General features: G+C 57.2%; 48 protein-coding genes, 1 rRNA gene, 1 pseudogene and 1 riboswitch (1 of these 51 running past the window's edge). Of the genes and pseudogenes, 18 read left to right on the top strand and 32 right to left on the bottom strand.

What is annotated here, in order from left to right; translation table 11 throughout:
- The 5 genes in view from AB3U87_RS10320 to AB3U87_RS10300 are tightly spaced (at most 28 nt apart) and all read right to left on the bottom strand, a layout consistent with a single transcriptional unit that may run on beyond the window.
- Positions 1–530: the start of a phospholipase D-like domain-containing protein gene (locus tag AB3U87_RS10320; RefSeq protein ID WP_394148924.1), read on the bottom strand. It extends 733 nt beyond the left edge of the window; only the first 530 of its 1,263 coding nucleotides appear in the window; its start codon is at positions 528–530; the stop codon falls past the left edge of the window.
- Positions 523–1,155 (bottom strand): MotA/TolQ/ExbB proton channel family protein, encoded by a 633-nt coding sequence (locus AB3U87_RS10315; RefSeq protein ID WP_253456141.1) that lies wholly within the window; start codon positions 1,153–1,155, stop codon positions 523–525. Before AB3U87_RS10315 ends, AB3U87_RS10320 begins: the two co-directional genes overlap by 8 nt.
- Before the next feature lie 17 nt (positions 1,156–1,172).
- Entirely contained in the window at positions 1,173–3,416 is a 2,244-nt protein-coding gene (locus AB3U87_RS10310) for a TonB-dependent receptor family protein (protein WP_394148923.1), read from the bottom strand.
- A 28-nt stretch (positions 3,417–3,444) separates the two neighbouring features.
- On the bottom strand, positions 3,445–4,212 hold the full coding sequence (locus AB3U87_RS10305; RefSeq protein WP_394148922.1) for an energy transducer TonB family protein: 768 nt from the start codon (positions 4,210–4,212) through the stop codon (positions 3,445–3,447).
- Position 4,213: 1 nt separating this feature from the next.
- The gene (locus tag AB3U87_RS10300; protein WP_253456150.1) at positions 4,214–4,621 is read right to left on the bottom strand and encodes an ExbD/TolR family protein; all 408 of its coding nucleotides are present in this window, start codon (positions 4,619–4,621) and stop codon (positions 4,214–4,216) included.
- Between the two features lie 359 nt (positions 4,622–4,980).
- Between AB3U87_RS10300 and gstA the strand changes: the two genes are divergently transcribed.
- From gstA to AB3U87_RS10265, 7 genes and pseudogenes are all read left to right on the top strand, one after another.
- Positions 4,981–5,583 (top strand): glutathione transferase GstA, encoded by a 603-nt coding sequence (gene gstA, locus AB3U87_RS10295; protein ID WP_253456153.1) that lies wholly within the window; start codon positions 4,981–4,983, stop codon positions 5,581–5,583.
- 203 nt (positions 5,584–5,786) lie between these two features.
- On the top strand, positions 5,787–6,704 hold the full coding sequence (locus tag AB3U87_RS10290; protein ID WP_301730350.1) for a pyridoxal-phosphate dependent enzyme: 918 nt from the start codon (positions 5,787–5,789) through the stop codon (positions 6,702–6,704).
- 79 nt (positions 6,705–6,783) lie between these two features.
- Positions 6,784–7,251 (top strand): OsmC family protein, encoded by a 468-nt coding sequence (locus AB3U87_RS10285; protein WP_253456158.1) that lies wholly within the window; start codon positions 6,784–6,786, stop codon positions 7,249–7,251.
- A 33-nt stretch (positions 7,252–7,284) separates the two neighbouring features.
- Positions 7,285–7,665, top strand: coding sequence for a DUF4440 domain-containing protein (locus AB3U87_RS10280; protein WP_394148921.1), 381 nt, complete (start codon positions 7,285–7,287; stop codon positions 7,663–7,665).
- A gap of 53 nt (positions 7,666–7,718) precedes the next feature.
- Positions 7,719–8,126, top strand: a pseudogene (locus AB3U87_RS10275) (class I SAM-dependent methyltransferase); the annotation flags it as partial.
- A 238-nt stretch (positions 8,127–8,364) separates the two neighbouring features.
- Positions 8,365–8,898, top strand: a complete 534-nt coding sequence (locus AB3U87_RS10270; protein ID WP_301252103.1) for a hypothetical protein — start codon at positions 8,365–8,367, stop codon at positions 8,896–8,898.
- Between the two features lie 68 nt (positions 8,899–8,966).
- Positions 8,967–9,356: a hypothetical protein gene (locus tag AB3U87_RS10265; protein ID WP_253456165.1), complete on the top strand. Its 390-nt coding sequence runs from the start codon at positions 8,967–8,969 to the stop codon at positions 9,354–9,356.
- Between the two features lie 120 nt (positions 9,357–9,476).
- Here AB3U87_RS10265 and cspE read toward each other — a convergent pair whose 3' ends face one another.
- Positions 9,477–9,689: a transcription antiterminator/RNA stability regulator CspE gene (cspE, locus tag AB3U87_RS10260; RefSeq protein WP_125290184.1), complete on the bottom strand. Its 213-nt coding sequence runs from the start codon at positions 9,687–9,689 to the stop codon at positions 9,477–9,479.
- Positions 9,690–10,071: 382 nt separating this feature from the next.
- Here cspE and AB3U87_RS10255 point away from each other — a divergent pair, with 382 nt between their 5' ends.
- Positions 10,072–10,830 carry an SDR family NAD(P)-dependent oxidoreductase gene (locus AB3U87_RS10255; RefSeq protein WP_370734823.1) on the top strand — a complete coding sequence of 253 codons (759 nt, stop codon included), beginning with the start codon at positions 10,072–10,074 and terminating at the stop codon, positions 10,828–10,830.
- Positions 10,831–11,018: 188 nt separating this feature from the next.
- Here the strand turns inward: AB3U87_RS10255 and AB3U87_RS10250 are convergent, their stop codons facing one another.
- Positions 11,019–11,948 (bottom strand): alpha/beta fold hydrolase, encoded by a 930-nt coding sequence (locus AB3U87_RS10250; protein ID WP_394148920.1) that lies wholly within the window; start codon positions 11,946–11,948, stop codon positions 11,019–11,021.
- Between the two features lie 414 nt (positions 11,949–12,362).
- Between AB3U87_RS10250 and AB3U87_RS10245 the strand changes: the two genes are divergently transcribed.
- Entirely contained in the window at positions 12,363–16,166 is a 3,804-nt protein-coding gene (locus AB3U87_RS10245; RefSeq protein WP_370734824.1) for an NAD(P)-binding protein, read from the top strand.
- Positions 16,167–16,261: 95 nt separating this feature from the next.
- Here the strand turns inward: AB3U87_RS10245 and AB3U87_RS10240 are convergent, their stop codons facing one another.
- Positions 16,262–16,804 (bottom strand): single-stranded DNA-binding protein, encoded by a 543-nt coding sequence (locus AB3U87_RS10240; RefSeq protein WP_253456176.1) that lies wholly within the window; start codon positions 16,802–16,804, stop codon positions 16,262–16,264.
- 310 nt (positions 16,805–17,114) lie between these two features.
- On the opposite strand from AB3U87_RS10240, the gene uvrA reads away from it, so the two are divergent.
- On the top strand, positions 17,115–19,946 hold the full coding sequence (gene uvrA, locus AB3U87_RS10235) for an excinuclease ABC subunit UvrA (protein ID WP_253456179.1): 2,832 nt from the start codon (positions 17,115–17,117) through the stop codon (positions 19,944–19,946).
- 248 nt (positions 19,947–20,194) lie between these two features.
- Positions 20,195–21,247: an NAD(P)-dependent alcohol dehydrogenase gene (locus tag AB3U87_RS10230; RefSeq protein WP_125290177.1), complete on the top strand. Its 1,053-nt coding sequence runs from the start codon at positions 20,195–20,197 to the stop codon at positions 21,245–21,247.
- A 62-nt stretch (positions 21,248–21,309) separates the two neighbouring features.
- Here the strand turns inward: AB3U87_RS10230 and AB3U87_RS10225 are convergent, their stop codons facing one another.
- The 6 genes from AB3U87_RS10225 to dnaB form a co-directional block, all read right to left on the bottom strand.
- Positions 21,310–21,639 (bottom strand): MmcQ/YjbR family DNA-binding protein, encoded by a 330-nt coding sequence (locus tag AB3U87_RS10225; RefSeq protein WP_125290176.1) that lies wholly within the window; start codon positions 21,637–21,639, stop codon positions 21,310–21,312.
- Position 21,640: 1 nt separating this feature from the next.
- A complete protein-coding gene (locus tag AB3U87_RS10220) occupies positions 21,641–22,057 on the bottom strand; it encodes a secondary thiamine-phosphate synthase enzyme YjbQ (protein WP_301252096.1) in 417 nt (138 codons plus the stop codon).
- A 115-nt stretch (positions 22,058–22,172) separates the two neighbouring features.
- Entirely contained in the window at positions 22,173–23,366 is a 1,194-nt protein-coding gene (locus AB3U87_RS10215) for an amino acid aminotransferase (RefSeq protein WP_370734825.1), read from the bottom strand.
- Between the two features lie 78 nt (positions 23,367–23,444).
- Entirely contained in the window at positions 23,445–24,059 is a 615-nt protein-coding gene (locus AB3U87_RS10210; protein ID WP_125290174.1) for a YitT family protein, read from the bottom strand.
- A gap of 232 nt (positions 24,060–24,291) precedes the next feature.
- Positions 24,292–24,756, bottom strand: a complete 465-nt coding sequence (locus tag AB3U87_RS10205; protein WP_370734826.1) for an Lrp/AsnC family transcriptional regulator — start codon at positions 24,754–24,756, stop codon at positions 24,292–24,294.
- A 268-nt stretch (positions 24,757–25,024) separates the two neighbouring features.
- Entirely contained in the window at positions 25,025–26,440 is a 1,416-nt protein-coding gene (gene dnaB, locus AB3U87_RS10200; RefSeq protein WP_125290172.1) for a replicative DNA helicase, read from the bottom strand.
- A gap of 92 nt (positions 26,441–26,532) precedes the next feature.
- On the opposite strand from dnaB, the gene AB3U87_RS10195 reads away from it, so the two are divergent.
- Positions 26,533–27,513 carry a quinone oxidoreductase gene (locus tag AB3U87_RS10195; protein WP_369895063.1) on the top strand — a complete coding sequence of 327 codons (981 nt, stop codon included), beginning with the start codon at positions 26,533–26,535 and terminating at the stop codon, positions 27,511–27,513.
- Positions 27,514–27,752: 239 nt separating this feature from the next.
- Here the strand turns inward: AB3U87_RS10195 and pspG are convergent, their stop codons facing one another.
- The 3 genes from pspG to AB3U87_RS10180 all read right to left on the bottom strand — a co-directional run bounded on the left by pspG (position 27,753) and on the right by AB3U87_RS10180 (position 30,579).
- Entirely contained in the window at positions 27,753–27,983 is a 231-nt protein-coding gene (gene pspG, locus AB3U87_RS10190) for an envelope stress response protein PspG (protein ID WP_370734827.1), read from the bottom strand.
- Between the two features lie 248 nt (positions 27,984–28,231).
- Positions 28,232–29,227, bottom strand: a complete 996-nt coding sequence (dusA, locus tag AB3U87_RS10185; protein ID WP_253456197.1) for a tRNA dihydrouridine(20/20a) synthase DusA — start codon at positions 29,225–29,227, stop codon at positions 28,232–28,234.
- 113 nt (positions 29,228–29,340) lie between these two features.
- Positions 29,341–30,579, bottom strand: coding sequence for a conjugal transfer protein TraF (locus AB3U87_RS10180; RefSeq protein WP_253456200.1), 1,239 nt, complete (start codon positions 30,577–30,579; stop codon positions 29,341–29,343).
- Between the two features lie 438 nt (positions 30,580–31,017).
- Between AB3U87_RS10180 and zur the strand changes: the two genes are divergently transcribed.
- Positions 31,018–31,533 carry a zinc uptake transcriptional repressor Zur gene (zur, locus tag AB3U87_RS10175; RefSeq protein ID WP_253456203.1) on the top strand — a complete coding sequence of 172 codons (516 nt, stop codon included), beginning with the start codon at positions 31,018–31,020 and terminating at the stop codon, positions 31,531–31,533.
- A 147-nt stretch (positions 31,534–31,680) separates the two neighbouring features.
- On the opposite strand, the gene AB3U87_RS10170 is transcribed toward zur, so the two are convergent.
- The 3 genes from AB3U87_RS10170 to AB3U87_RS10160 form a co-directional block, all read right to left on the bottom strand.
- Entirely contained in the window at positions 31,681–31,890 is a 210-nt protein-coding gene (locus AB3U87_RS10170) for a CsbD family protein (protein WP_125290167.1), read from the bottom strand.
- Positions 31,891–32,537: 647 nt separating this feature from the next.
- Positions 32,538–33,146, bottom strand: a complete 609-nt coding sequence (lexA, locus tag AB3U87_RS10165; protein WP_253456205.1) for a transcriptional repressor LexA — start codon at positions 33,144–33,146, stop codon at positions 32,538–32,540.
- A gap of 97 nt (positions 33,147–33,243) precedes the next feature.
- On the bottom strand, positions 33,244–33,618 hold the full coding sequence (locus tag AB3U87_RS10160; RefSeq protein WP_301252092.1) for a diacylglycerol kinase: 375 nt from the start codon (positions 33,616–33,618) through the stop codon (positions 33,244–33,246).
- 128 nt (positions 33,619–33,746) lie between these two features.
- Between AB3U87_RS10160 and plsB the strand changes: the two genes are divergently transcribed.
- Positions 33,747–36,176, top strand: a complete 2,430-nt coding sequence (plsB, locus tag AB3U87_RS10155) for a glycerol-3-phosphate 1-O-acyltransferase PlsB (protein ID WP_253461154.1) — start codon at positions 33,747–33,749, stop codon at positions 36,174–36,176.
- A gap of 60 nt (positions 36,177–36,236) precedes the next feature.
- Here the strand turns inward: plsB and ubiA are convergent, their stop codons facing one another.
- From ubiA to pgi, 8 genes are all read right to left on the bottom strand, one after another.
- Positions 36,237–37,115, bottom strand: coding sequence for a 4-hydroxybenzoate octaprenyltransferase (gene ubiA / locus AB3U87_RS10150; RefSeq protein WP_253456211.1), 879 nt, complete (start codon positions 37,113–37,115; stop codon positions 36,237–36,239).
- A complete protein-coding gene (gene ubiC / locus AB3U87_RS10145; protein ID WP_253456214.1) occupies positions 37,116–37,643 on the bottom strand; it encodes a chorismate lyase in 528 nt (175 codons plus the stop codon). It abuts the gene before it with no gap.
- A 602-nt stretch (positions 37,644–38,245) separates the two neighbouring features.
- Entirely contained in the window at positions 38,246–38,644 is a 399-nt protein-coding gene (psiE, locus tag AB3U87_RS10140; protein ID WP_253456218.1) for a phosphate-starvation-inducible protein PsiE, read from the bottom strand.
- A 148-nt stretch (positions 38,645–38,792) separates the two neighbouring features.
- Positions 38,793–40,880: a YjbH domain-containing protein gene (locus AB3U87_RS10135; protein ID WP_253456221.1), complete on the bottom strand. Its 2,088-nt coding sequence runs from the start codon at positions 40,878–40,880 to the stop codon at positions 38,793–38,795.
- The gene (locus tag AB3U87_RS10130; protein WP_253456224.1) at positions 40,880–41,629 is read right to left on the bottom strand and encodes a capsule biosynthesis GfcC D2 domain-containing protein; all 750 of its coding nucleotides are present in this window, start codon (positions 41,627–41,629) and stop codon (positions 40,880–40,882) included. Before AB3U87_RS10130 ends, AB3U87_RS10135 begins: the two co-directional genes overlap by 1 nt.
- Complete coding sequence (locus AB3U87_RS10125) at positions 41,626–42,267, bottom strand: YjbF family lipoprotein (protein WP_253456227.1); 642 nt, start codon at positions 42,265–42,267, stop codon at positions 41,626–41,628. The genes AB3U87_RS10130 and AB3U87_RS10125 overlap by 4 nt, the downstream gene beginning before the upstream one ends.
- Positions 42,268–42,346: 79 nt before the next feature.
- Positions 42,347–42,595, bottom strand: coding sequence for an exopolysaccharide production protein YjbE (gene yjbE / locus AB3U87_RS10120; RefSeq protein ID WP_125290158.1), 249 nt, complete (start codon positions 42,593–42,595; stop codon positions 42,347–42,349).
- Between the two features lie 643 nt (positions 42,596–43,238).
- Positions 43,239–44,888 (bottom strand): glucose-6-phosphate isomerase, encoded by a 1,650-nt coding sequence (gene pgi / locus AB3U87_RS10115; protein ID WP_301252087.1) that lies wholly within the window; start codon positions 44,886–44,888, stop codon positions 43,239–43,241.
- Positions 44,889–45,101: 213 nt separating this feature from the next.
- On the opposite strand from pgi, the gene AB3U87_RS10110 reads away from it, so the two are divergent.
- From AB3U87_RS10110 to panS, 4 genes are all read left to right on the top strand, one after another.
- A complete protein-coding gene (locus AB3U87_RS10110) occupies positions 45,102–46,904 on the top strand; it encodes a cation:proton antiporter (protein ID WP_253456233.1) in 1,803 nt (600 codons plus the stop codon).
- Positions 46,905–46,956: 52 nt separating this feature from the next.
- Positions 46,957–47,150: riboswitch (Lysine riboswitch) on the top strand.
- A gap of 94 nt (positions 47,151–47,244) precedes the next feature.
- Positions 47,245–48,597 (top strand): lysine-sensitive aspartokinase 3, encoded by a 1,353-nt coding sequence (gene lysC / locus AB3U87_RS10105; protein ID WP_253456236.1) that lies wholly within the window; start codon positions 47,245–47,247, stop codon positions 48,595–48,597.
- A gap of 327 nt (positions 48,598–48,924) precedes the next feature.
- On the top strand, positions 48,925–49,617 hold the full coding sequence (gene aqpZ / locus AB3U87_RS10100) for an aquaporin Z (protein WP_253456239.1): 693 nt from the start codon (positions 48,925–48,927) through the stop codon (positions 49,615–49,617).
- Between the two features lie 167 nt (positions 49,618–49,784).
- Positions 49,785–50,702 carry a ketopantoate/pantoate/pantothenate transporter PanS gene (gene panS, locus AB3U87_RS10095; RefSeq protein WP_394148919.1) on the top strand — a complete coding sequence of 306 codons (918 nt, stop codon included), beginning with the start codon at positions 49,785–49,787 and terminating at the stop codon, positions 50,700–50,702.
- Between the two features lie 33 nt (positions 50,703–50,735).
- On the opposite strand, the gene AB3U87_RS10090 is transcribed toward panS, so the two are convergent.
- The 4 genes from AB3U87_RS10090 to rrf all read right to left on the bottom strand — a co-directional run.
- Complete coding sequence (locus tag AB3U87_RS10090; RefSeq protein WP_253461156.1) at positions 50,736–52,361, bottom strand: Na/Pi cotransporter family protein; 1,626 nt, start codon at positions 52,359–52,361, stop codon at positions 50,736–50,738.
- 196 nt (positions 52,362–52,557) lie between these two features.
- Positions 52,558–56,238 carry a methionine synthase gene (gene metH / locus AB3U87_RS10085; protein WP_394148918.1) on the bottom strand — a complete coding sequence of 1,227 codons (3,681 nt, stop codon included), beginning with the start codon at positions 56,236–56,238 and terminating at the stop codon, positions 52,558–52,560.
- A gap of 106 nt (positions 56,239–56,344) precedes the next feature.
- Positions 56,345–57,274 (bottom strand): homoserine O-acetyltransferase MetA, encoded by a 930-nt coding sequence (metA, locus tag AB3U87_RS10080; RefSeq protein ID WP_253456254.1) that lies wholly within the window; start codon positions 57,272–57,274, stop codon positions 56,345–56,347.
- A 288-nt stretch (positions 57,275–57,562) separates the two neighbouring features.
- Positions 57,563–57,671: ribosomal RNA gene (gene rrf, locus AB3U87_RS10075) — 5S ribosomal RNA — on the bottom strand; the annotation flags it as partial.

The following is a 57,671-nucleotide window of genomic DNA, read 5'->3' as shown; positions in this document are numbered from 1 at the left end:
GCGTCGTTAATCAGCAGACCGGTTTCCTGGATATGCTCCAGCGCCCGCCAGTCGAAATTCTGGCTGCCGACAAAGCTCTGCTTACCATCCACCAGCAGGTATTTTGCATGAATAATACCGCCAGCCAGGCGGGCGAAAGGCATAATGCGCAAGGTCAGTCCCGGAATGGCTTTCAGCTGCGCCAGCGTTTCCGGCGTGCTGAGCTTCAGCCCCTTTTGATCCATTAAAAAACGAATTTTTACGCCGCGTTCGCCAGCCTGCCGCAGCGTCTGGATCACCTTATCCAATCGCGAACCCGGCTCGTTGGCCACATAGAATTGTGCAATATCGATCTGCGTACGGGCGCTGGCGAACATCTCTTGCCACACCACGGCACTGCTGCGCAAATCTGATGCCGTCAGGGTGGTTTCGACGGGCGCATCATAAACCAGTTCATAACCCGCGATAGCGAACTTTGCCTCACCGAGCGGGCTGAACAGCAGCAGCCCGCCGCACAGCAGCCGTTTGCACCGCTGCGCAAGATCACGCATAGCGGCGCACGCCATTGTCCTGCGGCCCGGCAACAGGCCCGGCCCGCTGTACGGGCGTAGCCGCCCGCAACAGCAGCACCTTAAGTAATTCATTAATGCGCTCCATACGGTTCTGCAAAAAGTTATTGCTAACCAGGCAAACCAGCGCGATAGCGATGCCTAATCCGGTGGCGTACAGCGCGGTGCCCATCCCGGCGGAAACCTGGCTGGCGTCCGACACGCCTGCCGCCGCCAGCGCTTTAAACGTGTCGATAATTCCCATTACCGTGCCCAGCAGCCCCAGCAGCGGCGCGGCGGTCACCACCGTTTCCAGCAGCCACAGGCCGCGCGTCATGGCCGCTTTGCTCAGCAGATACTGCGCGTCGACCTCGTCGCTGAGCGCCTCGGCGGAAGCCTGCGCTTTACGTGCCAGTACGGGCTGCACTGCGCGCAGCGGCACGCTGCTGCGTCGGGTTACGCTTTCCGGCAGCGCGTGCGTTTCCGTCGTCAGTACCGCCGCCAGCTGGCTGGCCTGCCGCCGCGTCCACGCAAACCAGATAGATCGTTCAATAATAATCACCAGCGCTGCCGCCAGCGAGAAGTACATGACATAAAAGATTGCATCGTGCATCAGGGTTGCATTCATCTTCTTCTCTCTTTCGGTTAAAAAGTGGCTTCCAGCGAAACGCTGTAGGTACGCTCTACGCCAACATTGTAATAAGGCGTGGCGGCGCTAAGACCGTTACGCGCATCGGCGTTAAATACCGTAGTGCGCGCCGACGTCAGGTATTCCTTATCGAGCAGGTTGAGGATGCCGAACCGCAGCGCGGCGCTTTTGACGATCTTTTTATCCACTGGCAAATAAACGCCTGCCGCCAGATCGAACACCGTTCTGCCGCCCACTTTTTCATCGTTGGTCATATCGCCGTAAAACGCGCCGACGTATTTTCCGCTGACGCTGCTGTAGTAGCGGCCATCATCGTAGCCCAGCGTCAGGTTCAACAGATTTTTGGGCGAGTTGGGCAGCTGCTTGCCGCTGGTCGGCAGAGAGATATCTTCCCGCGTGACGTTATCTTTCTGCTCGGAGTCGGTATAGGTGTAAGACGTGTAGTAGTTGAAGTTATAGGGCAGCTTGCCGCTCCACTCGACCTCCAGCCCCCGGTTTTCCACCTTGCCGACGTTCATCATCTCGTAGTCGCCATCCGGGTTGGTGGTGGAAATCTGACGGTCGGTATAGCGCAAATAGAACAGCGTGGCGCTGAGCAGCATATCGTCTTGCTGAAAGCGCCAGCCCAGCTCATGGTTCCAGCTCAGCTCCGGTTTAGTATTAATCGAATCGCCGACGTTATAGAGCACGTAGTTTTGCGGCGTACGCATATTGCGCGTCAGGTTGTAAAACACCTGATTCTGCTGATCGAGCCGATAGCTGGCGCTGAAGTTCGGCAGGAACTTATGATAGGTGGCGTGGCGATGCTCCGCCGCGTTTTCCAGGCTGCCTTTGTTTTCGCCGCGACGATCGACGTGCTGCCAGGCCAGACCGCCGACCAGCGTCCAGTCGGGCGTGACGAACCAGCTATCCTGTAGCCAGATTTTTTGCGCGGGCGTGATGGTATACTGGTTGCGGCCCTGCACGGTGTTGCCGTTGGCATCCTTTACCTGTCCGGCACCGTTCGGATCGCCCCACAGATCAGCTGGATTACCGTCGCTCTTGATCGCCACATAAGGCTGCGTTTGTAGCTGGCGAGCGCGTTCATACCAGTAGCCCAGATCCAGACTGTGCTGCTCGTTGATATCCCACTTCAGTTTAGTCGTGATGCCGGGCCGCCAGGTTTGTGTCCACGACGGGCGGTAATAAGTATTGCTGGTCAGATTGCTGAGATCGTACTGGCCCGCCTGATCGGACGTTGGCCCCAGCGTGCTGGCGCTCTGGCCGGTAAAGCTGCCGCCGTTGCCCCAGTAATAGTAAGGCTGCAACGTCAGCGACAGGTTATCCTGCAGCTGGAGTTTCTGCGTAAAGCTGAGGGTGAAATTCTCGAACGGGTTACGGTTCAGCTTGTAGTATCTCGACAGCTGACCACGGCTATTGTACTGCGGCGTAGCGGGATAATCGTTGGCGTAGCGTCCGTCCTGTTCAAACTGCGCCTTGCTTAACGTGTTGTAATTGGCGTTTTCCTGACGGTTATACTTCATAATCAGGTTGCTGCTGTTGCCATTTTCCGCCTCGAAGAGCGAGTTCATCTCAAATTTATTGGAATATAAGCGTCCTTCGCCGCGCCATTTTTTCGCTTCGGTATGCGAATAAGAGAGCCAGTTACTGAAGCCGTTATATTCGCCGGTTTCCAGACGGGCGAATGTTTTACTCAGATTGTTACTGCCCAGCGTCTGCTTCACAAAGCCGCCGAAATCTTTTGCGGGTCTTTTGGTCACCAGACCGATATTGCCGCCGCTCGATCCAATATGGGGGCCGTCTGCCTCGGACGAGCCCTGCGTCACAAACACCTCTTCGATATTTTCCGCGTCGCCCACCAGATTAGGGTAAACCGCGTAGTTGCCGGAGTCGTTAATTGGAATGCCGTCGATCGACAGGCCAATCTGATCGGAGTTCATGCCGCGCATGGTGTAATCAACGCCGCTCAAACCGCTGGCGTCGTTGCTGTTAACGTTCAGGCCGGGCGTATATTTCAGTCGATCCAGCGCGTTTCCCGCCATATCCGCCTGCTTCTGCATCGCCTCTTTAGTAATGGTAGAACGTGCTTTCGCCGACTCTTCCTGCACCATCATGCCGCCGCCCAGCGTCTCGCCCTGAACATTAATGGCACCGACATCGGTACTCTCTGCTGCCTGTGCCGCCATTGATAAGGCCGACATCACCGCAAGGCACACCCCGGAACGTATAAAAATGCTCATTATTATTTCCTGTTTTGATGTTGGGCGTTCACGGCGCCCGATAATTCAGCGTGGCGGTAAAGCGCCTGCTGTTTTGTCCGGCGAAGGCGTCGGCCGGGAACGGCTTGACCTGCCTGATATTTTGTAAGCTGCCCAGCGCGGCGCGATTAAGCAGCATATTGCGAGCTTTACTGCTGATGCCGGAAGCCAGTACGCGACCGCTGCGATCGACTTCCAGCCAGATTTCCACGCTGCCTTCCGGGCGTTCCAGCGAGGCCTGACGGCCGGTGGGATAGCGTTTTTGTGCCTCCAGATCGTGACGTAGCTCTGCGATCCAACCGTTTTCGATGGCGCCGCTGTTGACGCGCGGCGCGACGGGTTTGGGCGTGGCGACCGGCGACGCGGCGGGTATCGGCCTTGCAACGGCGGTAGGTTTAACCGAAGTACTGGCTGGCTCGATCGCCTTTTTCGGTTTTGGCTTTGGCTTCGGTTTGGGCTTCGGCGGCGGCGCAACGGGTTCAGGCGAGGAGAGCGTAGGTTCCGGCGGCGTTTCCACTACGGGCTGAGGCTCGGGTTCCGCTGGTGGTTCGGAAGGCGTTTCAACCGGCGGTGTCTCAACCGGCGGTGTCTCAACCGGCGGTGTCTCAACCGGCGGCGTTTCAGCCGATGGGGGTTCCACCAGCGCCAGTTCCATGGTTGATTCGTCGTAGCGCGGTTCAATTTTCAGCGTGGCGTGCTGGTTCATCAGCACCCAGCCAGCCGCCATCAGCACGGGCAGCCAGCTAAAAGCATGGCGAAAACGATAGACGGCGTACATGTCATAGTTTCCGTGTTGCGATAGAAATAGCGGTAAAGCCGCCCTGCCGCAGGCTGTCCATTACGGCAATCAGCCGCTCGACGGGCACGCTTTTATCGCTGTTAAGCACGATCGCCGTTTTCTGGCCGTCTTCCTGCTGCGCTTTCAGCCGGTTAACGAGCGTTTCTGGCGTCACCGGCTGTCCGTCCAGCTCCAGACGGTTATCCGTGCCCAGCGTAACGATGGCATGCTGCTGCGGTTTTAACTGCTGCGCGCTGGCCGCGCCCGGCAGCTGGGTTTTCATTCCCTGGGAAGGAATAACGTTCAGGCTGATCAGAACAAAAAACACCAGCAGGAACATCATCACGTCAATCATCGGGATCAGTTCAATATGGGCTTTATTTTTGACAGGTTCATTCCAGCTACGCATCAGGCTCCCCCTCTTTTTGGAAGGCCAATATAGAAGCGGAATGTTTATTTTTAGTTACACTTTTAAGATAAAACGGTGGATCATTACGATTAACTTACATATTAGTGACGGAAGGAAATTAAAAACGGGTGAACGGGGGGTTTTGCGAGGGGCATCTGAAATCGAAAATAATTATCACTCAGAATACAGGCTTAAATACGTGAACGCAGTGCAAGCGTAATAATTAACCTATTGATAATGAAGTTATTAATGAAAAAGGCGCGCGTAAAACTTAGCGCTTTGCCAAAGCCGAAAGGCTTGTTATCACTCTCTGGCGGGAGTAACGTCATCAGGCCATTCATTACCATTTAAGGAAGAATATGAAACTCTATTACTCTCCCGGCGCCTGCTCGCTGGCCCCGCATATCGTCCTGCACGAAACTGGCCTGGCGCACGAGCTGGAGGCGGTAGATTTAAAAACCAAAACCACCCGCAGCGGCAAAGATTTTCGGGCCATCAACAGTAAAGGCTATGTGCCCGCGCTGGCCCTGGACAACGGTAGGGTGATGACTGAAGGCGCGGTGATTTCACAATACCTGGCGGATTTAAACCCTGAAAGCGGCCTGCTGCCTGCGCAGGGCGAAGCGCGCTACGCCGTGCTGGAGTGGATGAGCTTTATTTCTGCCGAGCTGCATAAGACGCTGGCGGCGCTGTTTAACCCGGCGGTAAAAGGCGAGTGGAAAGATGCGGTGGTCGCGCAGCTGACGCGCCGACTGAACTGGCTGGAAAATGAAATCGACGGTAAAACCACGCTGACCGGCGACCGCTTCACTATTGCCGACGCCTATTTGTTTACCGTGCTCGGCTGGAGCAAAGTGGTTGGATTTAGCCTGGACGACTGGCCTGCGGTGCAGCGTTACCTTGCCAACGTCGCGGAACGGCCCGCCGTGCAGGCCGCGCTGAAGGCGGAAGGCCTGATCTGAATAGCTGCGCGGAGCGAGGTTAACCTGCGCAACCCGCGTTCATCCGGCCTTTTGCGTACGGCAAAAGGCCGGGCGGACAGCGCTACGCAGGTTTCCCGGCCCGTTCGGTCGCAGGCAGCAAGCTGGCCTTCAATCTGGATGTAGAAACAGAAGTCCGGGCCGTATCTGCCGCTGCCCATCTTCGTTAGCCTTCAGGAATAAATATGCACCTACACCAAGCAACGCCGCTTATCCCGTCACGTGCGCTCAGCCTGCTGGCCGGACGTGACGTCTGGCTAAAAATGGAGGCGTTTCAGCCGCCCGGCTCTTTTAAAATCCGCGGTATCGGGCTGGCCTGCCAGCACTATTTACACCAGGGTGCCGAACGCTTTGTCTCTTCTTCCGGCGGCAATGCGGGCATGGCGGTCGCCTGGGCCGGTCGCCAGCTGGGCGTACCCGTTATCGTCGTCGTGCCTGAAACCACTTCCGCACGCGCCGTCGAGCTGCTGCGTCAGGAGAACGCAGAGGTTATCGTACACGGCGCGTCCTGGCAGGAAGCCAACCACTACGCTCAGTCGCTCTCAGGCAGCAAGGATGCTTTTCTGCACCCGTTTGACGATCCGCTGCTGTGGCAGGGCCATGCCACAATGATCGATGAAGTGGCCGCTGACGGCTGTAAACCTGACGTGGTGATCCTGTCTGTTGGCGGCGGCGGCCTGCTGAACGGCGTGGTGGAAGGGTTGCAGCGCAACGGCTGGCACGATGTCCCCGTGATAGCGGTGGAAACCGAAGGCGCAGCCTCCTTTCATGCGGCTCTGCAGGCCGGTCATACCGTGGAGCTGGCCGCTATTAACAGCGTGGCCGGTTCGCTGGGTGCAAAGCGCGTCAGCGAGCAGTCTCTACGCTGCGCCGCTACGCATCCGATCCACAGCGCGCTGGTTACCGACAGCCAGGCTATCGCCGCGTGCAGCCGCTTCCTGAACGATCATCGCGTGCTGACCGAGCCAGCCTGCGGCGCAAGCCTGGCGGTTATTTACGATAGCCATCCGCTGCTGGCGGCGTTCCGGAAACCGCTGGTGATTGTCTGCGGCGGCGCTACCGTTACGGCGGAACAGCTGTGGCATCTGTCCGAAAAGCGCTAAAGGCTGTAAATGCGTCTGGTAATGCGGGCAGAAAACGCTAATCTTCTGATTTTGTTAATAACAGGACAGAAGAAGCACTATGGCAGATCGCGAGCATGACTATCAGGTGACCGTGGAGTGGACCGGCAACAAAGGCCAGGGCACCGAAAATTACAAGGCCTACGACCGCCAGTTTAAGGTGGTAGCCGACGCTAAAGCAGAGATAGCCGGCTCCGCCGATCCCGCTTTTTTGGGCGACGCCAGCCGCTGGAATCCCGAAGAGATGCTGCTGGCTTCCGCTTCCGCCTGCCATAAACTTTGGTATCTGCACCTGTGCGCCGAGGCGGGCATCAGCGTGCAGAGCTACTGCGACAGGGCGGAAGGCACCATGCTGGAAGCCAGGCGCGGCCGTTTTACCCGAATTGTCCTGAAGCCGCAAATCACGCTACGCGCGGGTGACGATATTACCCTGGCGGCAGCGCTGCACGAAAAAGCGCATGAGCAGTGTTTTATCGCCAACTCGCTGAACTTTCCGGTACTTTGCGAGCCGACTATCAAACACGCCTGAGTGAAAAACGACGTTAACCCAACCGGAGAAGTCATGAACCCTTATTTTACGGAAGTTATCGCTGCCCACGTGGCGATTGAAAACTGGCTTGGTCAGGGTAGCGGCGACATACAGGCGCTTTTAAATCGCTTCAGCGCGGACTTTGTGATGATCCCTCCTACCGGTCGCTGCATGGATATGGCCAGCGTGAGCGACTTTTTTCTGGCGCAGCGCGGCGGCAGGCCGGGGCTGGCTATCGTGCTTGAGGAACTGACGCTGGTGGAAAGCTGGCCCGGCGGCGCGGTAGTACGCTATCTTGAACGGCAGACCCGGCCAGACGCAGCCGCCACCGCGCGCTGGTCAACGGCGGTGTTCCGGCTGATCGACGGCCATCCACAGTGGGTTTCCCTGCACGAAACCTGGCAGGGCGCGTAACCAGCGCGCCTTAGCTCGCGCTTTGGCAGTCCGCGTCCGGGAGCAGCATAAATTCCGCGCATCACTGGCACGACGTCGGCCAGGCGCTGCGCGAGGTAAACCGCGTCCTGAAGCCGGGCGGTAAATTTATCATGATGGATACCGCCTCGCCCGGTCAGCCGGTACTGGATGTCTGGCTGCAAACGGTGGAGATGCTGCGCGATCCTTCTCACGTACGCAATTACTCGCAGGGTGACTGGCTGAAGATGGCGAACAAAAGCGGGATGATCGTTAACCGGCTGATGATGGATCGTCTGGATCTGGCGTTCGCTTCGTGGATCGAAAGAATGCAAACGCCGCAGACGCTGACGCAGGCGATCCTTTTGCTGCAGGAAAAAGCATCCGCCAGCGTGAAGCGCCATTATGCCCTCCAGCCGGACGGATCCTTTAGCACCGATACCCTGATGTTTCAGGCACAATAGCCCTGTTCTGCTTTGTTTATCCTCAGCTTGCTGATGCGTTTGAGCGGCATTTTTTCATCTGCCCGCCAAAACGCATTACGCTGCGGCCTTACAAACGCCGCGTGCCGGTCAGCTTTTGCGCTTTTTATAACCGTGGCAGGCTCATTCAGCCACGGTTTTCATCTTTCGCCGCATCGCTCTGGCGGGCCTGGGGTAATCAGGCCATAGTTATCGGACGCTGTCTTCGAGGAAAAATAGAATGAGAATTGCCTGTTTGGGTTGGGGATCGCTTATCTGGAAATCCGGCGTGCTGCCGGTCGAGGGCGAATGGCATAAAGATGGGCCGCCTGTGCCGATAGAATTTTCCCGCATCAGCGACGGCGGCGAGCTGGCGACGGCTATCTGTATCAACGCCGATCCCGTTCCTGCGCTGTGGGCATGGCTGACGGTTGATGACCTCGCGACGGCGTGTGAACTGTTGAAAGCCCGCGAGGCCATTCCGGCACAGCGTAGCGACGGCATCGGCTCGCTGATAGTGACCGACAGGCCAGCAGGCGCGCTGGCTGAATGGGCGCACGACCGGCATATTGATGCGGTGATCTGGACGGCTCTGCCGCCGTGCTGCGATAAGATTGAAAGCCGTACGCCTTCTTTAGAGGCGGCGCTGGCCTATCTGGACAGCCTGACGGGCGAGACGCGGGAACATGCTAAAGATTATATCTGCCGGGTGCCGACGCAGATCGACACCGCTTACCGTCGGGCCATTGTAGAAAGCTTAGGCTGGACTGACTAAACGCCCGTCTTGTTGCACGTTATGCTTTTCCGGTAGCGTGTCGTGAGGTGACTTTACAGGGAGGTACGATGCGCAGGTTCTGGAAGCCCCTTTCTTACTTTATTACGCTTTTATTGGGCGGCGTGCTGACGCTGGCCTGCCTGGCGGCGCTGATGATTTACTCACGCGTTGCGCCTGCCGATGAGGCTTTTCAGCAGGCCTGTCCGCGCTTTACGCCGGAAGAGGTCCGCGAGGAATATATTCGGTCGTGGCTGCGTTCGGCTGGAGAAAATGAGCGGAAAGCGGCTATCGGCCTGGACAGCCTGAGTTTTAATACCGCCCCGACTTTCGGGAACAAGATGTGGTTCGGCAAGCTCCAGGTCAGCGGCAGCAAAGGCAGTGATGAAGCTTACGTCATTCTGGACTGCCGTACGGGAATGTTCGATTATTCGGGAACTGAACTCTCCTCCGGACGGTGACTTTCTTTTCCACAGACGTAAAAAAACCCGCACGAGGCGGGTTTTTTGTCACTGTTATTATTTTCCACTTAACTGCTCAGGCTGCTGCCTTCATCGCTATCGTAAGTGTGGTAATAATATTTACAGTGCGACGACGTTTGCAGCTGAAGGGCCTTTAGCACCATTTTCGATGGTGAATTCTACCTTCTGGCCTTCGTCCAGCGTTTTGTAGTCATTACCCTGGATTGCAGAGAAATGTACAAATACGTCTTTGCTGCCGTCCTGCGGAGAAATGAAGCCGAAACCTTTATCCGCGTTAAACCATTTTACTAAACCAGTCATTTTACCAGACATCGATACTTCCTTAATTTTGAGCCACTTAAATTGGCGTGAAGGCCTGTTTCCAGAGCATAACTTATTGGGCACTTAGAAGAAGATCAGGAGGAAGGATATCGTTGGATAACGCTTGCGCTGAGGACTGCTTTACTAAAACTGCTTTCATAAGGTCTGTATTCCAAACCGATGACGCTATTAAGTCATGCCTGACTCAGTTAAGCAACGTTTATTTTTTATATTTTATTCGCGCCGGGTTTTTTGGCCACCGGTTTAGAAACCAGCCAGCGCCAATACGCTATGATTTTACGCTATTGCGCTGGCCCGCTGCGGCAAAAAAGACGCGGGCGCTTTCGTCTGTTTTCATGCACTTAACTCAAATCCGCCTCCGGAGACGCGTTTAATGTTAAACGAAACTTACACTCGCTATAGCAGCCTACAAAATAAGACCATCATTATCACCGGCGGCGCAAGCGGGATCGGCGCGGATCTGGTTGCGGCTTTCGCTCAGCAGCAGGGCAAGGTGCATTTTCTGGATATCGATCGCAGCGGCGAAGCGCTGGCAAAGCGGCTCGGCACAACTTTTCACTACTGCGATTTGCGTGACGGCGCGGCGTGTCGGGCGATTATTAACGATATCGCCAGCCAGGAAGGTGCGCTGGACGTGCTGATCAATAATGCCGCCAATGACGATCGCCACGATTTCTTTAGCGTGGAGCCGGCATACTGGCGCGATCGGCTGGCGGTGAATCTGGATCACCAGTTTTTCGCCAGCCAGGCGGCGGCGGAGATTATGCGCCGACAGGGATCGGGGAATATTCTACTGACCAGCTCAACCTCGTTTATGAGAGGCCGCCCCGGGATGGTCGGTTACACCACGGCCAAAGCCGCCGTTATCGGGCTGACCCAGACGCTGGCGCGTGAGCTGGGCCAGTACGGTATCCGGGTCAACTGTCTGGTACCCGGCGCAATCGCCACGCCCAGACAGCAGGCGCTGTGGCGCACGCCGGAAGCGCAGGCGGAAATTCAGGCCGCGCAGGCGCTGAAGATAGTGCTTCAGGGTCGCGACGTGGCCGCAATGGCGCTGTTTGTGGCCTCCGATGAGGCGCGAGGCTGCACCGGCGCGCAGTTTATGATCGACGCGGGTATCCGGCTCGCCTGACCTGGTCAGCGTCGCGGCTTCAGAAGCCGTCGCAGGCAGTCGAGGTTCGGCTACTCGTCTTTCTCAGGCAGGCGGCCATCGATAAACAGGCGCGGCTACTCCTCCCTCTCAGGCAGGCGGCCACCGATAAACAGGCGCGGCTACCCCTCCCTCTTCACAAGCAGGTGGGCACCGCTGAGCAGTCGCGGCTATTCATCATCCTCAGCCAGAAAAGGCAGCAGCGTCGCCAGCACGTTTTCCGGCACCTCCTCCTGAGGCGAATGCCCGCACGGCAACGCCTCGCCGCTGACGTACAGGGCTTTTTCCTGCCATGTGGCGACCACGTCGTAAAGCTGGCCTACCGTGCCCTTCTCGCCCCACAGCAGCAGCAAAGGGCAACGGATACGTTGATCGCTGTCCGCCGCATCGTCTGCCAGGTCGATTGTCGCCGAGGCACGATAATCTTCGCAGACCGCGTGGATCATCGCAGGATCGCGGTAACAGCGCAGATAATCGGCGAAAATTTCCGGCTCCGTGGCGCCAGGCGTTTTCAGCTGTCCTTCAATATGCTTTTGCAGGAAAAAAGCCGGATCGTTGCCGATCATTTTTTCCGGCAGCGGCTCGGGCTGGATCAGGAAAAACCACCAGAAATAGCGGGTTGCAAACGCTTTGTCGGTCTGCGCATACATGGTTGCCGTCGGCGCAATATCGAGAAAAACGCAGCGCTCCACCCGATCAGGATAATCAAGCGCCAGCCGGTGTCCGACGCGGCCGCCGCGATCGTGGCCGACAAAAGCGAAACGGTCATAGCCCAGCGCGTCCATCAGCTGGGCCACATCCTGCGCCATCACTTTTTTGGAATAGCAGCGGTGATCGGCATCGCCTGGCGGTTTATCACTGTCGCCATAGCCGCGCAGATCCGGCATCACCACCGTGTAATGCTGGCTCAGCGCCGGCGCAATCTTCCGCCACGCCAGATGGTTCTGCGGATGTCCGTGCAGCAGCACCAGCGGCTTACCCTGCCCCATAACGGCAACGCGCAGCGTTATCCCGTTTGGCAGCTTTACGTCCTTAAGCGAGCAATCCGCAATAAACGGAGATGCGCCTCTTGCGGTTTCAACCTGTTGATCTGTTGCCATTTCACGCTCCCGTAATATCATCCCCTGTGTATAAGACGGCGTTTCTGTTTTCGGGCCGCCTTCTCGTCGGAAAGTTTAGCGTGCTTTTACAGCGCCAGAACTTTCCTGAAAGAGACGAAAATCACATTGCATTTCCGGATGCTGTCTATAATCAGTACAAAGTTTCGCCGCCTGGCTGAGTATGGCCTGCGGCGCGGCGACTTGTGCGGTTCAGTCTCCAGCCGCCTTTTCTTCTGCTCCTCACTGATTTTACCGCTTTCCCCCGTTCGCCAGCTTACGGCGGATATTGCCTTTTTTACGGCGTGGAAACGGTTTTCAGACCGATCGTAATCGGCCTGCACAGCTGCTATCCAGCCGTCGGCACCCTGACGCTGGCGGGAAAATATTCTCTTTTAAACGGTAAGGGAATTTTGCATGGCGCCATTTCGCAGTTTTTGGCAGGCAGGTTACGAAGGAGCCGATCACATTAATCCGCAGGGCCTGCGCCTGTCGATGAATGCGATTACCGACCACCTGACGCAGGCCCGACAGGATTATGCCCGGCTTAAACATTTTAATATTTCCACCGTGCGCGAAAGCGTCGGCTGGCGGCTCGCTGAAACGGCAAAGGGCTACGATTTTTCTTCCGTCGCGTTGCGAATGCAGGCCGCACGCGAACACGATATACAGATCTCCTGGACTCTGTGCCACTACGGCTGGCCTGAATACCTGAGCCTGTTTTCTTCCGAATTTATCAGCAGTTTCGCTGCATTTTGCGGCGCATTAGCGGAATTTCTGGCGCCGTTCTATGCAGGATCGGAAGCGCCGGTTTACGCGCCGATGAATGAGATTTCTTTCCTCAGCTGGGGTATCTCGGTCGGCCTGTTCGCCTGTGCGGGCGGCCCGGAAAATGACCGCGCGCTTGCCGCCAAGCGCCAGCTGGTGCGCGCCACGCTGGCCGCCTGTGACGCCATTCGCCTTGCCGATCCCCGCGCGCGCTTTCTGCACTGCGATCCCCTGATCCACGTTATCGCCGATGAAGAAAACGAAGCCTGTCGGCAGGCCGCCCGCAGCATAACTGAATCCCAATATCAGGCCTGGGATATGATCGCGGGCCGCTGCGAGCCCGAACTGGGCGGCGCGCCGCACTATCTGGATCTGATTGGCGTTAATTATTATCACGACAATCAGTGGGAAGCGTTTTCCGGCCGTCGGCTCTACTGGCATCTTGGCGACGCACGCCGCAAGCCGCTGCATGCGCTGCTGCATGCGCTGCATAATCGCTACCAGCGGCCGCTGCTGCTGGCCGAAACCAGCCATGTCGGCAGCGGGCGCGGCGCCTGGATCGCGGAGATCGGCTCGCAGCTTGCGCAGGCGCAGCTGGCTGGCGTCACCATCAGCGGCGCTTGCCTTTATCCGATTATCGATCGACCGCTTTGGGAAGACACCGCTTTCTGGACCCGCAGCGGCTTGTGGGATCTCGATCGGCAAGGCCCCGATCCCTGTGCACGTCAGCTACAACACCCTTATGACCATGCTCTGCTCCTGGCGCAGCGTACGATGCGCCGTTTTCATTCCTTTATCACGTCGGCCAGGGAAGCCCGGGAGAATAATATGAAAATACCAGTCCTGATTGTTTTCAGTCATCTGCGTTGGGGATTCGTTTTTCAACGCCCTCAGCATCTGCTGACCCGCCTCGCGCAGCACTACCGCATCCTGTTTGTTGAAGAGCCGATTTATCAGGCGGGAGCGGAAGAGATCCATACCAGCAGCCCGGCGCCTAACGTGACGGTGGTGCAGCCGCATACCGACGTCAACGCGCCGGGTTTTCACGACAGCCAGATTGCGCCGCTTCAGCTTCTGCTCGCCACGCTGATTGATGAGGATGAGCAGCCGCTGATTTGGTTCTATACGCCTATGGCGCTGCCTCTGCTGACGGGCCTGAAGCCGCGCGCCATTATTTACGACTGCATGGATGAGCTGTCGGCGTTCGATCAGGCGCCGCGCCAGCTCCAACAGCGTGAATCCGCGCTGATGAGCCGGGCCGATCTGGTGTTTACCGGCGGCACCAGCCTGTACGAGGCGAAAAAAAGCAAGCATCCCCACGTACACTGCTTCCCCAGCAGCGTAGACGCGGTGCATTTTGAGCAGGCGCTGGATCGCAGCAACGGCCATCCTTTGCAGGAAAATTTGCCGCCGCTGCGCCTGGGCTACTATGGCGTGATCGATGAGCGTCTGGATCTGCCGCTCATTGCGGCGCTGGCCGACAGCCATCCGGACTGGCAGATCGTTATGGTCGGGCCGGTGGTGAAAATCGATCCGGCTACGCTGCCGCAGCGCGGCAATATTCACTGGTTCGGGCAGCAGCCTTATCAGGCGCTGCCGCAGTTTCTCGCGGGCTGGGATGTCTGCCTGATGCCCTTCGCCCTGAACGCCTCCACGCGCTATATCAGCCCAACCAAAGTGCTGGAGTATATGGCGGCTCGTCTGCCTGTCGTCAGCACGGCTATCGCCGACGTGCAGCGGCACTACGCGGGGCTGGTCGAAATTGCCGATAGTCACGCGGCCTTTATCCACGCCTGTGAAAAGATGCTGAAACTGACGCCGGACGCTCGCCAGACGCTCGCCGCTAAGATGCGCGCCAAAGTAGCGGAGACTTCCTGGGATCGCACTGCAGATCGAATGCACGAGCTGATGACACAGGCTGTCGTCGCCCACTCCGCGCCGTCAGCCGCCGACGCAGCCGTTAAGGCACAGGATGTCGCCTGGCTTAACGTGCAGGCCGAAGAGGCAGAGAAGGTTCCCTGTTTGATTATCGGCGCCGGGCCGACCGGACTGAGCGCGGGCTACCACTATGGCGAAGGCGCCGTGCTGCTGGAAAAAAACGCCGCGCCCGGCGGCTGGTGCCGCTCGGTCGAACACGCCGGTTTCACCTTCGATTACGCTGGCCATATTATGTTTTCCCAGGATCCCTACGTGCTGCAGCTTTACGAGATGCTGCTGGGCGATAACCTGCACTGGCAGGATCGGGAGGCCTGGGTTTACAGCGAGGGCGTGCACACCCGCTACCCTTTCCAGTCCGCGCTGCATGGGCTGCCGCCGGAGGTGATCAAAGAGTGCATCCTTGGCGCTATCGAAGCGCGCTATGGCGAGGCCGAAGCGCAGGCGGTGCCGCTTAACGCCGCGGCCGCCAGGGATTTGCGCCGCACGGAGAACCGTCTTAGCCACCGCGACTGCTGCGCGGATGGATCGGTGCCCGATGAAGCGTGCGCGCTGACCGCCGGCAAACCGGAAAATTTTGAGCAGTTTATCCTGCATACGTGGGGAAAAGGCATCGCGCGTTATTTTGCGCTGCCCTACAACAACAAGCTGTGGAAGCTGCCGCTGAGCGAAATGGAAACCTCATGGCTCGGCGGCCGCGTGCCCTTACCGGATTTGGATCAGATTATCGACGGCGCGCTGAAGCCGCTGGCGAAGCCGGTCGGCCCAAACGCCCGCTTCGGCTATCCGCTGCGCGGCGGTTTTCAGGCGCTGATGTCCGGTTTTTTACCCCATCTGAAATGCAGGCTGGAAACCAATGCTGCTATCGTCAAGATCCTGCCGCAGGCGCGCACCGCGCTGCTGGCCGACGGACGGGCCTTTCGCTATGAGCAGCTGATCAATACTATGCCGCTGCCGGAACTGATCGTTCTGATGGGCGATGAAGCGCCGCAAAACGTGCAGGCAGCCGCCAGGCATTTGCGTCATGTTTCAGTGCGCTGCGTCAACCTGGGCATCGGCCGCGCTAACCTTAGCGAGAAACACTGGATTTACTATCCGGGCGAGACGATCTTCCACCGCATTTTCCTGCAAGGCAACGCCAGTCCGTTTAATAACCCGAAAGATGGCTTTGGCCTGACCTGCGAGATCAGCTATTGCGCGGAGCACCCTTTGCCGCTGAAAGGCGACGCGCTGATAGCCCGCTGCGTGGAGGATTGTATTCGGGTTGGTATTATCCGCGCTGACGATCCCGTGATTACCGCCAGCGAGGTCGATATGCCTTACGCCTATGTGGTGTACGACCATCACCGCCAGGCGAACGTCGCGTTAATCCGCCAGTGGCTGCTGACCCAGGATATTCATCTGTCGGGTCGCTATAGCGAGTGGGAGTACTACAATTCGGATCACGCGTTCCTGGCCGGTAAGCGCGCGGCAGAGAACGTAAAAAGCGAGAGCGTCGCCACCAGCACGCTGGGTTAATCCGCTGCGGCTATAAAACTGCGGCCATAAAAAAACCCCGTATAAACGGGGTTTTTGCTGTTTAGTCTGCCCAGGCCTTGGCCCGGCGACAATAATCAGAACGGGATATCGTCGTCGAAATCCATTGGTGGCTCGTTGCCCGCCGGCGCGCTGTTCTGCTGCGGCTGTGGACGAGACTGCTGCTGCTGGCCGCCGCTGAACTGGTTGCCGCCCGCAGGCTGTTGCGGCTGGCCCCAGCCGTTGTTGTTGTTCTGACCCTGGCCGCCGCCAGCCGGTGCGCCGCCGCCCTGACGGCCGCCCAGCATCTGCATGGTGCCGCCAACGTTAACCACAACCTCGGTGGTGTACTTCTCCACGCCCGCCTGGTCGGTCCATTTACGGGTTTGCAGCGCCCCTTCGATATAAACCTGAGAGCCTTTGCGCAGGTATTCGCCCGCCACTTCCGCCAGCTTGCCGAACAGCACGACGCGGTGCCATTCCGTTTTCTCTTTGGTTTCGCCGGTCTGCTTGTCACGCCAGCTTTCGGACGTGGCCAGCGTAATGTTGGCAACGGCGCCGCCATTCGGCATATAGCGGACTTCCGGATCCTGACCCAGATTTCCCACCAGGATTACTTTATTTACGCCTCTGCTGGCCATGTTCGTCTCTCCGATAAATGTTCTTAGCTTAAGGATGAAATTCTAACACGCCCTACCCATAGATTATACCTTCGGATCCGGGTTTCAGAGGCAGATCGCAAAGGGTCGCTTTCAGGCGCAGCCTTTCGGCAGGCGGGGCGGGCAGGATCGCAAAATGCCCTGGCGCCGCCTGGCAATGCCAGGATCCCGTGGCGTATTATACAGCAAAGTACTGTATATCCATTCAGCTTTTTTTGTGCCATACTAACAGGCTTAATTCTGGCCGTGCCGGACAGGCATGGTGACGTCCGTGTTAATCCGGGAATTGTGAATGGATAAGATCGAAGTACGGGGTGCCCGCACCCATAATCTGAAGAATATCAACCTGATCATCCCGCGCGACAAACTGATCGTTGTCACCGGCCTGTCGGGTTCGGGTAAGTCCTCGCTGGCGTTTGATACGCTGTATGCCGAGGGGCAGCGCCGCTACGTGGAATCCCTTTCCGCCTATGCGCGTCAGTTCCTCTCGCTGATGGAAAAGCCGGATGTCGATCATATAGAAGGGCTGTCGCCAGCCATCTCGATCGAACAGAAATCAACCTCGCATAACCCACGCTCTACCGTCGGCACCATCACGGAAATCCACGACTACCTGCGCCTGCTGTTTGCTCGCGTGGGCGAACCGCGCTGCCCGGACCACGACGTCACGCTGGCGGCGCAGACGGTCAGCCAGATGGTGGATAACGTGCTGTCGGAGCCGGAAGGCCGCCGCCTGATGCTGCTCGCGCCTATCGTTAAAGAACGCAAGGGCGAGCACACCAAAACGCTGGAAAACCTGGCTTCACAGGGCTATATCCGCGCGCGCATCGACGGCGAGGTCTGCGATCTCTCCGATCCGCCGAAGCTGGAGCTGCAAAAGAAACACACCATCGAAGTAGTGGTGGATCGCTTCAAGGTGCGGGAAGATCTGAAACAGCGCCTGGCGGAATCTTTTGAGACGGCGCTGGAGCTTTCCGGCGGCACCGCCGTGATCGCCGATATGGACGACGCGCAGGCGGAAGAGCTGATCTTCTCCGCCAATTTCGCCTGTCCAATCTGCGGCTACAGCATGACGGAGCTGGAACCACGCCTGTTCTCGTTCAACAATCCGGCCGGCGCCTGCCCGACCTGCGACGGTCTGGGCGTACAGCAATATTTCGATCCGGATCGCGTGGTGCAAAACCCGGAGCTGTCGCTGGCCGGCGGCGCTATCCGCGGCTGGGATCGCCGTAACTTTTACTACTTCCAGATGCTGCGCTCGCTGGCCGAGCACCTGGATTTCGACATCGAAGCGCCGTTTGATTCGCTGAGCGACAAGGCTCGCAAAATCATCCTGTACGGCTCCGGCAAAGAGAGCATCGAGTTTAAATACATCAACGATCGCGGCGATACCTCCGTGCGTCGTCATCCGTTCGAAGGCGTGCTGCATAATATGGAGCGCCGTTACAAAGAGACGGAGTCCGCCGCAGTGCGCGAGGACCTGGCGAAGTTTATCAGCAACCGCGCCTGTGCGACCTGTGAAGGCACGCGTCTGCGCCGTGAGGCGCGCCACGTCTACGTTGAGAACACCACGCTGCCGACTATTTCGGATATGAGCATCGGCCATGCAATGGCGTTCTTCCAGAACATGAAGCTGAGCGGCCAGCGCGCCAAAATCGCCGAGAAAGTACTGAAAGAGATCGGCGATCGCCTGAAGTTTTTGGTTAACGTCGGCCTGAATTACCTGTCGATGTCCCGCTCTGCTGAAACGCTGTCGGGCGGCGAAGCACAGCGTATCCGTCTGGCGAGCCAGATCGGCGCCGGGCTGGTGGGCGTGATGTACGTGCTGGATGAGCCTTCTATCGGCCTGCACCAGCGCGATAACGAGCGCCTGCTGGAGACGCTGGTACACCTGCGCGATCTGGGCAACACCGTGATCGTGGTAGAGCATGATGAAGATGCGATCCGCGCTGCCGATCACGTGATTGATATCGGGCCGGGCGCGGGCGTGCACGGCGGCCAGGTGGTGGCGGAAGGCACCGTTGACGACATCATGGCCGTGAAGGAGTCGCTGACCGGACAGTACCTGAGCGGCGAGCGCGGTATTCAGGTGCCGGAAGAGCGCGTCAAAGCCGATGCCAGCAAAGTGCTGAAGCTGAGCGGCGCAAAAGGCAACAACCTGAAGGACGTCACGCTGACGCTGCCGGTTGGCCTGTTCAGCTGCATTACCGGCGTGTCCGGTTCCGGCAAGTCGACGCTGATCAACGATACGCTGTTCCCTATCGCGCAGCGCCAGCTGAACGGCGCCACCATCGCCGAGGCGGCACCCTATCGCGAAATTACCGGCATGGAGCATTTCGATAAGGTTATCGATATCGACCAAAGCCCGATCGGGCGTACGCCGCGCTCCAACCCGGCCACCTATACCGGCATCTTTACGCCGGTGCGCGAACTGTTTGCGGGCGTGCCGGAATCGCGCACGCGCGGCTATACGCCGGGCCGCTTCAGCTTTAACGTACGCGGCGGACGCTGCGAAGCCTGTCAGGGTGACGGCGTGATTAAGGTGGAAATGCACTTCCTGCCGGATATCTACGTGCCGTGCGACCAGTGTAAGGGCAAGCGCTATAACCGTGAGACGCTGGAGATTAAATACAAAGGCAAAAGCATTCACCAGGTGCTGGAGATGACTATCGAAGAAGCGCGCGAGTTCTTCGATGCGGTGCCTGCGCTGGCGCGTAAGCTACAAACGCTGATGGACGTGGGCCTTTCCTATATCCGTCTGGGGCAGTCGGCCACCACGCTTTCCGGCGGCGAGGCGCAGCGCGTCAAGCTGGCCCGCGAGCTGTCGAAGCGCGGCACCGGTCAGACGCTCTACATCCTGGATGAGCCGACCACCGGCCTGCACTTTGCCGATATCCAGCAGCTGCTGGCCGTGCTGCACCAGCTGCGCGATCAGGGCAATACCATCGTGGTGATTGAGCACAACCTGGACGTGATCAAAACGGCTGACTGGATTGTCGATCTCGGCCCGGAAGGCGGCAGCGGCGGCGGCGAGATCCTGGTCTCCGGCACGCCGGAAACGGTGGCGGAGTGCAAAGAGTCGCATACCGCACGCTTCCTTAAACCGCTACTGGCAAAGAAATAGTTTGCCACGAAGGCGCGAGTCGTTAACGGCTCGCGCCTTTTTTCCCTCTGCACTGCCGTTATCGCTTCCGCCATTTTCTTCCGCGTCTGCAATAAAACTTTCTTATTAGCGCCTGTTTTTTGTCATTTTCCCCTAAAACTTGCAGGATCAGGCAAGATTTAAACAGGTTCCGGCATACCCCTGCGCGGAACGGGCCACTATCCTTAATGAGCCGTGAGGCACACGCCATTCCATTATCAGGAGAGTCCATGAATATTACCCATGCTTATGCCGCTAAAAGCGCCGATGCAAAGCTTGCGCCTTTTGAATTCCAGCCGCGCGAACTGCGTGAGCACGACGTACAGATTGAAATTCTTTACTGCGGCGTCTGCCATTCCGATTTACACCAGGCCCGCAACGAGTGGAAAAACACCATTTTTCCCGTCGTACCGGGACATGAAATCGTAGGTCGCGTGACCGCCGTCGGCGGCCATACGCACAAGTATAAAATCGGCGATTTAGTCGGCGTCGGCTGTCTGGTTGATTCCTGCCGCACCTGCGACAGCTGTAAAGAAGACCTGGAGCAGTATTGCGAAAACGGCTTTACCGGCACCTATAACGGTGAAGATCGCGAAACCGGCGACATCACCTACGGCGGCTACTCAACGCAGATCGTCGTCAATGAAGACTTCGTGCTGCGCGTGCCGGAGAATCTGGATCCCGCAGGCGCCGCGCCGCTGCTGTGCGCCGGCATCACCACCTATTCGCCGCTGAGCCACTGGGGCGCAGGCCCGGGCAAAAAAGTCGGTATCGTGGGCCTGGGCGGTCTGGGCCATATGGGCGTGAAAATCGCACACGCGATGGGCGCGCATGTCGTGCTGTTCACCACCTCGCCTTCTAAGGTAGAAGACGGCAAACGCCTGGGCGCGGATGAAGTGGTGATTTCTAAAGATCCTGAGCAGATGGCACAGCACGCCAACAGCTTTGATTTTATCCTGAATACCGTGGCGGCTCCGCACGATTTGAACCCGTTTATCACGCTGCTGCGTCGCGACGGCAACATGACGCTGGTTGGCGCGCCGGAACACGATCATCCATCACCGCAGGTGTTTAACCTGATTTTCAAACGCCGCAGCATCGCCGGTTCGCTGATTGGCGGCATCAAAGAAACGCAGGAAATGCTGGATTTCTGCGGCAAGCACAACATCACCTCGGATATCGAGATGATCAAAATGGACGAAATCAACGAAGCCTACGAACGTATGCTGAAAAGCGACGTGAAGTACCGTTTTGTGATTGATATCGCCACGCTGCGCGGATAAACGTTCTTCAGGCATCCTGAAGCCCGATGGGTATCAGGGTGCCTGAGCCGCGTCTTCTTTCACTACGCCGTTCGCGTAGCCAGCGCCTGCTGAAGCGAGGCGTCGATCAGATAGTAAATCTGCGAATCCTTCAGCGAGCCATCCAGCAGCACGGTGCTCCAGTGCGTTTTATTCAGATGCGCGGCGGGCACCACATCGCTGTGCTTTTCCCGCAGTAAATCCGCCAGCGCGGGCGTCGACTTCAGAGTTACCGCAGGACGGTCGTCCACTTCATGTACCATCGCAAACAGCACGTCATCCACTTTTATCTGGGTCGCTTTCCAGTCGTTATGCACGACCTGCTCCGCGCCCGGCTTGTCCATGCAGTAAGAAAGTAAATCCGATACGTTCATGTCATTCCCCCTGTAGCGTGGCGATAATGCGGCGGCTGCCGCCGTGATTGCGATGCTCGCCCAGCCAGATGCCTTGCCAGGTGCCCAGCAGCAGCTTGCCACGGCTCACCGGCAGCGTCAGCGACACGCCCAGCGACGAAGATTTAATATGCGCAGGCATATCGTCCGCGCCTTCGTAATCATGCTCATAGTTCGCCTTTTCCGGCACCTGCCGCAAAAAATGGTTTTCCATGTCGCTTCTCACCGTGGGATCGCAATTTTCATTCAGCGTCAGCGAGGCGGAAGTATGCTGAAGCAGCAGATGCAGCAGGCCGACCTGCACATCGCCAAGCCGCCGCAGCTCCTGGACGATCTCGTCCGTTACCAGATGAAAGCCGCGGGATTTGGGATCCAGGGTGATTGTCTGCTGATACCACATCGTTATGCTCCTTAACTGAATACGTTCCGTTAAGTGTGCAGCATGATGGGAAAAGGTAAACCTGCGGAGGGAAAAAAGAGTGAAAAAGGCCGGACGGGCGTCCGGCCACAGCGGCTTACATGACCGCCGCGAAAGCTTCGGCAACCTGATGCACGTTCTCGTTGTTCAGGCCCGCCACGCACATACGCCCGCTGGCGATCAGATAGATGCCGAACTCGTCACGCAGGCGATCGACCTGTGCCGCGCTCAGACCGGTGTAGCTGAACATGCCGCGCTGCTTCAGCAGGTAATCGAAGTTTTTGCCCGGCACCGCCGTGGTCAGCACGTCCACCAGCGCCTGACGCATGGTGGAGATGCGCACGCGCATCGCCTCGACTTCCGCCAGCCACTGCGCTTTCAGCGCCGCGTCGTTCAGCACGCAGGCCACCACCTGAGCGCCGAAGTTTGGCGGGCTGGAGTAGTTGCGGCGCACGGTGGCCTTCAGCTGGCCCAGCACGCGGGAAGCTTCTTCCGCATCTTCACAGACTACGGAAAGACCGCCGACGCGCTCGCCGTACAGCGAGAAGATTTTTGAGAAAGAGTTGCTGACCAGCGCCGGTAAACCTGCGGCGGCAATCGCGCGGATCGCATAGGCGTCTTCTTCCATGCCTTCGCCAAAGCCCTGATAGGCAATATCCAGGAAGGGGATCAGATCGCGCTCTTTCAGTACCGCCGTCACGCTGTCCCACTGCTGGTTAGTCAGATCGGCGCCGGTTGGATTATGGCAGCAGGGATGCAGCAGCACGATGCTCTGCGGCGGCAGCGTCTTCAGCGTGGCGATCAGCTCTTCGAACTTCACGCCGTTGGTCGCATCGTCGTACCACGGATAGGTGTTTACCTGGAAACCCGCGCCGGAAAAGATCGCAATATGGTTTTCCCAGGTTGGGTTACTGACCCAGACCTGGGAGCCGGGAAAATACGCCTTGAGGAAATCCGCACCGACCTTCAGCGCGCCGGAGCCGCCAACGGTCTGGATGGTGGCAATACGCCCGGCCTGCAGCATTGGATGCTCTTGGCCAAACAGCAGCGGCGCAACCGCGCTGCGGTAGGACGGCAGCCCTTCCATCGGCAGATAGAGAGAAGCATCGTGCGCCTGCGCGTTCAGACGCGCTTCCGCTGCGGCCACCGCCTTCAGCTGAGGAATAACGCCCTGGCCGTCGTAATACAGCCCGATGCTCAGGTTAACCTTGTGGGGGCGCGTATCCTGCTTGTAGGTTTCCATTAGGGAAAGGATCGGATCGCCAGCATAGGCATCAACGTTTTGAAACACGGTGCAAATCTCCATTAATTAGTTGGTCGGACGCTGTGGCGCTCGCGGCCTTGCGCGACGAAGGGCGCCGCGCCTGGTTCAGACAGCGTAACGGCCAGGGCGGTGGTTCATGGCGATAATCAGGTTAAGGATCGCCGCGCCCGCAACCGAGGCCGCCAGCATCGGCAACGGCACCACAAACAGCGAGGCCAGTACCACGCAGGTATCGACCGCCATCTGTAATTTTCCGGCACGGATACCGTAACGATCCTGTAGCCATAACGCCAGAATATTCACGCCGCCCAGGCTGGCCTTATGGCGGAACAGTACTATAAACCCAATCCCCATAATGACGTTACCGAACAGCGTGGCGTAAAAGGGATCCAGCGCGGAAAAATGGATAAAAAGCGTATGCAGATGGGTAAACAGCGACACCAGGCCGACGGCGCTGAAGGTTTTAAGGGTAAACGCCCAGCCCATGCGCTTAACCGCCAGCCAGTAAAAAGGCAGGTTGATCAGGAAAAAAGCGAGGCCGAAAGAAGCGTGCGTCAGATAGCTAAGCAGAAAAGCGATACCTGCGGTGCTGCCGGTCAGGGCACCCGCGCTTTTTAACAGCATTACGCCAAACGAGACCATCAGCGTTCCAAACAGCAGCGCCAGCGCATCTTCGATAAAGGTATGGGGGACTTTAACAGGCTGAACGACGTTATCCATAAGGTTGATTCTCTGAGAAATAAACGCTGACTCAGCAAGAATCGCACCACTCTTTTGCCATTCGGGTGATGGCGAGACAAGTGATTGACTGGAAAGAATTAACCTTGTGCGCATTTACGGGGTAAAAGCATCAATATATGCATGAATAAGAGGAAACACGCTTATATCTCGCATGGCATACCCTGACCATGCACTAAATTGATCCACATCTGCACCAAAAAAGGGCTATTGGTCAGCCAAGCGTCATCATGCCGTTTTCTTTCAGGCGGGTGAGCACGACAGAGGTCTTAACATGCGACACGCTTCGATGTCCCGCCACCAGCTGGCTAATCAGCGCGCTCAACGCGGGCAAATCGGCGACGGCGACCTTCAGCAGGTAGTCGGCATCGCCGGTGGTTTTCCAGGCATCGACGATAGCCGTTTCTTCAGCCACCATGCGGGTAAAGCTGTCCACGTATTCAGCGGTGTGGTTAATCAGGCGGACTTCAATCAGGCCGATCAGGCCCAGCCCTACCGCATTAGCTGAAAGCCGTGCGTGATAGCCGAGGATCAGCCCCGCCTGCTCAAGGTTGATGCGGCGGCGGGAGCACTGCGAAGCGGAAAGCCCGACCAGATCGCTCAGCTCCTGGTTAGTCAGGCGGCCATTGCTTTCCAGCAGCGTCAGTATTTTGAAGTCATAATCATCGATCTGGGTCATCATTTATCCGGCGGCTAATTATTTTTCCTGCCGGACAGGTAAGCGCAGTTCCCGCCTCGTTGTCCAATACTATTTTCCTAAGGGAAAAACCGCTGCCGGGTAAACGCACGCTTATTGGTAATGGCTTTCTTGTCAGAGATTAATATTCAAAAAAATTACGAGAAGAACAGCAGGAGAGAATAAAGGGTTAGCGTATTGATATGCCTGAAGGCAATGAAAACCCTCTTCCAATAACGGCCGCTACCGGAAGAGGCAAAGAAAGAAGAGCTTATTCGTCGTCGTACTGCGGGCCGGCGTAGTTATCAAAGCGCGACCACTGGCCGTTAAAGGTCAGGCGCACCGTGCCGATAGGGCCGTTACGCTGCTTGCCCAGAATGATTTCCGCAATGCCTTTCAGATCGCTGTTTTCGTGGTAAACCTCGTCACGATAGATAAACATGATCAGGTCGGCATCCTGCTCGATGGAGCCGGACTCACGCAGATCGGAGTTAACGGGACGCTTATCGGCACGCTGTTCAAGAGAACGGTTAAGCTGCGACAGCGCCACGACCGGCACCTGCAGCTCTTTTGCCAGCGCCTTCAGCGAGCGGGAAATCTCGGCAATCTCCAGCGTACGGTTATCGGACAGCGCCGGGACGCGCATCAGCTGCAGGTAGTCGATCATAATCAGGCTTAACCCGCCGTGCTCACGGAAAATACGTCGCGCGCGCGAGCGCACTTCCGTTGGCGTCAGGCCGGAAGAGTCATCGATAAACATGTTCTTCTTCTCCAGCAGGATGCCCATCGTGCTGGAAATACGCGCCCAGTCTTCGTCATCCAGCTGGCCGGTACGAATACGGGTCTGGTCAACGCGGGAAAGCGAGGCCAGCATACGCATCATCAACTGTTCGCCGGGCATTTCCAGGCTGAAGATCAATACCGGTTTATCCTGCAACATCGCCGCGTTTTCGCAGAGGTTCATGGCAAACGTGGTTTTACCCATCGACGGACGCGCCGCCACGATAATCAAATCCGAGCGCTGGAGACCTGCGGTCTTCTTATTAAGATCCTGATAGCCGGTGTCAACGCCGGTTACGCCATCATGCGGCGTTTGGTAAAGCGATTCGATCCTGGAGATCGTCGCTTCCAGGATCTGATCGACGCTTTTCGGTCCTTCATCCTTGTTGGCGCGATTTTCGGCGATCTGGAAAACGCGGGATTCCGCCAGATCGAGCAGATCTTCGCTGGTGCGGCCTTGCGGATCGTAACCGGCATCGGCGATCTCGTTCGCCACCGCGATCATTTCGCGTACCACCGCACGTTCGCGTACGATATCGGCATAGGCGCCTATGTTCGCCGCACTTGGCGTATTTTTCGATAATTCAGCCAGGTAAGCGAAACCGCCGACCATGCTGAGTTCGCCTTTGGTTTCCAGCGACTCGGAAAGCGTGATCAGATCGATTGGCTTGCCCATTTCCAGCAGCCGCTGCATTTCGCTGAAGATCATGCGATGCGGACGACTAAAGAAGTCCTGCGCCACCACGCGCTCAGAGACGTTATCCCAGCGCTCGTTATCCAGCATCAGGCCGCCCAACACGGACTGCTCCGCTTCCAGCGAATGGGGCGGCAGCTTCAGCCCTTCCATTTGCCGGTCGCGCGGCTCACGGTTTTCATTGGATTTGTTGGTGGGTTTATTTCCTGCCATAGTGATGTAATACCTTGTGTGGGGACGCGCCAGTATACCCGTTTGACGGCCTTTCGTCCTCCATCAATCACGCGCAATCAACAGGAGTGACCATGCCAAAACGCATACAAATCAGTCAGCACGGCGGCCCGGAAGTGATGCAGATTATCGATGCGGCCATCCCGGAACCGGCCGCTGACGAGGTTGTGGTTGAGAACAAAGCGATAGGCATTAACTACATTGATACCTACGTGCGCAGCGGGCTTTATCCGGCTTCGCTGCCTTCTGGCCTGGGAACGGAAGCGGCTGGCGTGGTAAAGAGCGTGGGCGAAGGCGTGACTACGGTTAAGGTTGGCGATCGCGTGGTTTATGCGCAGTCGGCGCTGGGCGCCTACAGCGAATATCATGCCGTTGCGGCTGACAAGCTGGCGCTGCTGCCGGACGCCATCTCTTTTGAGCAGGCGGCGGCCTCGTTTCTGAAAGGGCTGACCGTGCATTACCTGCTGCGGCAGACCTACGTGGTACAGCCGGACGAAACCTTTCTGTTTCAGGCGGCGGCGGGCGGCGTAGGGCTGATCGCCTGCCAGTGGGCGAAAGCGCTGGGCGCGCATCTGATCGGCACCGTCGGCTCGGCGGAAAAAGCGGCAAGAGCCAAAGAGGCCGGCGCCTGGGAAACCATTAACTATCGCGAAGAAGATGTGGCAAAGCGCGTGCTGGAACTGACCAACGGCAAGAAAGTGCGCGTGGTGTACGACTCGGTAGGCAAGGATACCTGGGAAGCCTCGCTGGACTGCCTGCAGCGGCGCGGCCTGATGGTCAGCTTCGGCAACGCCTCCGGGCCGGTGACCGGGGTGAATTTATCAACGCTCACCCAGAAAGGATCGCTGTACGTGACCCGCCCTTCTCTTAACGGCTATATCACCAACGCCGATGCGCTGACGCAGGCCAGCAACGAGTTGTTTTCGCTGATAGCCAGCGGTGCGATTAAGGTAGAGGTGCCGGAACAGCAGAAGTTTGCGTTAACGGACGCGCAGCAGGCGCATAAAACATTGCAAAGCCGTGCCACTCAAGGCTCCTGCCTGCTGATCCCCTAAGGGCAAACGCGCAGGCCTGTCAGAAATAAGTGGGGCTTCCCGTAGGAAGCCCCTTTTTCTTTTTTATAGTTCGCGCTGGTTGTAGGGTCAGCGGCGATGAATTTCGGCAATTCAGTAAAATCATCCTGACAGAATTCATAAGTAAAAAATATGTTTAATTGCAAATTTGTCTGTGCGATCTGCCAGGTTGTGATCGACTCCGCATTACCTTTTGCAAACCTGGCGTCAACGCTCTGAAATTAGCGAGACATCCAGCGTGCTGTTTTTGACGGCGGTTTACGGTATGCGCGATAAATCCATACCGCGGCGACCGCCAGCGCCAGCCAAGGCAGCATTTTAATGACCACCATCAGCAAACCGGCGAACATCATCACTACGCTGGCGACAAACAGCGCCAGGATAATCCCCAGCAGCGAAACGCCCGTCAGCAGCAGCATGACAAAAAAGCCAAGCACGAAAAAGATTTCCATCAGCGTTCCTCCTGTTAAAGATGCTGTAGCACTATTACAAGATCCGTGCCAGAAACGCATTTCAGCTAAACCTTTGAATTTAATGAGAAAGGATAAAAGAACCGCACGGAGGGCCTGGTCAATATCGCTATTACCTGGCGCGATATTGACCAGGTAATAGCGAACCAGCAGCAGGCCGTGCTTTACAGGCGGTCATTCGAGGATTTCTGCCGGCCGCCGCTTACTGATAGCGCCTTTGGCCCGACGGCTTATACCGCTGTCGGCACCTTGTCGGCCACCAGCGCCAGCGCGGCTTCCAGCGTCTCTACGTTCGCACCCGGCTTGTGGGCATTTTCACTCAGATAACGACGCCACTGGCGTGCGCCAGGGATCCCCTGAAACAGCCCCAGCATATGGCGAGTGATATGGCCCAGGTAAGTTCCCTGCGCCAGTTCGCTTTCAATATAAGGGTACATTGAGCGCACCACCGCCACCGGATCGACCGCAGGACGATCGCAGCCAAACAGCTCCCGATCAACCTCTGCCAGCATTCCCGGATTTTGATAGGCTTCGCGGCCTACCATCACGCCATCCACATGCTGCAAATGCGCTTTGGCTTCCGCCAGCGACTTGATGCCGCCGTTAATTGACAGCGTCAAATGCGGAAAATCACGTTTCAGTTGATAAACGCGCTCGTAGTCCAGCGGCGGGATCTCGCGGTTCTCTTTCGGGCTGAGGCCGGAAAGCCAGGCTTTACGCGCATGGATAATAAACATGTCGCAGCCGCCCTGTTCCGATACCTGACGGATAAAATCGCAGAGAAACTCATAGCTGTCCTGCTCATCAATGCCGATACGGGTTTTTACCGTGACCGGAATCGACACGCGATCGCGCATGGCCTTCACCGCGTCCGCCACCAGCGCGGCTTCTCCCATCAGGCAGGCGCCGAAGCGTCCGTTCTGCACGCGGTCGGAAGGACAACCGACGTTCAGGTTGATCTCGTTATAGCCGCGAGCCTGCGCCAGTTCGGCACATTGCGCCAGCGCAAGCGGATCGCTGCCGCCAAGCTGCAGGGCGACCGGCTGCTCCTGCTGGTTCCAGGCCAGATAGTCGCCTTTACCATGAATAATGGCGCCGGTGGTGACCATCTCGGTGTAAAGCAGCGCCTGACGGCTCAGCTGACGGTGAAAGTAGCGGCAGTGGCGGTCGGTCCAGTCCAGCATTGGCGCAACGGAAAAACGGTGGGCAGGTAAATTTTGGGTCATAAAGCGCAAAGACTCTGATTAACAAATGACGATAATGTGCGCAATGATAGCATGACTGCCCGCAATCGCTAAACGGGCTGTAAGGGCGCACGGTGATGCGCCCCTGAGAGAAATCAGAACGTGAAGTTAAGCTGGGCTACCGCGCCCCAGGTATTGTCATTGCCCCGCATTCCGGCCAGGTCCAGATGTACCTTGTTAAACGGCGACACGCCAAAACCGGCGGTGACCACGTTGGTATCGTTAGACTTCATATCCGCACGATAACCTGCACGCAGCTGCAGCCAGTCCAGTACGCGATACTCCGCGCCCACGCCTGCATACTGGCTGTCTTCCACCGTTTTAAACCGTTTAGTCGGCGTGGCGTCCACATCCAGCGCCGCCGTCAGCCGCTCGGTATGATAAGAGACGCCAGGCGTCACTACCGGGCGGATCTGGTAAGTATCCTTGTAGCCGTTCACTTCGCGGGTATCGATATCGCGGGCAATCAGGTTCTGCGCGCTGACGCCCAGCGTCCAGTTATCGTTCAGATCGGTCGCCGCACCGGCATCCATGTTGAAACCGGTATTGGAATTTTTATAGCGCCCTTTGGTGAAATCCGACTTGTCGTAGTTATAAACGGAGGCGCTATAGTTATAGAGATAAGTCTTCTGGATCTTCGGCGTGATGCCAAACGAAACCGGATGACCGGCAATATTGAACTCATGCGCCACGGCAACGCCGTAGTCATAAACTATGGCGCCGCGTCCCAGCGCTGACGAGGTCAGCGAGTCCTGCGCGCCCGGCCGTGGAAAATCGGTGCCGTCGGCAATGCGCTGCAAATAGTCGATATCGCCCTGGCTGACGTTCGCCGTCACGTGCGCCGTACCGTAAGCTTTCGCCACGAAGGCAAAAGGCAGCACTTCGTTCGGCACGGTCACCGCCACGGCCGCGCCTGCCGTAGCCCAGGCTTTGTTGCCCTTGATGCCGCGCAGCTGGCTCGCCAGATCGCCGGCCGCCGCCCGCACGCGTGGATAATTCAGGCTGATGGGATCCTGCTCGGCAATGTCCTGATAGCGGTCAACGCTGTCGCTCAGGTCATCCACTTTATCGATGAGCTTGTGCTTATCCGTCAGCTGCGCGCCAGCGGCCGGAAGAATAATACTGACATCGTCTTCCGGCTGGGCTTTCGTCATCAGCGCCGGGTTAGCCAGCACCGCCGTGCCATAGGTTGAAGAGGCTACGCCCGTGCCACCCATCGCATCGTTGCGAGCGTCGTAGTAGTTGCCAGCGGCCAGAGCGCTTAGCGGAGCCAGAAACAGCACGGGAAATACAACCGGTCGGGTGAATCTGTTCAGCTTAAATTTTTTGACCATTTACTTCTAACCCTTCAACAAAGGAGACAGCGCCTGAAGCGCGACAAGTGTGATTGTCCGTATAATGGGCCGAACGGCGCTAAGTCATTAGCCTGAACTAAGTCAAATTACCGGGGCTTTTCTGCTCATTGCACGGCTTTTAATCTGCTAGCTGGCTTGAAAATAAGCCGTGTTTTCAACGTCTGCTGTGGAAAGGTTTACAAATATTTAAGTAAATGTAGCCAAAACATTTCAGAGTGCAACCGTTATTGACGGTCTTCTTTAGTAATGAATGGTACAACGCAGTTGATGACAAAGGTGAGCTTCCGCTCTTCGGATTTGACTGAAATTTTTTGCGGGCATAGCGATGAAGGGAGACGCTCAGGCGGGAAGCCGGAAGCGCGGCGTTTTTATCGGCGCTGTGATAATATAACGTGCTAAGCCAGCCTGGGGAGATCTATGAACATTAACAGTCCTGAAAATATTCTGTCGCAGGCGGAAGCTATCTGTCAGCAGCGCAACGTCAGGCTGACGCCTCAGCGTCTGGAGGTGCTGCGGCTGATGAGCCAGCACCACGGCGCGATCAGCGCGTACGACCTGCTGGACCTGCTGCGCGCCAGCGAACCGCAGGCCAAACCGCCCACTATCTATCGGGCATTGGACTTTCTGCTGGAGCAGGGATTCGTGCATCGCGTGGAGTCCACCAACAGCTATGTCGTCTGCCATCATTTCGAAGAGCCTGCGCATACCTCGGCGATGCTGATCTGCGACCGCTGCGGCGGCGTAGCGGAGCAACATGCGGAAGGCGTGCAGGATATTCTGAAGTCCCTGTCGCGGGCAGCGGGCTTTGCGCTGACCAACAGCGTGATTGAAGCGCACGGATTGTGCCAAAGCTGCGTTGAGGTGGAAGCCTGCCAGCATCAGGATGCGTGCCAGCACGATCATACGCTTGGGACAAAAAAGCGCGGTCGTTGAAACGGTCAACCATCAGAATAATTTAAGCGGCGGGATCGCGCCAGACAAAACAACAAGGGCAGCGCCAGAAGCGCTGCCCTTGCTTTAGAAGGCTATCCGGAGAATCGGCCCTGGCAGTGCCAGTCAGCCTTTCCGGAGGCTATCTTATCAGAAACGATGGTTATTGCTGGTTTCCCAGTCGCCCAGCTCTTTCTCAGCCTGGTCTTTAGTGTAGCCATAACGTTCCTGAATTTTACCGACCAGCTGATCGCGTTTACCTTCTACGACGGTCATGTCGTCATCGGTCAGCTTGCCCCATTTTTCTTTAAATTTACCTTTTAACTGTTTCCAGTTACCGCCGGCTTCGTCTTTATTCATCTTGTTTCTCCTTAACCTTAGGTGATAACAGCTTATCGTTACAGCAAAACCACTGACAGCAACATAAAACGCTGCCCAAATGCTTAACGTACAGATAATTGTAGTAGAAGATGGCAGGTTTGCACGGCGAGGCGGCGTATTTTTCTAAAAAAAAGCGAAGCGGCACGGGCCGGGCAGCAAAAATCGCGCGGGCTCGGATACTTAAGAAGCGGGAGAACAGAAGCGCTGAGGCGATTTTGCCGGTTCGATCGAAGGGAGCGGGAAGCGACGGATGCCAACAGAGAGTAACCGCCCATACGGAATGCCAACACACAATAACGCCAATGCGGAATACCAACAGGCAGTAAATATCAGCGTGGGATACGAAAAGACAATAAACGCTAAATACGAACAGGAGCGGGCATCGATATATGTCGGACAGAACTACGATGGCTTGCGCTCCACAGGAGACATTCAGGCACGTTCAGACAATATGGCAGGGGCAGACAACAACCGTAGGTGCGGTCAGACAATATGGCAGGGGCATACAGCAGAAGGATTCAGACAATATGAGAGGTGCGAAATAAAAGCCGTAGGCGATACGCCCGCCGGTAGAAGCAAGCCTCTGCGTCATCGCAACGACGCAGAGGCGGCACGGCGTCTGGCTATTACAGCCAGCTACCGTTGCGGATCACGCCGACGGCAAGCCCTTCGATAGAGAAGGTATGCTCACGCAGATCCACCACAATCGGCTGGAACTCGCTGTTTTCCGGCAGCAGCTGCACAATGTTGCCCTGCTTTTTCAGGCGCTTGACGGTGACTTCATCATCAATACGCGCTACCACGACCTGGCCATTGCGCACGTCCTGGGTTTTATGAACCGCCAGCAGGTCGCCATCCATAATGCCGATATCCTTCATCGACATGCCGCTAACGCGCAGCAGGAAATCCGCGCCCGGCTTAAACAGATCGGGATCGACCTGGTAATGGCCTTCGATATGCTGTTCCGCCAGCAGCGGTTCGCCTGCCGCCACGCGGCCAATCAGCGGCAGGCCATCGACTTCTTCCATCATCAGGCGGATACCGCGTGATGCGCCGGAAACGATCTCGATAACGCCTTTACGCGCCAGCGCCTTCAGGTGTTCTTCAGCCGCATTCGGGGAGCGGAAGCCGAGCTGAGCGGCAATCTCTGCCCGCGTCGGCGGCATGCCGGTCTGGTTAATATGCTGGCGAATCAGGTCATAGACCTGCTGCTGCCTTGCCGTTAGTGCTTTCATCCCGCCCCCTGGTTGTTTATACAGTCGACTGTGAGTATATACAGGTATTTCGTCAATGAAAACCTCAAGCCGGATAAAAAACCATGGTGATAGCTATTTAGCCCGGCGGCTGGTGAGAAAGCAGAATCGTCAGCCAGACAAAAACCGCTAACAGAATAGCTAACAGCACGGCAGCTGAGCCCATATCTTTGGCGCGCCCGGAAAGCTCGTGGAACTCATTGCCCAGCCTGTCGACCACGGCTTCTATCGCGCTGTTGAGGATTTCCACAATCACCACCAGCGCGACGGAGCCAATCAGCATGACTCTGGCCAAAGGCGTCACGTCCAGCCAGCAGGCGATAATAATCGCCACTACCGCCGCAACCACTTCCTGGCGGAAAGCCGCCTCGTGTTGCCAGGCCGCCCGTAATCCTTTCCAGGAATACCCCGCAGCTTTAATGATCCGCGTTAAACCCGAGGCGTTATTTGCCATAATCAGGGAACCCTTTGTTCTGTTTAGCGTCAATGTCAGGGTAGCGCACATTTTGCAACACCACAGATCTCATGCAAGGATTCTGGTATGCTTGCGGCGCTTTGCTAACAAGAGGCTTTATGTTGTCTATGTCAGGTTGGCGTAACTTATATTACAAATTATTGAATTTACCGGTAAAAATGCTGGTAAAAAGTAAAGCGATCCCTGCCGAGCCGGTCGTTGAGCTGGGGCTGGATACGTCGCGTCCTATTATGTATGTGCTGCCATACGATTCAAAGGCCGATTTGCTGGCGCTGCGTGAGCAGTGTCGCAAAGAGGATCTGCCCGATCCTTTAGACCCGCTGGAGATCGACGGCACGCTGCTGCCCCGCTACGTCTTTATTCATGATGGCCCGCGCGTATTTCCTTATTACGCGGCCAATCCGGAATCCGTAAAGACGTTTCACGACTATCTGGATCTCCATCGCAGCAACCCGCTGCTGGACGTGCAGATGGTGCCCGTCTCGATTATGTTTGGTCGGGCGCCGGGGCGTGAAGTTCAGGGCGAAAGCCAGCCGCATCTGCGCGTGCTGAACGGCATTCAGAAATTTATCGCCGTCCTGTGGCTGGGCCGCGACAGCTTTGTGCGTTTCTCGCCGATGGTGTCGCTGCGCCGTATGGCAACCGAGCACGGCACCGATAAAACCATCGCCCAGAAGCTGGCGCGCGTGGCCAGAATGCACTTTGCCCGTCAGCGCCTTGCCGCAGTCGGCCCGCGTCTGCCTGTGCGTCAGGATCTGTTCAACAAGCTCTTACAGTCCAAGGCTATCGCCAAGGCCGTAGAGGACGAAGCGCGCAGTAAGAAAATCTCCCATGAGAAGGCGCAGCAGAACGCCATTGAGCTGATGGAAGAAGTTGCCGCGGATTTCTCCTACGAGGCAATCCGTCTGACCGACAGGATCATGGGCTGGACGTGGAGCAAGCTCTATCAGGGCATCAACGTCAACGGCGGCGAGCGCGTGCGTCAGCTGGCGCAGGACGGCCATGAAATCGTTTACGTGCCGTGCCACCGCAGCCATATGGATTACCTGCTGCTCTCCTACGTGCTTTATCACCAGGGCCTGGTGCCGCCGCATATCGCTGCGGGCATCAACCTGAACTTCTGGCCGGCCGGCCCGATTTTCCGTCGCCTGGGCGCGTTCTTTATTCGCCGCACGTTTAAGGGCAACAAGCTCTACTCCACCGTTTTCCGCGAATACCTGGGCGAGCTGTTCACCCGTGGCTATTCCGTGGAGTACTTTGTGGAAGGCGGCCGTTCCCGAACCGGACGCCTGCTCGATCCAAAAACCGGCACGCTGTCGATGACCATTCAGGCGATGCTGCGCGGCGGCAACCGCCCGATTACGCTGGTGCCGATTTACATCGGCTACGAGCACGTCATGGAAGTTGGCACCTATGCCAAAGAGCTGCGCGGCGCGACCAAAGAAAAAGAAGGCTTTATGCAGATGGTGCGCGGGCTGCGCAAGCTGCGCAATCTGGGCCAGGGCTACGTCAACTTCGGTGAACCGCTGCCGCTGGTGGCTTACCTGAACAAGCACGTGCCGGAATGGCGCGACGCTATCGACCCGATCGAATCCCAGCGTCCGGCCTGGCTGACGCCAGCGGTCAACGATATCGCCCAGCGCGTCATGGTGCGGATCAATAACGCGGGCGCGGCCAACGCCATGAACCTGTGCGTTACCGCGCTGCTGGCTTCCCGTCAGCGTTCGCTAACCCGTGAGCAGCTGGTGGAACAGCTGGACTGCTATATTCAGCTGCTGCGCAACGTGCCTTATTCGCCGGACGCCACCGTGCCGGACATGACGCCGGAAGCGCTCCTGGATCATGCGCTCAGCATGAACAAGTTCGAGATCGAGCAGGATAATATCGGCGAGATCATCGTGCTGCCGCGCGAGCAGGCGGTGCTGATGACCTATTACCGCAACAACGTTCACCACATGCTGGTGATGCCGTCGGTGATTGCGGTAATTTTGATGCAGCATCAGGAGCTGACGCGCGCCGAGCTGCTGCGCCAGGTCAGCGTGATCTATCCTATGCTGAAAAGCGAGCTGTTCCTGCACTGGGAAAAAGACGAGCTGCCGGGCGTGCTGGATCCGCTGGTCAGCGAAATGGCGCGTCAGGGTTTGTTGACCGCCGACGAGCAGACGCAAACGCTACGCCTCAGCCCTGCCCGTTTCCATACGCTACAGCTGCTGGCGGCCGGTGTGCGGGAGACGCTACAGCGCTACGCCATCACCTTTTCTATCCTCAGCGCCAATCCGTCGATCAACCGCGGTACGCTGGAGAAAGAGAGCCGCACCATGGCGCAGCGCCTGTCGGTGCTGCACGGCATCAACGCGCCGGAATTCTTCGATAAGGCGGTGTTCTCGACGCTGGTGCTGACGCTGCGTGATGAAGGCTATATCAGCGATACCGGCGATGCGCACTATGAAAGAACGCATAAGGTCTATCAGCTGCTGGCCGATCTGATCAGCCAGGAAGTGCGGATGACCATTGAAAGCGCGCTGACATACGAGTAGGTAAGAGATAAAAAAAAGGCCGGCATGAGCATCACACCGGCCTTTTTTATTGGCTGTCGATCAGCCAGAAAACGGCGCACAGCTCAAAGCAATGCCGACAAACAGGATCAGCCCCACATAGTTGTTATTCAGAAAGCCACGAAAGCAGGCATCACGTTCGCGAGCGCTAATCAGCTTTTGCTGATAAATAAACAGCGCCGCCGCCGCCAGCAGCGAGCAGTAAAAAGGCGCCCCCAGCTGCGTCAGCCAGCCGATGGCGGCCATCAGCCCCAGCGTGGCCAGCTGCAACAGGCCGATAATCAGCTTATCAAAACGGCCAAACAGGATGGCGGTGGATTTGACGCCGATTTTTAAATCGTCATCCCTGTCCACCATCGCATACTGCGTGTCGTAAGCGACCGTCCAACAAATATTGGCGAAAAACAGCAGCCAACAGGCCAGCGGCACCGTTTCGCTGACCGCCGCCCAGCCCATCGGAATGGCCCAGCCAAACGCCGCGCCCAGCACCACCTGCGGCAGATGGGTGTAGCGCTTCATAAACGGATAGATCCACGCCAGCGCCAGGCCGCCAAAAGAGAGCAGGATGGTCATCAGATTCATGGTCAGCACCAGGCAAAACGACACCAGCACCAGACCGCCAAACAAAAATTTCGCCTCCGTCGAGGTGACTGCGCCGCTCGGTAGCGGCCGCGATCGCGTGCGTTTGACGTGTCCGTCTATCTTGCGATCGGCAAAGTCGTTAACCACACAGCCCGCCGCGCGCATAAAGAAGACGCCCAGCGTAAACACCACCAGCACGTTGAGCGGCGGCACGCGCAGCCCGGCCAGCCATAGCGCCCAGAAAGTCGGCCACAGCAGCAGCAGCGAGCCGATTGGCTTATCAATCCGCATCAGGCGACTGTAGGCCTGAAGCTTACTGACAGGTAAAGATTTTTCCATCTACTTCTTCCTTTCGGCCTGAACGGCGTGATAAAGCGGCGCAGGCGGTAAAAACAGTTCGGTCAGCAGCAGCGGCTTGCCGGAAAGGCGCAGCAGCGAGCGGCGACCCCACAGGTCGTGGCTGCGTCCCGGTTCGATAAAATCGCGGCTGAGCGTCGACGAGGCGAAAAGATAGCGCCCCAGCGGCTGGCTGCCAAGCTGTTGCAGCTTCTGCTCCGGCCCTTGTAGCGTGGATTCCGGCAGGATGGTGCGGGCCGCCAGCCAGGCTTCGCCATCGCCGCACAGCAGGATTTCCCGCAGCCAGTAGCGCGGCTCTTCAGGCAGCAGCAGCGCATCCGCGCCGGCCTCTTCCGCCCCGATAAAGCCCTCGCGCAGGATCTCAACGGTAACTTTTTCGCAGTGGCGTTCAAAGCGGCGGGTCATGGAATCTTCTTCCATCAGCCAGTCAAGCAGCGACGGCGTCAGCTGGGGCGAAGAGAGTGGAAGCCATTCGATAGCGTGCAGCTGCGTCAGCGCGCGGTTGGTCATTGCGCTTCTCCGGACAGTAAAATGGGGCTAGCGTAGCACAAGGCAAAAGGCGTTAAACAGAATTTTAACAGGATAGCGAAGCGGAAAGCCGCCCCGGTAGGACGGCCTCCTGGCTTACTTGCCTGCTGCGTTAACGATCACCGTGATGGAATTATGGGACAGCTCCCACTTCCCTTCTCCGGATGACCACAGCGCACCAGAAACAACGAGCACGATACAAAGATACCGTTTCATTGTGCGGCCCTGCTAAAGGCCGCTTCGCAATGCCACCACCGGAGATGTAACTGCGAATGCAAGCACTTGGGAGTACTTGCGTTTACGGCCGTTGGAAATCCTTTTCCCAATCCGGTGCCCGCTTGCTTAAGACGGCGAAAAGGCCCGCCCGCATTGTACGCTAAACAAGCAGTTTGTACACTTGACAGACATTCTTCAAAAGGACATTCTATGAGCACTTGGGAGTGCTTGCGTTAAATCAGCAATCAACCTGCTGGCAAGGCCGCTTACCTGGCCAGCGCAAAAAAACCGCCGTTAAAGGCGGTTTTTTTGTTTCTGCCCTTGGGCGAAAAGCTGCCGCTTCGTCAGCCCACAAAGCGTCTTCCTGCCTATTCGCGTTTCAGGCGGTTGCTGTTCGCCAGCCACAGCGTCACCACCAGGATCAGGATCGCGACAGAATAGGCCAGCGTGTCGAGCGGATTCTTATGATCGACGATGATCAGGCGGATAATAGCCGTGATGCCGATATACACAAAGTAGCGCAGCGGGAAGTGGTAGCCGGACTGGAAGTACTTCACAATCAGCGCAATAAATTCAAAGTACAGAAAGTAGATCACAATCCCTTCGATCAGCAGATACGAAGAGGTCTGCTCGCCGGTATTCAGCAGCACGTTGGCCAGATGAAACGTCTCTTTTCCTAAAAAAACGGCCAGAATACCGGCCAGTGAAATCAGGCCTACGTTCAGCACCATCTGTAAAAACCAGGCAATACGCGTGGCGTTAATCATTATCATCCTCTGCAAATACGATTTCCCGTCAGATCATCCTGACCGCCACAATATGCTTTAGTGTGAGCTGCTTCACAAGTTTTCCGCAGGCCAGCCGCCCGCAACAGGCATAAAAAAAGGGGCGAAAATTCGCCCCTTGCTGTGCACCCTAGCGGAAGTCTTTGTCCCGATCGGTGGTCATATCGTAAAGCTGATACTTGCGGCCCAGCATCTGACCGCCGTCGCGCGTCAGCGGCGTCCAGTTGACCTGCGCGCGTCCACGCGTCGGCGAAGCGGTAAACAGATCCATCGGAATAGAAATGTAGAAGCCTTTGGTGAAGTCGCCTTCGCCATACTCCTCCGCCGAAACGTTGGTTTTGGTGGCGTAAGCGCCGACGATCACGCCACTGTCGAACTGACGGGAAACGTCCAGCGTCGCCCCTTTGTCCTCGGCCAGATACTGACCCACGCTCGCCTTCACCAGCACCTGATGGTTAAAGAAGGAGGGACGCCAGTAGGCGGTCAGATTACCGACTTTCGCATTGTAGTCGGTGAACTGCATCATGTTGTCCCAGTCGCGCTGCTTGACGTAGTTAGCGTCAACGCCGAACGCCCAGTCGGAATCAAGCGGACGATAAAGGAGTTCGCCGCCCACGCCGCCATACATCGTTTCCAGATAGCCGCCGTAAACCTGCCCGTAAAAGCCGTTGCCCAGGGAGTGCATATAGTTGGCTTGCAGGTTATTTACGTAGACGTTGTTGTCAACATAGTCGCGGATATGGGTACGGACGCGCGGCAGCGAGGAATCGGCCGGCGCGCCGTTATAGGTGAACTTATCGTAATTGTTCGCCAGGTTGCCGAAGACGCTGCCGTCCACCAGCAAATGATCGGTCAGCCAGTAGTTGGCGCTGGCCATCACGCCGACCTGGTACAGATAGAAGCTTTCCGGCCCGCCGACGGACTGGTTCAGCACCGGTGACAGGCTGGCGTTAAAGCGATCCGCGTCGATGTAATAGCCCTGCTCGGTATGGCCAGGATCGGACGGGTTAACCCGCTTCTGATCCAGCATTTTTTCTTTGCCGAGCGGATAGCCTTCCAGCTGCTGACGCAGGCTGTCGGTGCTGGTTTCCGTAGTGACCTGCGGCATATTGTTGCGCGTTTCGGTCACGTTCAGTTTTTCGATGTTCTGCGGCAGCGCATTCATCATGATCACATTGGCGCGATCGATCCCTTCCTGGGTATTGCGATATTTTACCTGCTGACCGGAAACATAAAGCGTGTCGCCCTTCACCTGAATTCTTGGCCCCACCAGGCCCGCATTATATTTCAGGTCGGTCAGCTGGTTCGCCACCACCGTCGGCTCGAGGAATTCGCCCTGCGGCTGTGGATTATAAGCTGGCTTAGGCGCATCCACCGAGGCGGTATGCAGATCGTTGAAGTTGGTGCGCAGCGTAAAGCCCGCCATCAGCGTGTTGCCACGCTCGTAGCTGACGTTAACGTCGGCCCAGTCGGTGATGCGATAAATAGCCCCAACGTTGACTTTACTTTTCTGCTCCAGGCGACCGGCAAAATCATCCTGATAGTCGTTGCCTTCGTATTCCACCTTCAGACGCAGCGGCTGCCATGGCGTCTGGTATTCAATGCCGCCGAAAATAGCCGCCGGGCCTTTAAACAGATCTTTGTCGCTGACCGAACCGGCGGTGCCGTTGGTGTTGGAGCGGTAGCAGTAGCTGCTGTCCGCCTCGCAGAACGGGTTTTTGACCGTGCCGCTGTTGCCGAGATAGCCGAAGCCCAGCCCGACGGTGAAGTCAAACGGCCCCCAGGCTTTGCTGGCAACCATATATTCGCTGTCGAACAGTCCTGTACCGCCCAGGTCGCGCGCACCGACGGAGACTTCCGGCAACCAGTAGCCTTCCTGCCACAGTCGCGCTTTAAGATCGAACGCCTTGTCTTTATAGGACTGGCTGCCGCTGAAGCTTTCCACGGCGCTGTAGCGACGGGTTTTCACGTCGGTATAGCGGATGGTGGCTTCCAGCCACGGGAAAAGCTGCACCGAGGAGGAATAGAAGCGGTACTGATCGTTATAGCGGTAGTTCAGGCTGAATTCGCCATCTTTCGCCATACGCGCCGTCGGCACCTGCAGCAGGCCCACGCCGCCAAAGTCGGACTGCGATGGCCCGACAGGATCCGCAGCCTGAGCCTGGCAAGCGCAGGCCACGGACATCGCCAGCAGGCTGAGAAGGTAAGTTTTTTTCATCAGTCAGGGATCCGGTGCGTCAAAACAGAAATAATTTGCTGGTTAAGATCCGGGCCGTCAGGCAGCGACCAGGCAGAAAAGCCAACGTAAATGATGCTGCCCGCGTCGGGTTCAACATCGCGGCGATTCCAGTAGGCGACCGGCACCTGCTCGGTTTTGCCGGTAGGCGCGATCAGCGTGACGAAATTGCGCTCGCCGCCGTCCAGACGCTCGTGGTCAGCCAGATAGTCAACCACGCTGCGGCCCGCCACCCAGGTTGTTTTGCCGCTGTTATTCGCCAGACCGGCGATCGTCAGGCTGCCGGGTTTTTGCAGCGTATAGACGCTGTATTCACCCTCCAGCCGACGGTTCTCTTCAGGGCGCAGGCGCACCCAGTCCGGATCGAGGTTCACAATCTGACGACCCGTGACCTTAATGGCGGCAATCTGCTGGTAAAGGTTATCGACAACCGCGGCTTTTTCGCCGTCGTCGTCGGCGCGTAATTCCGCGCTCCAGCTTTTCAGACGCGCCAGCAGCTGCTGCTGTTGCTGTACCGCCGCTGCCGTCGCCAGCTTTTCGCTGATAACCGTGCCTGGCCACCAGGTACCTGCCAGCGCGGGGCTTGCCGTCAGCTGCGCCAGGTTTTGCGCATGGCTGACCAGCGCAGTTTCGCTGCGATCCGGCGAGAAGACGGTGACTTCGCTGTCGGCGCACACGTTCAGTGACACGCAGGCGGCGAGGCCTGCGAGGAGATAAGTAATATTTTTCATGATTTTGCAGGCTTCAGGATGGTGGTTTCAACGGAGACGTCGTCGCCGCCCAGCGTCTGCCGCGACTGGCGAACCTGGCCGGTAGTCGTGTCGATCCAGAAAATATTGCGCCAGGTTTTACCGTCGGCCGTGACCTCTTCCTGCCAGACGCGGCAGGCGACGCGGTGCCCTGTCAGGTCAAGTACCTCATCCTGCAAACGCGTAAAGCGCGATACCGCCGTCGCGGCGTGGAAGCGGCCCGCTGCCGACCAGGTCAGTTGGCGTGTCCAGCCTGCGCCATCGGTCAGATGCAGCGGATCGGCCAGCGGATCCTGAGCAAGGTTGCTCACCTCATGCAGGTTGTCCGCCAGGCCTAACGTTTTCACTACGCGGCCATGCTGCGTGACGATCATGGTGCGATCGCGCGTGATCCATTTTTGCTGGCCGTTTTCGTCAAAGCCCAGCACCACAAAAATACGCTGGCCGTTGTTAACGCGCAGATACATGCTGGCATAGGGCAGGCCTTCGACCTGCTCTGCCGTTACCTCGACGTCGTCCGGCCCGAGCAGAGCGAGTTTTACCGTCTCCCCCAGGCTTTTTTGTGTTTGTGTGCAGCCCTGGGCAAGCAGGCATAAAAGCAGCAGTGGTAGGTAGCGCACTGGTGTAAGTTCCTGAATGAAGTCTGAAAATATCAAAAAATAACCACACAAGCGTGTGGTTATGATTAATTTACTGCACTTAACGAGTGGTGCTGGTGGTGGTAGTAGTCGTGGTTCCGGTGTTGGAACCGTTACCGCCGCTGCTTGCTGCCAGCGCCACGCCAACCAGCGCGCCAAGCGCGCCCACACCCACTGCCGTGGTCGTCCCGGCGGAAAGGGTTCCCGCCGAGGCGCCCGCTGCGGCACCGGCCTCTTCAGGCGCGGCAAACGCGGCGGAAGCAGTCGCTAAGTACGCTACGGCTGCAGCAGCACATAAGACTTTTTTCATACAAAATCCTTCATAGAATGAATGGATAACTCGCCTGAAAGATTTCAGACCGGCTCATTATAAGGCAATAAATTACCAGAATTCAGGACGGTTAAACGCGCTGGCTGCTGCCGCTTCGCTGTGTGAAACAGAAACATTTTTGGAGGGATAAGGCAACAATTGGTCAATAAACTCGTTATATCGCTATTTATCGCTGCCATAACGCGACAAGTTAGCGCCATTCACTACCGATTGTGATTAAAACGGGCGTTTTATGGGCAAAAAATGCGGCAGCGCGCTTTTTCTGTTAAAAGTGCATTTTATCAGTGAGTTAAATGTATTTACTCAGCGTTTTAAGCGCATCGAACGAGAATACGTTTCGGACTATTCCTGCCATAAATTGACTTAGCGGCCTGAAATTTAAGAATTTCCTTAGCCAGGCAGCAGGTCATTCAGCAATTATTGGAAGAGGAATTGACCTTAAACTCTGTCACAGCGCCGCATTCGTCAGGGCCAGCGGGAAACCGCGTCGCTGTCAAACAGGACCACCAGTAGGTAAAGATGGATCTGATAAACGCATTATGCAGCTAAAAAAGGCCGGCGCGATGGCCGACCTTCAGACTTTGCGCTGCGCCAGCAGAGAGCCGGACGCGTGTCAGCTGTTTCAGCCGCGCCAGTTTTTGTAGCGGTTGATCAGGCCGTTGGTGGAGCTGTCATGGCTTGCCACCTGCTCGCCGCCGGAAAGCTCAGGCAGGATGCGGTTAGCCAGCTGTTTACCCAGCTCCACGCCCCACTGATCGAAGGTGAAGATGTTCAGGATAGCGCCCTGGGTAAAGATTTTGTGCTCGTACAGCGCAATCAACGCACCCAGGCTGAACGGGTTGATTTCACGCAGCAGAATGGAGTTGGTCGGACGGTTCCCTTCAAACACTTTGAACGGCACGATGTGCCCGACGGACTGCGCATCTTTGCCCGCATCAGCGAACTCTTTCTCTACCGTTTCGCGAGATTTGCCGAACGCCAGCGCTTCGGTCTGTGCGAAGAAGTTAGAGAGCAGCTTGGCGTGATGATCGCCCAGCTGGTTGTGGCTGACGGCCGGCGCGATAAAGTCGCACGGCACCAGCTTGGTGCCCTGGTGGATCAGCTGATAGAAGGCGTGCTGACCGTTGGTGCCAGGCTCGCCCCAGATGATCGGGCCGGTTTCATAGCTGACAGGGTTGCCGTTGCGATCGACATATTTGCCGTTCGACTCCATATTGCCCTGCTGGAAGTAGGCGGCAAAACGATGCATGTACTGGTCGTAAGGCAGGATAGCTTCGGTTTCGGCACCGAAGAAGTTGTTATACCAAATGCCGATCAGCGCCAGGATCACCGGCAGGTTTTGCTCCGCAGGCGTGTTGGCGAAGTGGTTGTCCATCGCGTGGGCGCCGCTCAGCAGCTGCTCGAAGTTATCGAAGCCAATGGACAGCACGATAGAGAGGCCAATCGCCGACCAGAGCGAATAGCGGCCGCCGACCCAGTCCCAGAACTCAAACATATTGGCGGTGTCGATGCCGAACTCGCCCACGGCTTTGGCATTGGTAGAGAGCGCGGCGAAATGTTTCGCTACGTGCTGCTCGTCGCCCGCCGCCTTCAGGAACCAGTCACGCGCGCTGTGGGCGTTGGTCATGGTTTCCTGGGTGGTGAAGGTTTTTGACGCGACCAGGAACAGTGTGGTTTCCGGGCTGAGATCTTTTACCGTTTCCGCGATATGCGTGCCGTCTACGTTAGAGACGAAATGCATATTCAGATGGTTTTTATACGGACGCAGCGCCTCGGTAACCATAAACGGCCCCAGATCGGAACCGCCGATACCAATATTGACCACGTCGGTGATAGCTTTACCGGTGTAGCCTTTCCACTCACCGCTGATGATGCGATCGGAGAACGACTTCATCTTCTCCAGCACCGCATTGACTTCCGGCATCACATCCTTGCCATCGACCATAATCGGCTTGTTGCTGCGGTTGCGCAGGGCAACGTGCAGCACGGCGCGATCTTCAGTGCGGTTAATTTTTTCCCCGGAGAACATGGATTTGATAGCATCCTGCAGCTCGGTTTCTTTCGCCAGAGCCTGCAGCTTGTCGAGCGTTTCGCTGGTGATGCGGTTTTTAGAGAAGTCCACCAGCATTTGATCGTCGAAGGTGGCGGAAAATTTGCTGAACCGATCGGCATCTTTCGCGAACAGGTCGGCAATCTCTACGTCTTTCATCTCTGCAAAATGCTGCTGCAGCGCTTGCCAGGCAGCGGTTTGTGTCGGATTGATATTTTTCATAGCAACACACTCTTTTTATTTAAGAACCGTAAAACAGACCGGGCGCCATGTTACCTGTTACGCGTTTTTCGCACGCCTTTCCCTGCAACAGGTGACGGCTATCAGAGGAGAAGTTTTCCTCTCTTTTGCCCGGGGCTATTTATAATTCAGGCGGCGGGGTGAAACCCGATGCGTTTCAGTATGACTATTCTTGCCCTTTAAAGGAAAAATTTTATGGAGCTTTCTGCGCCACTCCTGTTGGTTATCATTGGATTAAGCTCGCTCGTGGCCCAGTGGCTGGCCTGGTTGCTGCGTTTACCGGCCATTTTACCGCTGCTTGTTTTCGGCATTCTCCTGGGGCCGGTCGGTCATGTTTTGCAGCCGGATGCGCTGTTTGGCGCTCTGCTGTTCCCGCTGGTTTCTCTCTCGGTAGCGATCATTCTGTTTGAAGGCGCGTTGACGCTGCGTTTCGACGAGATCCGTGGATTGGGCAAGGTGGTGCGCAATCTGGTCACAATCGGCATGTTTATCACTTTTCTGGCTATCGGCCTCACCTGCTGGCTGCTGCTCGACTTCCCGCCCGAGCTGGCGGCGCTGGTCGGCGCCGTCACGGTCGTCACCGGCCCGACGGTTATCGCTCCGCTGATGCGCGTGGTGCGTCCGAATAAGGCAATTAATCAGATCCTGCGCTGGGAAGGCATTGTGATCGATCCGGTCGGCGCTATTTTCACGCTGCTGGTGTTTGAATTCATTGTGCTACAGCAAAAAGCGGAGTCGCTGACCCATCTCTTCTGGACGTTCGGCCTGACCGTGGTGGTCGGCACCGTCGGCGGCGCGCTGTTCGGCTGGCTGATGGGCGTCGCGCTGAAGCGCGTCTGGCTGCCGGGCTATCTGCAAAACTTTGCGGTGCTGGCCGTTACGCTGACCGCTTTCGGCGCGTCGAATGCTATTGCCGACGAGTCGGGCCTGCTGACCGTCACCGTGATGGGGATCTGGCTGGCCAACATGCGCGATGTGGATTTGAGCGAGATTATCGCCTTTAAGGAGGAGCTGTCGGCGCTGCTGATCTCCGCGCTGTTTATTATTCTGGCTGCCAGGCTGGATCTCGGCGCGCTGCTGGCGATGGGCTGGCCGCTGCTTGGCCTGCTGCTGGTGGTGCAGTTTATCGCTCGTCCGCTCTGTATCGCGCTCTCCACGTGGGGTTCCTCGCTCTCCTGGCGCGACAAGCTGCTGCTGAGCTGGATTTCGCCACGCGGCATCGTGGCGGCGGCAGTCAGCTCGCTGTTTGCGCTGACGCTGGAAAAAACCGGCTATGAAGGCGCCAGCCGGCTGGTGACCGTGGTGTTTGCGGTGATTATCGGCACCGTGGTGCTGCAAAGCCTGACCAGCTCGTTCCTCGCCCGTGCGCTGCGCGTGCAGCAACGGGAGCCGCGCGGTATCCTGATTATCGGCGCGAACAGCGTCGCCCGCGCGCTGGCTGCCGCGCTGCAAAAGCTGGATCTGCCCGTGCTGGTGACGGACAGCAGCTGGGAATATTATCGACTGGCCCGTATGGAAGGCATTCCCGCTTACTACGGCAACGCCTGGTCGGATCATGCCGAAAACTTCCTCGACCTTAGCGAAACGGCCCAGGTGCTTGCCCTGTCGCCCAATCGCCATCAAAATGCGCTGGCCGTTTACCATTTCAGCCATATTTTTGGTAACAACAACGTGGCGGCTATTCGTTCGGGCGCCGCGCTGAAAGGCCGCCGCGACAGTGAAAGCCCGCGCTTTCGCCGTCATGAAGTGCTGTTCAGCCAGGAGCATACCTATGCCCGCCTCAGCAGCCTGCTGGCGAAAGGCGGCGTAATCAAAGCGACGGGCCTGAATGAAAATTTCGGCTGGGAAGAGTATCTGGAAAAGAATCAGAACGCGCTGTTGCTCTTTGTGCAGGACGAACAGGGCAAGCTGAAAATAGGCGACGGCCAGCCGCCCGCGCTGCCCTGTACGGTGATCGCTCTGGTACAAAATGAATCATCGGCCAGTTCCGGGGATTGACAGCAAGGCAATAACCCGGTATTTCTGGGCGGCTAGCTGCGCATCTGATGCGCAGGCCAGAAGAGGCGCGTCGCCCAGGCAGTGTGTTGGAGGAACCGAATCCGTAGAAAACACATCAGGGGGAGCGACGCCGAGGTACAAACCATGCGGTATGGGGCGTATCGGCTACAGGGGCTGAATCCTCTGGGTTGTCACCACGATCGTCCGCCGGGCGGACGATTTGCAAGGTGGAGCGCTTCTGGGTGACTCGTAGTAATCCCTTTTCTACGTCTGCCCCGTTTCTGCTCTTCCCTTGTGCCAAGGCTGATAGATTTTAACCTGACACGAGGTATGTCAAGACATGTCCCAATCATTGATCGTGGCGAAGTTCGGCGGCACCAGCGTTGCCGATTACGCCGCCATGAACCGCAGCGCCGACGTGGTGCTGGCCGATCCGAATGTGCGCGTGGTGGTGCTTTCCGCCTCTGCGGGCGTCACCAACCTGTTGGTTTCCCTGGCGGAAGGCCTGGAGCAGGAGCAGCGTGCTTATCAACTGGATGAGATCCGCCGCATCCAGTACGCCATTGTTGACCAGCTGCCGCATTCTGAAGTGATTCGCGACGAAATCGATCGCGTGCTGGAAAACATCACCATGCTTTCCGAAGCCGCCGCGCTGGCTACCTCAACCGCGCTGACCGATGAGCTGGTCAGCCACGGCGAACTGATGTCCAGCCTGCTGTTTGTAGAGATCCTGCGCCAGCGCGAAGTGGCCTCCGAGTGGTTCGACGTGCGTAAAGTGATGCGCACCAACGACCGCTTTGGTCGCGCAGAGCCGGATGTCGCGCTGCTGGCGGAACTGACTCAGGCACAGCTGGCGCCGCGGCTGGGCGAAGCGCTGATCGTGACCCAGGGCTTTATCGGCAGCGAGCCGAAAGGCCGCACCACCACGCTGGGTCGCGGCGGCAGCGACTATACCGCCGCGCTGCTGGGCGAAGCGCTGCACGCAAGCCGTATCGACATCTGGACCGATGTACCGGGCATCTATACCACCGATCCGCGCGTGGTGCCGACGGCGAAACGCATTGATGAAATCACCTTTGGCGAAGCGGCGGAGATGGCGACGTTTGGTGCCAAGGTGCTGCATCCGGCCACGCTGTTGCCTGCCGTACGCAGCGATATTCCGGTGTTCGTCGGCTCCAGTAAGGATCCGGCCGCTGGCGGCACGCGCGTCTGCAACGAAACGCAGGATCCGCCGCTGTTCCGCGCGCTGGCCCTGCGCCGCAAACAGACGCTGCTGACGCTGCACAGCCTGAATATGCTGCACGCGCGCGGCTTTCTGGTTGAGGTTTTCACCATCCTCGCGCGCCATAATATCTCGGTCGATCTGATTACCACTTCGGAGGTAAGCGTTGCGCTGACGCTGGATACCACTGGCTCCACCTCCAACAGCGATGGCCTGCTGACTCAGGCGCTGCTGACCGAGCTCTCTTCGCTGTGCCGCGTAGAGGTAGAAGAGAATCTGGCGCTGGTGGCGCTGATCGGCAATCAGCTTTCCAAAGCCTGCGGCGTCGGCAAAGAGGTCTTCGGCGTGCTGGAGCCGTTTAACCTGCGCCTGATCTGCTATGGCGCAAGCAGCTATAACCTCTGCTTCCTGGTGCCGGGCAACGACGCCGAACAGGTGGTGCAGGCGCTGCATAAAAATCTGTTTGAGTAAGCGTGGAAGCCGGGCGGAAGCCCGGCTTCCAGATTGCTGACAAGCCTGCGGCGCCCTGCCGTTTTCGCAGCAGCAATGCCGCCTTTATCAGCCCAATGGTGGCCTGATAGCCTGAAGGCTTATTAGCAGCCTTGCCCGCTTTTTTACTTTTCTTGTTTTTCCCTTTCATCGCTTTACTCAGCGAGCGCTTATCTTTTGATCTGGCTCAAGCCAGTCGCTAATAAAGCCGCAGATCCGCCCGCAGACAGCATATTCTCCGTTCCGTTGATTTTCCGGTTGGACAAGCCAGGGATAATCGTGGCGTTAAATCAAATAATGGAGCAAAACATGCGTAGGTTAGTCGCTGAATCGCTGGGAACCTTTGTGCTGGTTCTCGGCGGCTGTGGTAGCGCGGTATTAGCCGCGGCTTTTCCCGAACTGGGAATTGGTTTTGTCGGCGTATCGCTGGCGTTTGGCCTGACCGTCCTGACGATGGCTTATGCCGTAGGGCATATCTCGGGCGGTCATTTTAATCCGGCGGTAACCATAGGCCTGTGGGCCGGCGGCCGTTTTCCCGCGTCGCAAATCCTTCCCTATGTGCTGGCGCAGGTTGTGGGCGGCGCGCTGGCGGCAGGCACGCTTTATCTGATCGCCAGCGGCAAAGCCTCTTTTGACGCGGCAGCCAGCGGTTTTGCCGCCAACGGCTACGGCGAGCATTCGCCCGGCGGTTTCTCTCTGCTGTCCGGCATGATTGCGGAAGCCGTGCTGACCGCTATTTTCCTGATCGTTATCCACGGCGCGACCGACAAACGCGCGCCGAAGGGCTTTGCGCCCATTGCTATCGGTCTGGCGCTGACCCTGATCCATTTGATCAGCATTCCGGTGACCAATACCTCGGTTAACCCGGCACGCAGTACCGCCGTGGCTATCTTCCAGGGCGGCTGGGCGCTGGATCAGCTATGGATGTTCTGGGCGATGCCGCTCGTCGGCGCGCTGGTTGGCGGCCTGATTTACCGCGTTCTGCTGGAGGAAAAAGCGTAACGCCTGCCTGGCGGGCCGCTGCTGGCCCGCCCTTTTCCTGCGTCTTTCCCGCCGCTGTCCGCTCGTCCTTCCTTTCCCATCGGCTAATGCTATGATTCGACGACCGCTTTTCCCCCGTTCCGGGAAAACGGCATTCTGTAATCACAACATAAAAAGGAAGTCTGGCTATGCTCGCCACCGTTACCCGACTGTTCCCGTTATGGGCAGTCCTGCTTTCCCTTGCTGCCTGGTACACGCCAACCCCCTTTCTGGGTATTGGCCCCTGGGTCACTTATTTGCTGATGCTGATTATGTTTGGTATGGGCGTCACGCTGAATATCAACGATTTCAAACGCGTGCTGACCCGACCGGCACCGGTTATCGCCGGCACGTTTTTGCACTATCTGGTGATGCCGCTCGCCGCCTGGGCGCTGGCAAAACTGTTTAAGATGCCGCCGGATCTGGCAGCGGGCATGATCCTGGTCGGCAGCGTCGCCAGCGGCACCGCTTCCAACGTGATGATCTATCTGGCTAAGGGCGACGTGGCGCTGTCGGTGACCATCTCGTCCGTCTCCGCACTGATAGGCGTGTTCGCCACGCCGCTGCTGACTAAGCTCTACGTGGATACGCATATTCAGGTGGATGTCGCCGGGATGCTGCTGAGCATCGTTAAAATCGTGGTGGTGCCGATTAGCATCGGGCTGATTGTCCATCACACGCTGCACGGCGTGGTGCGCCGCGTGGAGCCTTATCTGCCCGCTTTTTCCATGGTCTGCATTCTGCTGATTATTAGCGCCGTCGTAGCGGGCAGTCAGGGCTTTATCGGGTCGGTGGGGCTGGTGACGATAGCCGCAGTGATCCTGCATAACGCTATCGGCCTGCTGGGCGGCTATTGGGGCGGCAAGCTGTTTGGCTTCGATGAATCCACCTGCCGCACGCTGGCGCTGGAAGTGGGGATGCAAAACTCCGGGCTGGCGGCGACGCTGGGCAAGCTTTACTTCTCACCGCTGGCCGCGCTGCCGGGCGCGCTGTTCTCGGTCTGGCACAATCTTTCCGGCTCGCTGCTGGCGGGCTACTGGTCCAGCAAACCCATCAGCAAAAAATAGCGTTTCTCCCCCGCATTGTCGCGGGGGCTTGCGTTATTCCTCATCCCTGGGATCGTCAGGCTGCTCCAGCACGCTGTAGGCAACCGCGCAAAATAGCGAGTTCAACCTTTTCATATCGCCCAGCAGGCCCAGATGCAGCGAACTGGTTTCTATACTCTGCACGTTTTGCTGATGCAGACGATCGACATGCTTATGCGAATAGCGGCGAGTTGTAATGCGGAAACGGTGCTTGGCGCGCCGCAGCCGCTTAGCGCTGGTTACGTCATGTGATAAAAATACCGACAGGCTCAGACGCAGGTTGGCGTTGAGCTGCTCAAGCAGCGCATCCAGTTCCGCCAGGCCCTCCACCGAAAAAGCACGGCGCGCATTCAGCGATTTATCCACCACGTCGCCGCTCATGCGCTCCAGAATATCGCCCGCCATTTCCAGGTTCAGCGCCATTTCGATGATTTCCGCCCAGCGCCGCGAATCCTCTTCCGGGAGATCTTCTTTCGGCATCTGCGCCAGATAGAGTTTGATCGCGGTATAAAGTATGTCAACGTCGTCGTCCAGCCGCCGGATTTCCCTTTCCTCTCGCAGCTCGCCGTGCATCACTTTACTGAAGCTGGTCAGCATCTGTTCCAGCACGTCACCCATGCGCAGCGTCTCTCTTGAAGCGTTCGCCAGCGCCAGCGCGGGCGTATCCAGCGCGCTACTGTCCAGATGTTTCGGCTTCAGGCGCAAATCCGTTTCCGGCTCTTCACGAATAATTCGCTGGCACAGATCGGCCATCAAATCGGCGAAAGGCACCATCACCAGACAGCGGATCAGGTTGTAGAAGACGTGGAAAAAGATCACCAGCTCTTCGTCGTTAACCGGCAGCTTTTGCAGCCAGTCCGCCAGCAGATCGATGAAAGGCAGCACTATCAGCGAGCCGATAAATTTGAACAGCAGACTGCCCAGCGCCACCTGTTTCCCTGCGGCATTGGAGCCGCTGTTGTTCAGCATCGCCAGCAGGCCGCTGCCCAGATTCGCGCCGATCACCAGGCACAGCGCCACTTTAAAAGAGATAACGCCGGTCGCGGTGAGCGTGGCGGTGATCAGCACCGCCGCCAGACTCGAATAGCTGATAATGGCAAATACCGCGCCAATCAGCGAGTCCAGCATTACGTCGCCGGTGAGCGAAGAGAAGATTACCTTAACGCCTGCGGCCTGGGTGATTGGCGTCGCCGCCGCGACGATCAGCTGTAGCGCCAGCAGGATCAGCCCCAGCCCGATGCTGGCGCGGCCAAGCTGCCCGGCGCGCGTCTGTTTGCGTCCCAGGAAAAAGACCACGCCAAAGAAAATAAACAGCGGCGACAGCCAGGAAAGATCAAAGGTCAGGATGCGCGCCATGAGCGCCGTCCCCACGTCCGCGCCCAGTATGATCACCAGCGCGGGCGTCAGCGCCACCAGCTCCTGCGCCACAAACGAAGTCACCAGCAGCGTGGTGGCATTGCTGCTCTGCACCAGCGCGGTGACGCCGATGCCGGCCACAAAGGCCATCGGCTTTTTCGCCACGCTGCGGCTGAGCACGCGGCGGAGATCTGCGCCGTAAACTCGCATAATGCCGGTACGAACAATATGCGTTCCCCACACCAGCAGCGCTACGGCAGAAAGTAAATTAAGCAGGGTCAGCACCGATATTAACCTCACGGATTTTCACGAATAAAAGCTTTAGTCCTGATGAGCGACCGTCGCCTTAAGTTTAGTCGCTCTGGCGAAAAAGCTTTTTTATCAGCGTCATATTATTGAAATGGCATCGCGCGACTGGCGCTGGCTGAAGAGCAGGCGGGAGAAAAGCAGGGCAGATCCTGTTATCTGCCCTCGGCATTGGTCAGTCGGCGTCATAACCCAGGTTTGAGGCCAGCCAGCGCTCAACTTCGCTCACCGACATCCCTTTGCGCTGCGCATAATCTTCTACCTGATCGCGTTGCAGTTGAGCGACCGCAAAATATTTGCTTTGCGGATGGCTGAAGTACCAGCCGGAAACCGATGCGCCCGGCCACATGGCAAAAGATTCCGTCAGCCTCATGCCGGTATGGGTTTCAACATCCAGCAGCTGCCAGATGGTCGCCTTCTCGGTGTGTTCCGGACAGGCGGGATAGCCGGGCGCGGGACGAATGCCCTGATAGTTCTCACGGATCAGCTCTTCATTGCTCAGGTTTTCCGTAGGCGCAAAGCCCCAGATGACCTTACGAACTCGCTCATGCAGATATTCCGCGAACGCTTCCGCCAGACGATCTGCCAGCGCTTTCACCATGATTTTGTTGTAATCATCATGAGCGGCGTCATAGGCTTCCGCCAGCGAATCTTCCTCCAGGCCGCCGGTAACGGCGAACGCGCCCAGATAGTCGGCTTTGCGGCTGGCAGCCGGTGCCACAAAATCGGCCAGGCAGTAGTTCGCAAAGTCCGTTTTTTCCGTCTGCTGACGTAAGTGATGGCTTACTTGCAGAACGTCGCGGCGTGCTTCGTCGCGATAAATATGGATATCGTCGCCGACGCGGTTAGCCGGAAAAATGCCTACTACGCCGCGCGGTGTAAGCGCCTGCTTCGCGCTCAGCTCGTCCAGCATCGCGTTCGCATCGTCAAAAAGCCGTTTCGCCTCAACACCCACCACTTCGTCTTCCAGAATGCGGGGATATTTGCCAGCCAGCGACCAGGTCATAAAGAACGGCGTCCAGTCTATATAGTGCCGCAGCGTTTCGATGTTAGCGCTTACTTCGCTTATGCCCAGCCGGTGCGGCACGGGCGGCGTATAATCTTCCCAGTCCAGCGCCAGGGCATTAGCCCTTGCCGTCGCCAGCGAGACCGGCGGCGTGCGCGGCTTTTTACGACCGTGCTGGATGCGCACCGTTTCATACTCTTTACGCGTGCGGGCCACGAAATCGTCACGCTGCGTGGCGGAAAGCAGCGCTGAAACCACGCCAACCGTGCGCGAGGCGTTTTGCACATAGACCGTTGGGCCGCTATAGTTTTGCTCGATTTTAACGGCCGTATGCGCTTTGGACGTGGTTGCGCCGCCGATCAGCAGCGGCAGCGTAAAGCCCTGCCGCTCCATCTCTTTCGCCACGTTGACCATCTCGTCCAGCGACGGCGTAATCAGCCCCGACAGACCGATGATATCGGCATTTTGTTCTCTGGCGGTTTTAAGAATTTTATCGCCGGGCACCATCACGCCCAGATCGACGATTTCGTAGTTGTTGCATTGCAGCACCACGCCGACGATATTTTTACCAATGTCGTGAACATCGCCTTTTACCGTAGCGAGCACGATTTTGCCGTTGGTGCGGCCCTTCTCTTTGCTCGCCTCAATATAAGGCTCCAGATAAGCCACTGCCTGCTTCATTACGCGCGCGGATTTCACTACCTGCGGCAGGAACATTTTGCCTTCGCCAAACAGGTCGCCGACCACGTTCATGCCCGCCATCAGCGGCCCCTCGATTACTTCAATCGGGCGACTCGCCTTCTGGCGCGCGGCCTCGGTATCCTCTTCAATAAATTCGGTAATGCCTTTAACCAGCGAATACTCCAGCCGCTTTTCCACTTCCCAGCTGCGCCATTCTGCCTGCGGCTTGTTTCCGTCGTCCGCCTTGCTGCCACGATATTTTTCCGCCAGCGTCAGCAGCCGCTCGGTGCTGTCTTCACGCCGGTTAAGCACCACGTCTTCTACCGCGTCGCGCAGATCTGGCGCCAGGTCGTCATAGATGGCCAGCTGACCGGCATTGACGATCCCCATATCCATACCGTTGCGAATAGCGTAATAAAGGAAAACCGCGTGGATAGCTTCACGTACCGGATCGTTGCCGCGAAAGGAAAAGGAGACGTTGGAGACGCCGCCTGAAATCATCGCGTGCGGCAGCTCTCGCTTGATATCTTCACAGGCGCCGATGAAATCCATCGCGTAGTTGTTGTGCTCTTCAATGCCGGTAGCGACCGCAAAGATGTTGGGGTCGAAAATGATATCTTCCGGCGGGAAGCCAACCTCTTCCGTCAGGATCTGATAGGCACGACGGCAGATAGCGATTTTGCGTTCGCGGGTATCCGCCTGGCCGATCTCATCAAACGCCATCACAACCATTGCCGCGCCGTAGCGCCGCACCAGACGGGCATGATGAATAAAGGCTTCGATGCCTTCCTTCATCGAAATGGAGTTAACGATGCCTTTGCCCTGAATACACTGCAGGCCTTTTTCAATCACTTCCCATTTGGAGGAGTCGATCATCACCGGCACGCGCGCAATATCCGGCTCACCGGCAATCAGGTTCAGGAAGCGTACCATCGCCGCCTCCGCATCCAGCATCCCCTCGTCCATATTGATATCAACGATCTGCGCGCCGCTTTCCACCTGCTGCAACGCCACTTCCAGCGCCTCGCTGTACTTCTCTTCTTTGATCAGACGCTTGAATTTTGCCGAGCCGGTAACGTTGGTGCGCTCGCCGACGTTGACGAACAGCGTTTCAGCGCTGATGTTCAGTGGTTCAAGACCGGAAAGACGACAGGCCACGGGCAGATCCGGCCGCTGGCGAGGCGTAACGCCCTCTACCGCGGCGGCCATTGCGGCAATATGTGCTGGCGTAGTACCGCAGCAGCCGCCGACGATATTTAAAAAGCCCGATCGCGCCCATTCACCTATCTGCTCCGCCATAATGTCCGCGTCCAGATCGTATTCACCAAAGGCGTTAGGCAGGCCCGCATTGGGGTGCGCGGTCACGTAGCTTTCCGCAATGCGCGACAGCTCCGCCACGTACTGACGCAGCTCGTCCGGCCCCAGCGCGCAGTTCAGGCCGAACGACAGCGGCTGCGCATGACGCAGCGAATTATAAAAAGCTTCGGTAGTCTGTCCCGAAAGCGTACGGCCGGATGCATCGGTAATGGTGCCGGAAATCATCAGAGGCAGCGTAATGCCCTGCTCGTCAAATTCGCTTTTTATCGCGAAAATGGCCGCTTTGGCATTTAACGTATCGAAAATGGTTTCGATCATAATAATATCAACGCCGCCCGCCATCAGTGCCTTTGTTGATTCACGGTAGGCTTCGACCAGCTGATTGAAAGTGATATTACGGAAGGCAGGATCGTTAACGTCCGGCGAAATCGAGCAGGTGCGGTTAGTTGGCCCTAAAACGCCTGCAACATAGCGTGGTTTTTCTGGCGTGCGGGCCGTCCAGGCATCGGCGCACTCACGGGCCAGCTTTGCGGCGGCAAAGTTGATTTCCGCCGACAGCGAGGCCATATGGTAATCCGCCATCGCAACAGGGGTGGCGTTGAACGTGTTGGTTTCCAGAATATCTGCGCCCGCCTGTAGATAGGCGTGGTGAATGTCGCTTATCACATCAGGCCGCGTCAGCACCAGCAGGTCGTTATTACCCTTTAAATCGCTCTGCCAGTCGGCAAACCGCTCGCCGCGAAAATCCTCTTCGCTCAGACGATAGCTCTGGATCATGGTGCCCATGCCGCCATCCAGCACCATGATGCGTTTTGCCAGCTGCTGATGCAGCGCTTCTGTTCTGTTGCCCACTGTTGCCTCTTTCTCACCTGCGGCACGATGCCGGCAATCCATACTGGCACAAGTTTTCATCACGTAGAAGCATCCGACTGGCGGTCTGGCAAAACGCCCTGCGCTACTATTCCAGCGTTGGGTTCATATGACGCAGATCGAACGGCGTGATCTGGTAAACGTAGTAGTTCAGCCAGTTTGAAAACAGCAGGTTGCCGTGGCTGCGCCAGCTGGCTCGAGGCGGCAGTTCCGGGTTGTCCTGTGGGAAGTAATTACAGGGTACCTCCGGATGCAGCCCGGCTTCGTAGTCACGATGGTATTCGCCGGACAGCGTCAGCGCATCGTATTCCGGATGGCCGGTGACGAAAGCCAGACGCTTGTCTTTGCTGGCGAACAGGTAAGCGCCCGTCTCTTCTGATTCGGCAAAAATTTCCAGATCCGTGTAATCGCGCAGCAGGTGCGTCGGGAAATCCGCATAGCGTGAATGCGGCGCCAGAAAAGTATCGTCGAAGCCACGCGTTAACAGAGCGTGCGGATGCAGAATACGATGCTCATAAACGCCCGATAATTTTTTATCACGCGTTTGTTTAGGGATGCCGTACAGGATATTCAAAGCAGCCTGCACCGCCCAGCAAACAAAAAGCGTGGAGGTAACGTGCTCTTTAGCCCAGTGGAGAACGCGCTGGATCTGCGGCCAGTACGCCACATCGTTAAAATCCACCAGGCCCAGCGGTGCCCCGGTAACGATCAGACCATCGTAGTTATTGTCCTGAATATCCTCAAAATTACAGTAAAAGTTGTTCAGGTGCTCCACAGGCGTATTGCGTGACTCGCGGCTGTCGACGCGCAGAAGTTGAATATCTATTTGCAACGGCGAGTTAGAAAGCAGGCGTAAAAACTGGTTCTCCGTCTCGATTTTTTTAGGCATCAGATTCAAAACCAGCACTTTTAACGGGCGGATTTCCTGAGTGCTGGCCCTTGTAGAGGTCATCACAAATACATTTTCATTACGCAGAAAATTCACGGCTGGTAATTCATCGGGTACCCTAATCGGCATCGTTTACTTCCTCGGCTAACCATTTATACGTTTAGACATCCAGACAGCCAAAGATAGCGGGTCAGGCGCTGAAAGTCGAGATGAGATGAAGTAGTTGAAAATGTTTCATCACAGACGCAAAGGTTAAAGAATATACCGGATGACGGAAATATAAGCGTAAAAAGGGAATGCCAGGCAGGAAGTGAGAGGGGAATAAAGCCTGTAGCTCTTGAATCGGTTACTAAAAAGTTTCCCGGCCCACCAACGCAAAAAACCCCGACCGTGAGGTCGGGGCTGTTGCAATTTGATGCCTGGCAGTTCCCTACTCTCGCATGGGGAGGCCCCACACTACCATCGGCGCTACGGCGTTTCACTTCTGAGTTCGGCATGGGGTCAGGTGGGACCACCGCGCTAAAGC

This window comes from Erwinia plantamica, assembly GCF_043420595.1.
Lineage (GTDB): Bacteria > Pseudomonadota > Gammaproteobacteria > Enterobacterales > Enterobacteriaceae > Erwinia > Erwinia aeris.
Note: the sequence above shows the minus strand (reverse complement) of the source record. Positions and strands in the feature narration are given on the sequence as shown.

Excerpts from the sequence above, each read along its gene's own strand:
- AB3U87_RS10315 (WP_253456141.1), bottom strand. The coding sequence starts at position 1,155 with ATGAATGCAACCCTGATGCACGATGCAATCTTTTATGTCATGTACTTC.
- AB3U87_RS10310 (WP_394148923.1), bottom strand. The coding sequence starts at position 3,416 with ATGAGCATTTTTATACGTTCCGGGGTGTGCCTTGCGGTGATGTCGGCC.
- AB3U87_RS10305 (WP_394148922.1), bottom strand. The coding sequence starts at position 4,212 with ATGTACGCCGTCTATCGTTTTCGCCATGCTTTTAGCTGGCTGCCCGTG.
- AB3U87_RS10300 (WP_253456150.1), bottom strand. The coding sequence starts at position 4,621 with ATGCGTAGCTGGAATGAACCTGTCAAAAATAAAGCCCATATTGAACTG.
- gstA (WP_253456153.1), top strand. The coding sequence starts at position 4,981 with ATGAAACTCTATTACTCTCCCGGCGCCTGCTCGCTGGCCCCGCATATC.
- AB3U87_RS10290 (WP_301730350.1), top strand. The coding sequence starts at position 5,787 with ATGCACCTACACCAAGCAACGCCGCTTATCCCGTCACGTGCGCTCAGC.
- AB3U87_RS10285 (WP_253456158.1), top strand. The coding sequence starts at position 6,784 with ATGGCAGATCGCGAGCATGACTATCAGGTGACCGTGGAGTGGACCGGC.
- AB3U87_RS10280 (WP_394148921.1), top strand. The coding sequence starts at position 7,285 with ATGAACCCTTATTTTACGGAAGTTATCGCTGCCCACGTGGCGATTGAA.
- AB3U87_RS10270 (WP_301252103.1), top strand. The coding sequence starts at position 8,365 with ATGAGAATTGCCTGTTTGGGTTGGGGATCGCTTATCTGGAAATCCGGC.
- AB3U87_RS10265 (WP_253456165.1), top strand. The coding sequence starts at position 8,967 with ATGCGCAGGTTCTGGAAGCCCCTTTCTTACTTTATTACGCTTTTATTG.
- cspE (WP_125290184.1), bottom strand. The coding sequence starts at position 9,689 with ATGTCTGGTAAAATGACTGGTTTAGTAAAATGGTTTAACGCGGATAAA.
- AB3U87_RS10255 (WP_370734823.1), top strand. The coding sequence starts at position 10,072 with ATGTTAAACGAAACTTACACTCGCTATAGCAGCCTACAAAATAAGACC.
- AB3U87_RS10250 (WP_394148920.1), bottom strand. The coding sequence starts at position 11,948 with ATGGCAACAGATCAACAGGTTGAAACCGCAAGAGGCGCATCTCCGTTT.
- AB3U87_RS10245 (WP_370734824.1), top strand. The coding sequence starts at position 12,363 with ATGGCGCCATTTCGCAGTTTTTGGCAGGCAGGTTACGAAGGAGCCGAT.
- AB3U87_RS10240 (WP_253456176.1), bottom strand. The coding sequence starts at position 16,804 with ATGGCCAGCAGAGGCGTAAATAAAGTAATCCTGGTGGGAAATCTGGGT.
- uvrA (WP_253456179.1), top strand. The coding sequence starts at position 17,115 with ATGGATAAGATCGAAGTACGGGGTGCCCGCACCCATAATCTGAAGAAT.
- AB3U87_RS10230 (WP_125290177.1), top strand. The coding sequence starts at position 20,195 with ATGAATATTACCCATGCTTATGCCGCTAAAAGCGCCGATGCAAAGCTT.
- AB3U87_RS10225 (WP_125290176.1), bottom strand. The coding sequence starts at position 21,639 with ATGAACGTATCGGATTTACTTTCTTACTGCATGGACAAGCCGGGCGCG.
- AB3U87_RS10220 (WP_301252096.1), bottom strand. The coding sequence starts at position 22,057 with ATGTGGTATCAGCAGACAATCACCCTGGATCCCAAATCCCGCGGCTTT.
- AB3U87_RS10210 (WP_125290174.1), bottom strand. The coding sequence starts at position 24,059 with ATGGATAACGTCGTTCAGCCTGTTAAAGTCCCCCATACCTTTATCGAA.
- AB3U87_RS10205 (WP_370734826.1), bottom strand. The coding sequence starts at position 24,756 with ATGACCCAGATCGATGATTATGACTTCAAAATACTGACGCTGCTGGAA.
- dnaB (WP_125290172.1), bottom strand. The coding sequence starts at position 26,440 with ATGGCAGGAAATAAACCCACCAACAAATCCAATGAAAACCGTGAGCCG.
- AB3U87_RS10195 (WP_369895063.1), top strand. The coding sequence starts at position 26,533 with ATGCCAAAACGCATACAAATCAGTCAGCACGGCGGCCCGGAAGTGATG.
- pspG (WP_370734827.1), bottom strand. The coding sequence starts at position 27,983 with ATGGAAATCTTTTTCGTGCTTGGCTTTTTTGTCATGCTGCTGCTGACG.
- dusA (WP_253456197.1), bottom strand. The coding sequence starts at position 29,227 with ATGACCCAAAATTTACCTGCCCACCGTTTTTCCGTTGCGCCAATGCTG.
- AB3U87_RS10180 (WP_253456200.1), bottom strand. The coding sequence starts at position 30,579 with ATGGTCAAAAAATTTAAGCTGAACAGATTCACCCGACCGGTTGTATTT.
- zur (WP_253456203.1), top strand. The coding sequence starts at position 31,018 with ATGAACATTAACAGTCCTGAAAATATTCTGTCGCAGGCGGAAGCTATC.
- AB3U87_RS10170 (WP_125290167.1), bottom strand. The coding sequence starts at position 31,890 with ATGAATAAAGACGAAGCCGGCGGTAACTGGAAACAGTTAAAAGGTAAA.
- lexA (WP_253456205.1), bottom strand. The coding sequence starts at position 33,146 with ATGAAAGCACTAACGGCAAGGCAGCAGCAGGTCTATGACCTGATTCGC.
- AB3U87_RS10160 (WP_301252092.1), bottom strand. The coding sequence starts at position 33,618 with ATGGCAAATAACGCCTCGGGTTTAACGCGGATCATTAAAGCTGCGGGG.
- plsB (WP_253461154.1), top strand. The coding sequence starts at position 33,747 with ATGTCAGGTTGGCGTAACTTATATTACAAATTATTGAATTTACCGGTA.
- ubiA (WP_253456211.1), bottom strand. The coding sequence starts at position 37,115 with ATGGAAAAATCTTTACCTGTCAGTAAGCTTCAGGCCTACAGTCGCCTG.
- ubiC (WP_253456214.1), bottom strand. The coding sequence starts at position 37,643 with ATGACCAACCGCGCGCTGACGCAGCTGCACGCTATCGAATGGCTTCCA.
- psiE (WP_253456218.1), bottom strand. The coding sequence starts at position 38,644 with ATGATTAACGCCACGCGTATTGCCTGGTTTTTACAGATGGTGCTGAAC.
- AB3U87_RS10135 (WP_253456221.1), bottom strand. The coding sequence starts at position 40,880 with ATGAAAAAAACTTACCTTCTCAGCCTGCTGGCGATGTCCGTGGCCTGC.
- AB3U87_RS10130 (WP_253456224.1), bottom strand. The coding sequence starts at position 41,629 with ATGAAAAATATTACTTATCTCCTCGCAGGCCTCGCCGCCTGCGTGTCA.
- yjbE (WP_125290158.1), bottom strand. The coding sequence starts at position 42,595 with ATGAAAAAAGTCTTATGTGCTGCTGCAGCCGTAGCGTACTTAGCGACT.
- pgi (WP_301252087.1), bottom strand. The coding sequence starts at position 44,888 with ATGAAAAATATCAATCCGACACAAACCGCTGCCTGGCAAGCGCTGCAG.
- AB3U87_RS10110 (WP_253456233.1), top strand. The coding sequence starts at position 45,102 with ATGGAGCTTTCTGCGCCACTCCTGTTGGTTATCATTGGATTAAGCTCG.
- lysC (WP_253456236.1), top strand. The coding sequence starts at position 47,245 with ATGTCCCAATCATTGATCGTGGCGAAGTTCGGCGGCACCAGCGTTGCC.
- aqpZ (WP_253456239.1), top strand. The coding sequence starts at position 48,925 with ATGCGTAGGTTAGTCGCTGAATCGCTGGGAACCTTTGTGCTGGTTCTC.
- panS (WP_394148919.1), top strand. The coding sequence starts at position 49,785 with ATGCTCGCCACCGTTACCCGACTGTTCCCGTTATGGGCAGTCCTGCTT.
- metA (WP_253456254.1), bottom strand. The coding sequence starts at position 57,274 with ATGCCGATTAGGGTACCCGATGAATTACCAGCCGTGAATTTTCTGCGT.